Raw genomic sequence first — 57,671 nt, forward strand, 5'->3', positions numbered from 1 at the left:
AATTTGTGGTACCCCAACTCCAGCGACCACACGTGTTGTACAAATCGATCCAGGACCAATCCCTACTTTTACTACATCTACTCCAACTTCATATAATGCACGAGTCCCTTCACCTGTTGCTACATTTCCTGCAATCAAAGTGATAGTCGGGAATTCTTCACGAATTTCTTTGATTTTGCGGATCACTCCTGCACTATGACCATGAGCAGTATCTACTATGATCGCATCGACCCCTGAATCGATCAAAGATTGTGTTCTTTCAAAAGTATCACTCGTTATACCGACTGCTGCTGCAACCAATAAACGGCCATGAGAGTCTTTTGCAGCATTTGGAAATTCAAGTATTTTTTCGATATCTTTGATCGTTATCAAGCCGCTTAAACGACCATTTTGATCAACGATTGGTAATTTTTCAATTTTGTGTTTTTGCAAAATCTGCTCTGCTTCTTTCAAAGAAGTTCCTGTTGGAGCTGTAACTAACTGGTCCTTTGTCATTACTTCATCAATTTGAATCGAATAATCTGCTACAAAACGCAAGTCGCGATTCGTTAAAATTCCTACTAAGATACGGTCTTCCATGTTATTTACGATCGGCACACCACTGATACGGTAACGGTTCATCAAATGTTCTGCTTCTGAAACGGAATGGGTGGGAGTTAAAAAGAAAGGATCGAGAATAACACCACTCTCAGAACGTTTTACTTTTCTCACTTCATCTGATTGTTGTTTCACGGTCATATTTTTATGAATAACACCTAGGCCACCTTGACGAGCCATTGCAATAGCCATTCTTGAGTCTGTCACCGTGTCCATGCTAGCACTCATTATTGGAACATTTAATTTAATGTTTTTGGCTAGTTGAATACTTAAATCCACTTCATTTGGTAAAACATGGCTTTCAGCAGGTACTAACAACACATCATCAAAAGTAAACCCTTTTTTCGCAAATTTTGTTTCCCAGTTAGACATTACAACCATCCGCCCCTTTTTTCAATTGATTTGTTCAATAATTTTATCTACAAAAATAACAGAGATATCAAAGATAGTCAATAGCAAATGGTCGAATTGTTTCTTAAGCCCCTTTTTTCCTGTCTACTAGCAGCTAAACCACGCTATAATGAAGATAAGATGAGAAAAAGTTCCCATCAACTAAATAAATTTAGCTGATGGGAACTCTCATTTGTTATCCACTTTGTTACTTTTTAGGATCTAGAATAACCCGCCTCGGATGTTTAATTTGCGTTTTGCAAAATATTTTGCGACGAAGGCTAAAATACCGATCACTATATTACCGATGGCATTTATCGGCACATTGACTGCTGCTGGAATCACCATCATCGAGCCTGTCATCACAAACATTAGAGCTAACATACCTGTAGTTGAAACCAGGATATAGCGGACCATCCCACCTTTTTTAGGGTTTTTTCTATCCGGCATATTTTTAGCGATCAACAGGATGACTAATCCTCCCATAATAAAGTTCAATAGAGTAGTAATTAGTCCAAGTGAAGATGATGCTTCCTCTACACTGCTGAATAGGCCTGAAAGACCCGTTATAAGAGAGAATAATCCACCTATCATTAAACCACCATCTAAAGCGATTTTCCAATTCTTAGAAGGGCCTACTTGAGATTGCTCAGGCTTAGCAACTAAATGATTGGCACATTCGGTAACTGTCCCATATAATTGACGAGCTGTTTCGCCAGCTTTTTGACGTTCAACTAAATTATGAAGCATGTCATTAAAGATTTCTTCTTTTTTTGCTTCAGACATATTTTTTTCAACTAAAGCTTTATTCAAACTCAACATATATTGTTCATTTCGTTTGGTCAATTTTTGAAGCAATGCGTTATTCTCTTCTTTTTTTGCTTGTGTTGTATTACCTTGTACTTCTTCCACGGATCAAATGCCCCTTTCTAGGCCTTGCTAAACTTTCTTAGTCAATTTTTTATTTATACATTAAATCTAAATAATAGTACGTCTCCATCATTGACAACGTACTCTTTTCCTTCAGAACGCATACGGCCTGCTTCTTTTGCGGCCTGTTCACTTCCATATTTATCAAAGTCTTCATAAGCGATCGTTTCTGCTCGAATGAATCCTCGTTCAAAATCACTATGGATAACTCCTGCCGCTTGAGGAGCTTTCATCCCTTTTTTAAAGGTCCATGCACGAACTTCTTGAACACCGGCAGTAAAGTACGTACCTAACCCTAAAAGGTTATATGCTGAACGGATCAATTGATCTAAACCAGATTCTTTAATGCCTAACTCTTCTAAAAATAATTCTTTTTCTTCATCTTCAAGTTCGGCGATTTCTTCTTCGATCCTCGCACAAATCACATTTACTTCTGCTTTTTCTTCAGCTGCAAATTTTCGTACTTGATTGACTAAATCATCATTTTCAGTATCCGCTACTTGATCTTCAGAAACATTTGCTACATACAAAACCGGTTTTGCCGTTAATAAAAATAAGCTTCTAACGATTTTTTCTTCATCTTCATTAAATTCGATCGAACGAGCTGATTTTCCCTCTTCTAAAACCGGTTTGATCTTATCCAACACGGCTAACTCAGCAACTGCTTCTTTATCTTTTGTACGCGCAACTTTTGATACACGAGCATAGCGTTTTTCAACAGACTCTAAATCAGCTAGTACTAATTCTAAATTAATTGTTTCAATATCTGAAATCGGATCGACTTTGCCTTCAACGTGGATGATATTATCGTCTTCAAAACAACGAACAACGTGGCAAATAGCATCTACTTGACGAATATTAGCTAAGAATTTATTTCCAAGCCCTTCACCTTTACTTGCCCCTTTTACGATTCCGGCAATATCGGTAAATTCAAAAGTAGTTGGAAGAGTTCTCTTTGGTGAAACCAATTCTTCTAAGCGTTTTAAACGGTGATCAGGGACCTCTACAACTCCTACATTAGGATCAATTGTTGCAAATGGATAATTAGCTGCTTCTGCTCCTGCTTTTGTAATTGCGTTAAATAAAGTTGATTTACCTACATTTGGTAAACCTACGATTCCTGCTGTTAATGCCATATCTAAATTCACTCTTCCTTTTTTAATAATTTTTGTTTTTAGTTTTCTACTGCTTTTTCTAAAACTTTTTTCATTTTCTTTTCAAAATCTCTTCTTGGCATCATGACCATATGGCCGCATTGCGTACATTTGATTCGGATATCCATACCCATTCTAATGATTTGCCAACGGTTTGCCCCACAAGGATGAGGTTTTTTCATTTCAACAATATCATTTAAATCGTAATTTTTTTCCATCATTAATCTCCCTATAAGCGTTTATTCATCATCAAATTGAATATTTAGAATATCTAAAATGCGTGTTAAGTCATCTGTCGAAAGATACTCGATCTCAATTTTACCTTTTTGATTTTTTTCGTTGATAGAAACACTTGTACCAAATTTATCCATTAGCCGTTCTTCACTCTCACGGATGTAATAAGGCTTTTTATCATTTTTAGTTGCTTCTGCTGCTGCCTCTTTAGGTTGGTTCATCTTATTCACTAATTGCTCTAATTGACGAACGGTCAAATGATCTCGGACCACTCGTTTAGCTAATTTTGTGATTTGTTTTTTTTCTTTTAGTCCAAGCAATGTTCTTGCTTGTCCCATTGAGATGTCTTCATTTTGCAGCATTTCCTTAACGGCATCGGGCAATCCTAATAAACGCAAATAATTGGCGATATATGGTCGGCTTTTACCTAAACGTATTGCTACTTCTTCTTGCGTTAGTTTTAGCTTTTTCATCATCATTTCATATGCTTCAGCTTCTTCAAGTGAGGTTAGATCTTCTCTTTGCAAATTTTCTAAAACAGCAACTTCCATCATCTTTTCTTCATCAAATTCACGGATGATAGCTGGTATTGTTTCTTTGCCTGCTAATTTAGATGCTCTAAAGCGACGTTCTCCAGCTATGATCTCATAGCCTTTGATCTTTGACTCGCGAAGAATAATAGGTTGAAAGACACCTGATAATTTGATTGATTCTGCTAGTTCATTTAAGGCTGCTTCATCGAATGTTTTTCTTGGTTGATAAGGATTGGGTCTGATATCCGTTAACAGGATTTGTTGAACTTGTTCATTCGTTGCATTGATATTTGACAGTTCAGCATAGTCGCCAAAAAGAGCATCGATCCCTCTTCCTAACCCTTTACTATTTTTGTTAACCATTTGCTAGCACTTCCTTTGCTAATTCAAGATAGACTTCTGCTCCTCTAGAACGCGCATCATAATCAATTATCGACAGCCCATGACTTGGGGCTTCAGATAAACGGATATTCCGTGGAATAATCGTTTTATAAACTCTTTCGCGGAAGTATTTTTTCACTTCATCGACAACTTCATAACCTAAATTTGTACGCGCATCTAACATAGTCAATAAAACACCCTCAATTTTTAATTCGGGATTAAAATGTTTTTGGACCAGTCGGACCGTATTCAGCAATTGACTTAATCCTTCTAAAGCATAATATTCGCATTGAACAGGAATTAAAATAGAATCACTTGCTGTAAAGGCATTGATCGTCAAATGGCCTAATGATGGGGGGCAGTCAATTAGGATGTAATCATAATCATCTTTCACTTTTTCCAGTGCTTGTTTTAATCTGGATTCCCTAGCCATTTGTGAAGTTAACTCAATTTCTGCACCTGCTAATTGAATCGTGGCCGGCACGACCCACAAGTTTTCTCTCGAAGAAGGCAAAACAACCTCTTTAACGGGTGTTTCGTTTACTAAAATATCATAAATATCTTTTTCAACATCTGACTTTCTTACGCCCAAACCACTTGTTGCATTTCCTTGTGCATCAATGTCAACTAATAAAATTTTCTTTCCAAAATAAGCTAAGCAAGCACCTAAGTTGACTGTTGTCGTTGTTTTCCCAACTCCGCCTTTTTGGTTTGCAACTGATATAATTCGTGCCATCCTTTTTCCTCCATCTGTGTTCAATATCCTCTAGTAACTATTTACCACTGATTTAACCACATCACACAAAAATAGGAGAAAAATTATAATATGCGTATTTTTCTCCTACGCATTTGTTCAAAATGAATGTCTTCATTTATCGCTCTTTATTTATTTATTTTTCTTTCTTGATCTCAATAGTAATACGATAAACATCTTCCAGGTTTTCCTCTTTTGCTTGCAAGGTAATACCCGTTTCTTTAATCAAATCAACCGATTTATGGATCGTATTTACTGCTAACCGAAAATCTTTGGAAATTCTTTTTATGCGGTTCTTTGGCTGATTCGAATTCTTCTCTCTTTCAGCTTGCTTTAACTTGACTAACTGTTCTGTCTCTTTAACAGTTAATTTCTTTTCAAGAATCACCTTTAATAATTCATTTTGTTCTTCAAAAGATAATGCTAATAAACTACGGCCATGTCTTTCTGTCACTTTTTTATTCAATAATGCCTGCTTTATAGGTTCTGCTAACTTTAATAACCGCAGTTTATTTGCAATGAAAGATTGACTTTTCCCAATGCGTTGCGCTAATGCTTCTTGCGTCATCTCATTTAAAGCCATCAAACCTTTATAGGCTTCAGCTTCTTCAATAGCCGTCAATTCTTCCCTTTGCAAGTTTTCAATTAATGCGACAGAAGCCGTCTCGTTATCTGACATCTCTTGAACAATGGCTGGTACTTCTTGCCATCCCAAAAGCTGCATAGCACGAAAGCGACGTTCTCCAGCAATAATTTCATATTTATCTGCTTCATATCTTCTAAGGATGATGGGCTGGATCAATCCGTGAATATGGATCGTACGAGCTAGCTCATCTAATTTTTCTGCGTTAAATACTTTTCTTGGCTGAAAACGATTTGGAACAATCTGTTGGACAGCAATTTGTTGGACCTGTTTTGGGTTTTTTAATTCCTCTGATTGAAGATCCTCTTCATTTTCGATTTTCTTTTTAGATTTTCCTGAACCAAATAAATTAGACAACGCCATTCTTTTTCTCTCCCTCAGTCACTTCTGTTCTCTGATCCTATTATATCAAAAAACGTTCTTATTGAGTAGTTGAATCCGAATAGGAATAGTCTGATAAGTAGTGGTCTTCACTACAATGGATTCTTATTTGGTGTTCCTGGTTTTCTTGGGAATTTCTTTGGTGTTTCTTTCTTTTTATCAATTAAAACAACATGTCGTCCTCCTGCTTCATGTGGAAGTTCAAAAACAAACTCTTCACGAAACTTTCCACCTAGCGTAGCAATGGCTTTTTGACCTTCAGCCATCTCTTCTTTTGTATTACTGGCTTTTAAAGCGATAAAGAGTCCTTCTTTTTTAACTAACGGCAAACATAATTCCGCTAAAACACTCATACGAGCAACAGCTCTAGCTGTTACAAAATCAAATGATTCACGAAATTGTTTATTTTGACCAAATGTTTCGGCACGGTCATGATAGAAATGAACACCGTCTAATTCTAACGTTTTTGCTAATAATGTTAGAAATTGAATTCTTTTATTCAATGAATCTACTATTGTTACTTCTAATTGTGGAAAAATAATTTTTAGGGGGATGCTTGGAAACCCGGCACCTGCACCTACATCACATAAGCTTTGGACCCCTTTGTTAAAATCCACATATAAACCAGCTGTAATAGAATCATAAAAATGTTTTAAGTATACTTCTTCTGTTTGAGTGATTGCGGTTAAATTAATTTTTTCATTCCATTCTTGTAGCAGTTTAAGGTATTGATCAAATTGTTCCATTTGTTTCTCAGTAACCATTATCCCCTTGCCTTCAAGGGCCTTTTTAAACTCTTCTGGGTTCATTAACTCAACTCCTTTTACTAACGTGAAACACTTTTTTGTTTCACAAATCCGTCTTTTTCAACTGTATAACAAATCAACTAGAAGTGCAATACTTTAAAGCGTTTTTCACACTATCTAAACTAGTTAAATTAAAAAAAAAATAAAAAATAAGCTTATAAAAGTTGAGGTTGGTCAACGTTCATAAACTTATTCGTGATGGTCTCTACTGGGCTCGAACCAGCGACCCCTACCTTGTCGAGGTAGTGCTCTCCCAACTGAGCTAAGAAACCTTTTATAGTTGATTCTATCTGCTTTTTAGTATAAGCTACTTGCGCTATTAAAGTAAAGTACTTTTTGCTGTTTTAAAAATTATCCTGTATCCTTACCGCTAAAAGGAGTACTATGGAGAATAGAAGCTTAAAATATTTTTAAAAAAGGAAGATTGAGTTATGAGCAGTTTATTGACTAAACTTAATGATCGACAAATTCGTTACATCACTAAAGGAATTTTAGTAGGGATGTTAACTGGAGTAATTGTTAGTTTGTTTCGTTTAGGTGTAGAAATTATTCTAGAAAATATTATTCATCTGTACAAATTTTTCCATTCAGAACCTTTATGGTTGATTCCATGGGTCTTTGTTTCTATTGGTGTTGCTATTATTATTGGTTTATTTATAAAAAGCGAACCAAACATTAAAGGAAGCGGTATTCCACAAGTAGAAGGTCAAGTTCAAGGCGTCGTCCATACTTCTTGGTGGTCTATTCTATGGAAAAAGTTCGTTAGTGGGCTGTTAGCCATTGGATTTGGACTTTTCCTCGGAAGAGAAGGTCCTTCTATTCAACTAGGAGCTTCAATTGGATCAGGTGTCAGCAAATTAACCAAAGGCGATGAAATAGAAGAAAACGTCTTACTATCGAGTGGAGCTGGTGCTGGTTTAGCAGCTGCTTTTAATGCACCCATAGCAGGACTGTTGTTTGTTTTGGAAGAAGTCCATCACAATTTCTCTCCCTTAGTTGCTATAACGACATTTGCTTCAGCTATTACAGCCAATTTCGTTTCTTTGACCATTTTTGGTTTGGCTCCGGTATTGGATATCGGAGCCATAACATCTCTTCCGATACAGTATTATATCTACTTGCCATTATTAGGGATTTTTTTAGGGATAGGGGGCTGGTTTTACAATAAAGTTTTATTGGATGTCCTTCCTAAATTTTATCAATTGTTTTCCTTTATACCGGTGCACTTTAATTCAGTCATTCCGCTTCTATTAGTAATCCCGATTGGTTACTACCTACCAGAAATAATTGGTGGTGGAAGTGGGATCGTCGTGCAGTTTACTGAGTGGAATTTATCGCTAGCTGTTTTAGTTGGATTATTTATTTTCCGCTTTATTTTTTCTATGGTATCTTATGGCGCCAGTGTTCCAGGAGGTATTTTCTTACCTATTCTATCTTTAGGAGCCTTACTTGGTGCTCTATTTGCCCAGTTCATGATCACTTATTTCCAAATGGACCCTCAGTATTTAACCCATTTTATTTTATTTGCTATGGCTGGTTATTTTACTGCTATCGGAAAAGCACCCTTAACCGCTATTTTATTAGTTACTGAAATGGTTGGCGGTTTGAATCAATTAATGCCCTTAGCTGTTGTTTCCTTGACAGCCTATATAACAGCAGACATCTTAGACGTTAAACCTATCTACGAAAGTTTATTGGAAAAGCTGCTTCCTGCTGATAACAATGTTATTATTAGCAAGCCATACTCCTTTGTGCATACCGTTGAACCTAACAGTCTTTTATCTGGCAAGTCGATACAAGAAATAGACTGGCCTGAAGAAGTTATCATATCTTCCATGCGTAGAGGAAATGAACATATCGTCCCTCATGGACAAACTTTTATTCATGTTGGAGATCATTTGATTATTACTTGTGATTTAAAGAAAGCTAGTGCCGTTCGAAAATTATTAAAAGAACACCAAATTTGATGATATATAAGTGAAAAAGGCCGTTTGAGGCTAGGATATAACTAACTGAGTATAAGAGAAAGAGTCTGTTTAATTGAAATGGACCCTGTGTCAAGGACATTTTAAAAAAGAGACCTCATGAAACACTCAATAAAAGCTGCTCCCTGTAATGAACAGGGGGCAGTTTTTTCAGATTCCATTGTCCACGTTCATTGTTGTAATAGTCCATATAATCAGTCACAATTGCTCGAAGTTCTTCCAAATTCCCACAATCTTTATACTCTATTTCATCTTTCAAATGTCCAAAGAACGACTCTTGTGGAGCGTTATCCCAACAGTTCCCTCTTCTGGACATGGATTGCCCTAACTGATTATCAGCCAATTTCTTATGGAATTTAGGGCTGGTGTAATGGACTCCCTGATCTGAATGGATAAAGGCATCTTTATGTAGCGTTGTGCTATGGGCACTCATTAATAAATCAACCGTTGTTAATGAAAGATCAAGTTTTAAACTGTCAGACACATAGTGAGCTAGAATTTCTTTCGTTGTTCCATCTTTTACAGTTGATAAATAACCTATAAACCCGCCGGTTCCAGGTAAATAAGTGATATCTGTTAATAAAACTTTATGGGCTATTCCTTGATCAAACTGACGTTTCAACTTGTTCTCAACAGTGCTGTGTTCTTTGGTGGCTTTTGCCATTCTTTTATAGGGGTTTGCTTTACGAATAGGACAGAAGATATTAAATTTCCTCATCAGGCGCTGTACTTTTTTACGATTGACGGTAATGCCCAGAACGTTTAGGAAGTACATTACGATACTTCGAGAACCTTTCTCGTAACCACGGTAGTTATAAGCTTCTTCAATTTGAGTTCTCCAGACTTGATCTTCCTCATCACGTGCATTTCTACTGTCTAAACTTTTAACATAATTGTAGTAACCTGAACGAGAAACACCCAACGCTTTACAGGCATCTATGAGGGTTCCTGTATAGGAACCCTTGGTTTTCATTTCATGGATCCTTGAAAAGATTCTGCTAATCTTTTCGCTGTTTTCTGGCCTCCTTTCGCTCCATTCTGATTTTTTTAACAAGTCATTTTCTTGTCCTAATAATAGGATTTTGGCCTGTAACTTTTCAATTTGTTGTTCAAGTGTTAATGGTGTTTTTCGAGGTCTGCCTGAACAATCTTGTCGTGTATCTTTCAATGCCAAAACACCATTATCACGGTATCTTTTTCGCCATTTACCAGCGAATGATCTTATCCTACTTTTACCAATCATTTCCGGATCAAATCCAGCTTCAATAAATAGTTGCTTAGCCGTTTTTGAACCCAATGATTCTGAAACAAAGTAGCGTTTAAACTCATCGGAATAAGTAATACTTTTCTCCGATACATTTTTAACGTATGGGTTTGCTTTTAAAATTTGAATTTGTTCTGGTGTAAATGTTAATTTTGACATTTATCCGCTCCTTTCTGCACGAAGTGCAAGTATTAACCTATTCTTCTTTATATCAGTATACAAAAATAGACCCTATAGAGAGCACCTTTTTTTGGTGTCCATTCTATAGGGTCCATTTTAGATCAGGAAACTGATAAACAGACTCTTTTTTTCTATATATATTAATTGCCTAAAAAATGGTGTTGGTGTTTTAAAAGAAATTTCTGCTGGAATAACAGGTTTGCTTGTGGAGAGCCATGGAAGCGCCTGAAGCCGAAAAGAAAGTCTTCCGGCTTTCAAGCTTCAAACATACCGTAATCGCTGAAGCGCTAACGCTGTGTAATTCACATTGAATTCTTTACACGGCTACAAGCATCCCCTATTCCGACAGAAATTCCAGGTAAGTGATCAAACTAATTTTACGTATATTTTTTAATAAAAAGAGGTAAAGGTATTATAGTCAATTGCATCTCATTTTCTACCGATGATGCACCTTTTAGAAGTATCTTTAGAATCAAAAGTTGGATAGGCAAAGAGGCTAGGACTTATGTCCTAGCCTTTTACATCCCTTTTTTTATAGTTGTTATTCTAATACGGATACTTTTGCAATTTTTCCTTGTTCTACATAAACCATTAAAATTGAAATGTCCGCTGGGTTCACACCACTAATACGGCTAGCTTGAGCAATGGTTTCAGGTTGGATTTTAATCAACTTTTCTTTCGCTTCAGTAGCTATCCCGTTAATAGAAGCATAATCGATATTTTCTGGTATACGTTTATTTTCCATTCGTTTTAACTTATCTACTTTTTGAGAAGCTTTAGCGATGTATCCTTCGTATTTAACTTGAATTTCTACCTGTTCTTCGACAGTTGCTGGAAGTTCATAATCACGTGGGACAAATGCCAAAAGATCTTGATAAGCAACTTCTGGTCGGCGCAAAAAGTCTTTTGCCAAAATTCCATCTTTTAGTGGTGCTTGATTTTTTTCAGTTAAATAAGATTGGATTTCTGCAGTTGGTTTCAAACGGATAGAACCTAAACGTTCTAGTTCTCCTTCAACTTGAGCTTTTTTGATTAAAAACGTGTCATAGCGTTCTTTTGAAATCAAGCCTATTTCATGACCTATTTTAGTCAGTCTAAAATCAGCATTATCATGACGTAACAGTAGGCGGTATTCTGCACGAGACGTTAACAAACGGTAAGGTTCATTTGTTCCTTTAGTCACTAAATCATCGATCATCACTCCGATATAGCCTTCACTACGCTTCATAACAAACGGTTCTTTCCCTTGGACTTTAAGTGCTGCATTGATACCAGCCATGATTCCTTGACCTGCTGCCTCTTCATAGCCAGAAGTTCCGTTCATTTGGCCAGCAGTGAATAGATTTTCAACTACTTTTGTTTCTAAAGAAGGGCGCAATTGATGAGGTGTGACCACATCATATTCAATTGCATAACCGGTACGCATCATTTCTGCGTTTTCCAACCCTTCGATTGAGTGTATAATATCTTGTTGAACATCTTCTGGAAGAGATGTTGACAAGCCTTGGACGTATACTTCTTCTGTATTGCGTCCTTCTGGTTCCAAAAATAATTGATGTCTTGGTTTATCGCTAAAACGAACAACTTTATCTTCAATTGATGGGCAGTAACGTGCACCTACCCCTTCAACGATTCCTGTAAACATTGGTGCACGGTGTAAGTTTTCTTGGATTTTTTGGTGAGTTTCTTCATTCGTATATGTTAACCAACAAGATAATTGATCTTTTAAGTAAACACTATTTGGCGTTTCATAACTAAAATGATTCGCTTTTTTATCACCAGGTTGTTCTTCTGTTAAACTATAATCGATGGTTGATGATTTAACTCTAGGAGGCGTTCCGGTTTTAAAACGTTTCAATTCGAATCCATTTTCCAGTAAACTTTCTGATAGTTTAATAGACGGTTGCGAATTGTTTGGACCTGAAGAATATTTTAGTTCTCCAATAATGATTTGACCACGAGAAGACGTTCCCGCTGTTAAAATAACCGTCTTAGAACGATAGATAGCACCAGTATTTGTGATGATTCCTTTGCATATACCTTCTTCAATAATTAATTCGTCAGCGATACCTTGTCTTAAAACAAGATTTTTGGTTTCTTCAATTGTTTTCTTCATTTCATTTGCATACATAAATTTATCTGCTTGTGCGCGTAAAGCTCGAACAGCCGGTCCTTTACCAGTGTTCAACATTCTCATTTGTATATATGTTTTGTCAATATTGCGGCCCATTTCACCACCAAGAGCATCAATTTCTCTGACCACGACTCCTTTAGCGGGTCCTCCAATTGATGGGTTACACGGCATGAAAGCGACCATATCTAGATTGATGGTGATCAAAAGTGTTTTGCTTCCCATTCTTGCTGCTGCTAATGCGGCTTCTGAACCAGCATGTCCTGCACCAACAACGATTACGTCAAAATTTCCAGCTTCGTAATGATTCATTTAAACAATCCCTTCTTTTCTGTACTTCAGTTTTTTTATAAATATCAAATTTTCTCATATCTTATTGGTTGAGCTGCGTGTCCAAACGGGAAGTTCAGCATTCTATTTTCCTAAGCAGAATTGGCTGAATAGTTGGGTCAGTAGTTCGTCTTGGACGCTGTCTCCGGTGATTTCGCCTAATAGATCCCAACAACGTGTCATGTCGATTTGAACGAGATCAACTGGCATTCCCGCTTCTACTCCGCTGATAACTTCGTCTAATGCAGCTTCTGCATCATTTAACAATGCGATATGACGTACATTAGATACATAAGTTGCATCTCTTTCGCCTGTTTGACCAGTGAAAAAAAGATCTGCTATTTTCTTTTCTAAAATATCTATACCTGATTTGGATAAAATAGAGGTCTTCACGATACTTTCTGGCTCTACTACTGTTTCTAATTCAGTTAAATCCAATTTATTTGGCAAATCCATCTTATTTAAAATGACAATGCGACGGTGTTGATTTGTTGCTTCAATTAAAGCTTTATCTTCTATTGTTAAAGGTTCGCTTTGATTAAATACTAACAAAACTAAATCCGCATCACTTAAGGCTTGGCGGCTTCGTTCTACGCCAATACGTTCAATAATGTCTTCTGTTTCACGAATTCCAGCTGTATCGATCAGTTTCAATGGTACACCTCGAACGCTGATGTATTCTTCAATAACATCTCGTGTGGTACCAGCAATATCTGTAACGATAGCTTTTTCTTCATCTAGCAGATAATTCAATAAGCTTGATTTTCCAACATTTGGTCGTCCGATGATTGCTGTCGCTAGTCCTTCTCTTAAAATCTTTCCTTGACTGGCAGTTGCAAGCAATTGTTGGATCGAAGCTTTAACTAGTTTAGCTTTTTCAATTAATAATTTTGAAGTCATTTCTTCAACATCGTCGTATTCAGGGTAATCGATATTTACTTCTACTTGAGCTAATGTATCCAGTATATCCATACGCAAATTGCGGATCAAATGAGACAAGTTTCCATCCAGTTGTTTTAATGCAACATGCATGGCTCTATCTGTTTTAGCGCGGATCAGATCCATTACTGCTTCTGCTTGAGACAAATCAATTCGCCCATTCAAAAAGGCTCGTTTTGTGAATTCACCGGGTTCAGCTAAGCGGGCTCCATTTTGCAAAACACATTGCAAGACTTGATTGACCGAGGTAATACCGCCATGACAATTGATTTCAACGACATCTTCTCTAGTAAATGTTTTGGGTTCACGCATAACGGATACCATTACTTCATCAATTGTTTCGTTTGTTTTAGGGTTCTCGATGTGACCATAGTGGATAGTATGACTCTTCTGTTCAGCTAGCGATTTTGAACCAGATTTATATACGCGATCTGCAATTTCAATTGCTTGCTCCCCACTCAATCTTACTATTCCTATTGCTCCTTCACCTGGAGGCGTTGAAATCGCTGCAATGGTTTCAAATTCTAATGTCAAGCTCTCTCACTCCTTCTATTTTTTTGCACGAAAAAAGTGCCCACTCCACCCCTTTGTTTTTTACAAAAGGAATGGAAAGCACTTTGACTACTTTTATCATTCAGATAAGTTTATTTGATTTTTAGTGGTTTTTTTAATCGTTTTGTTGTTCCGTTAAGACTATACAAGTTCTCTAACTATTTGTCAATAACTTCAGCTGATTTTTATTTATAATCATCTCAGCCGTTTTGACTTATCCTTCGTTCGATCTGACCCTAATGCTTACTTCTTCGTATTCCGTTTCTTTGTAACTATCTAAGAGCCCTTTTTCTTGAATCGCTGCTTTTGAAACAACTTTTTGAATCACTCTACTATTGATTGTTTTTTCAAAAGGGAACACATCCAATACGATCGTATGTTCATCACTCCAGCTTGGCCTCATAGTTGTTGCTTTCAATCCAAGTTCAGCAGTTAAGGTAAGTCCTTTTTTAAAGAATGGATGAATGGTTTCTTCTGTAGCACCCGGTTCGTTTATACAAGCGAATACAGACAAAGTATCTCCTAACGCCAACAAGGCATAGTGAAAATCAAATAGTTGTTGATCAAATTCACCTAAATCAGCAATGATCCGTTTCTTTCTCTCTTCTTCTCGTTCAAGAAAAACCTGCGATTCTTTTAAGGTATCTTTTAAAAAGAACTGACTGTAATGTCTGCTGCAAAGTAATGCGGCATAAGGATCAACCTTTTCAACTTCATCAATACCGTAAGTATAAAAAATTGTTTTTGGCGCTTTCGGGAAATCGAAAAGCGAATAAGGAGCTTGTTTTTTATCATTCCAAAAAGGGCTTTTATCAAGATTTTCCCATCCATAGTCATGCATAAGGATAGCATAATCGACCGATTTTCTTAACCGTTCCCCTTTAAATAAGCTTGTTTCCCATTGAGCCATAACGTCTCCAGCGAATTGAGCATGGTTCTTTTGTTCAATCATTACAAAATCAGCTTCACGCTCTCTAATAATCATAACTATGCACCCTTTCAACTTGTTCCTAATTGATGACCGTTCCGCTTTTTAGTATACCACTAATTTTAGGCTGTATAATTTTTGGTGTTGATAGACTTAATCTAATAACATTACTTACCCAAAATTCATGGAGGAATAGAGTTTGCTTATAGCCATGTAAAGGATTCAATGTGAATTACACAGCGTTGCCGCTTTAGACGTTTTCTTGGCTCTCCACAAGCAAACCCGTTATTCCAGAAGAAATTTCTTTTAAAATACCAAGACCATTTGTTAAACGATCCAACTTCATTTATAAATGACTTCAAACTCTTCGCATACTATCAGAATATTGTCATGAAAGACTAAACTATTTTTTTTATAAGAATTTTCAAAAAAAGTTTTGTGGACTTCTCGCCAGTAATGCAATGACCGATCGCCCTCGCCTTCTTTAAAAGCGTGTTCTTTAGATACCTCTAAAAAAGGAATGACAGACACTTTAATCGTCTTTGTTATGCAGACTGCTTTCTCACTAGCATCAAGTATCATGTTTAGCTCTCCTGCCTCAGGTAACGCTTCATTCTCGAGCGCATATTCTTCATAGGAAGAAGCTGTGGCTGTTTTTATTTGTTCAACAGTTAATCGCGCTAACTCATCTGGTTCGACTCCATAACTCCAAGCTTGGTATGTTTTATCCTGATACTCTGGATGTGCCGAAATAAATTCCTGCCACATTTGCTTTGCTTTCATAGCCTACACTCCTTACTTATAAATTAAATTTAATAGCTAACAAAATTAATTGATGCAATGGATAATAAAGGTAACCAATAATTTTAGGTATTTTTTTAGTCGCTTTATAGGTGTCTATTAATAGTAGAAAAATAGCAAAACAAGCAAAAATTTGGACAGATGGCCAGACAAGAATATGTACTGTCAAAAAGAGAATTACTCCAAGCAACTCATGAATAAACACCATACAATAAATAGCCCAACCCAATAAAAAACCATATATTCCATATTCACAAAAATAACTTAGTACTAATGCTAGAATAATAAATCGCTTATCTTTAATAGAGAGTGCTACCAGAGCTAATGTAAACAAGATATTAAACACGGTTCCAGAATAAAGACTTATAGGGATCGTTAAAATGCCTACGCCGATCAATTGAAAAAAGTATTTTTTAAAATTACTGGTGTTTCTAGTCCCTTGAACTGTTGTATATAAAAAACACGGAAACGCGATTCTTCCTATGATACGAAGCCATATGAGTTCAGGAAACAAGTAATAGCCGATGTGATCGATCGTCATTGTAATAATTCCGATCCATTTAATGGCATTGATTTTATCGTAACTCTCTTTTGTCATTTCGACCCTCCAATTACTGTAAACACGCTATTTTAAGAATTTTACCATTTTAAATATAGAACCTAAAGGAGAATTTTTTTTTGGTTTCCAGCATATGATTTGCTTAGTCAGATTACGAATTAAGTCATATTTTACGTAGAAACTTACTTTTTGTATTCATTTAGTAAAGAAACTATTCAATTAATACAGAACCAATAAGAAACCATGACGAATGGCTGAAAGGACTTTTCTTTTTTTTTTACCGTGGTAGGATAGCATTTGTTGAAGGAGAAAGACCTTCATTTACATTGAGCTTATAGCTCAAAATAAACAATGTCGCTCAGAATCCACAGTCAACTTCTCTTACCTTATAACTTGTAGGCGGAACACTATTCTTGGCAAAATAAAAGGAGATCAAAAAAAATGAAAAACTTTAAATCGAAATTTTTTATCGCAAGTGCAACTTTAGCTTTAACAGGTATCATGGCTGTTTCAAATCCAACAGAAGCATCAGCTGCTGAATATACTTCTAGCACTTGGGAAGCTCGTACTGCAGACGAAATCAAACAAGACCTTAAAAATACTGAAGATGGCAGCACAGAATACACTATCCAATGGGGCGATACATTATCATCAGTAGCTTTAGCAACTGATTTATCTATTGATTCTTTAGTAGATGTAAATGATATTAATAATGCCAATGCTATTTATAGCGGCAATACTATTTCTTTATCTGCTGACCGCTCAACTGTTACGGTTGAAACAACTGAAGATACTAAGAGCTACAACGTTAGCGAACCTAAAGAAGTTGTAGAAGTTGAACCTGTTGCCGAAAAAGCACCCGTTGTTGAAGAAGCACCGGTTGTTGAAGAAGCACCTGCTGAAGAACCTGTAGTGGTTGAAGAAGCCGTTACTGAACCTGCAGCAACAGAAACACAAACACCACAAGCTGAAACAGCCTCTGCAACTTCTGGTCAAACCGTTACTGTTGAAGCAACAGCTTATTCAACGAATCAACCAGAATTAAGCGATACTACTGCAACTGGGATCAATTTGAATGAAAATCCAAATGTTATCGCTGTTGACCCAAGCGTTATTCCTCTAGGTTCAACTGTTTATGTTCCAGGATACGGTACATTTACTGCTGGAGACACTGGTAGTGCTATTAACGGCAATCGTATCGATGTCCACATCACTGATTTAACTCAAGCTACTAATTTTGGTAGACAAACAATGGACGTTCAAATTTTAAACTAATAAACTTAAAAATAAACCTAACTTATTCACTTCCCCCGATTTCGAATAGTTAATAAAAAAATCCACCTAAAAGATAACATTCTTTTAGGTGGATTTTTTATTGCTCTTTTATGACTTGAATTGGTATGTGAGAAGAACTTTCAAAATCAAATAATCCCAAGTCAGTTAATTTTAATTTTGGAATGACCGGGAGCGTCAAAAAGGATAAGGTCAAAAACGGATTAAAGTTCACGGTTTCTCCAATCATTGTGGCGGCCTTATCTAATTCTTTCAAAGTTTGATCGACTTCCAGATACCCCGATTCTGTCATCAACCCTGCTACAGGTAATGCTAGCGAAGCTAAGACTTGCTCACCTGCTACAACCGCTAAACCTCCGTTAGTTTTAATTACTTGTTCAACTGCTTTTAATATCTCCTGATCAGAAGTGCCTACTGCTACTATATTATGTGAATCATGAGCTACGGTCGTAGCAATTGCACCTTTTTTCAAACGAAAGCCTTTTACGATTCCTAATCCAATATGATCTGTTCCTTTATGCCGTTCAATAACGGCTATTTTCAACTGATCTTTTTTAGTTGAAGGTACAAAAAACCCTTTTTCAACGGTTACGTTTTCCTTTAAATGATTTGTGACCAGACTATTTGGGATAATTCCGATGATGTTGCATGTAGGATCTGTCAAAGGGATCGCTAGTGCTTCTGTTGTCAGTTCTTGCGCATTGATTTTTGCTAATTCTGCGCCTTTGCGTTTTTTCTCCGAGCTCAATTCAAATAACGAAGTGTTTAATTTTCCATTATCAGAAATACAAACGCCTTTTTTATATACTTGATCAATCGCAATTGTTTCTAAATCATCTAAAATTAAAAAATCGGCTTGATAGCCTGCAGCAATTGCGCCTAAATGAGTAAGATTAAAACATTCCGCTGGATTAAAAGTCCCCATTTGGATAGCTGTTATAGGATCTAACCCTTTTTGAATGGCTAATCGTACAATATGATCAATGCTGCCTTCTTCTAATAAGTCGTCGATCAATTTATCGTCTGTCACAAATAAACACCTTCTAGCATTTTTTACCGTCACTGCAGGTAATAAGGCTGTTAGATCTTTAGCTACAGTACCCTCTCTGATCTTTAGCTACAGTACCCTCTCTGATCATTAAATACATTCCCAAGTCTAAGCGGTCTTTTGCTTCTTGAGCATTGATGCTTTCATGATCGGTTCGAATTCCAGCTGCTAAATAAATATTCAATTCTTCTCTTGTCAGACCGGCAGCATGCCCATCAATAAAGCCGTCTATTTCTTGAACCATTGCAAGCTTATCCATCATAATACTGTCGCCTTTTTTTACAGATGCAAAATCCATTACTTCCGCTAAACCTAATACTTCTGGTTCGGATAAGAACGGTTCAAGTTGTTTAGCATTTAATAGTGCTCCATTATTCTCAAACTTTGTCGCTGGGACACAAGATGATAACATAACATAGATATCTATTGGTAAGTTTTTGGATTCTTCAATCATAAATTGAATACCATCCGCTCCAGCTACGTTCGCAATTTCATGTGGGTCGGTGATCACGCTTGTCACGCCATGCTGCATTACAACTTTCGAAAATTCTTTAGGTGTCAGCAAAGAGCTTTCAATATGCACATGTCCATCAATAAAACCTGGGACAATGATTTTATTTCGAGCATCAATTATTTTAATTCCATCGTACGAACCGATCCCAACGATCGTGCCTTCTGTAATGGCGATATCGCCGCTCATTAGTTCTCCTGTAAATACGTTTACGATCGTTCCATTTTTAACGACTAAATCTGCTGGTATTTTTTTAGCTGCTACTTTTATTTTCTTTTCTAATGCTGAAGTTTTTATATCTCCCAATTTAAATACCTCCTCATATTTTATAAAATTTTCGTTTTTTATATGCTTACAATACTACACTAGCTAATTTTAAAAACAACTTTTATTTGCAAGTTTTTCCTACTGGATTATGCTAAAATGTAAGTTAAGGATCGGAATGTGAGGAATATATATGAGTAAGTTCAATAAAATTTTTTTAGATCTTGAAGCAGCTATTTTAAATCAAAGTTTTATTTCCGGTGATCTCTTGCCTAGCGAAAATGAACTGGTAAAAACATATAATGTTTCCCGTGAAACAATTCGAAAAGCGCTGAATTTGCTTTTAGAAAAAGGGTACATTCAAAAGATACAAGGGAAAGGCTCCGTTGTTTTAGATGTTAAACGCTTTGATTTCCCTGTCTCTGGCTTAACCAGCTACAAAGAACTTCAAGATGCGCAACAAATGAATAGTCAAACCATCGTCGTCCACAATGGCTTACAGCCAATTTCTGAAGACTTAGCTAATCATTTAAAGCTTCCTTTGGATACTCCTATTTTATATCTTGAACGCTTAAGAAAAGTAAATGGCGAAGTAGTCATTATAGATAAAGATTATCTGCTCACTTCTATCGTTCCAACTATTCCAACCGATGCAGCTGAGGATTCATTGTATCATTACATTGAACATACGCTCGGATTAACGATCAGTTATGCTCAAAAAGAGATAACGGTAGATCCAATTACAGAAGAAGATAAACGCTTGATGGACTTAGAAGATGATACGCATGTTGTGGTTGTAAGAAGTGATGTCTATTTAGAAGATACGACTCTGTTTCAGCATACAGAATCTCGTCACCGCTTGGATCGTTTTCGTTTTGTTGACTTTGCCAGACGTAGGAATTCGCTCTAAAAAAGAGTTCGGCAATGGATTAAGCCATTCTCCTACTAGAAAAACAATACTTACGCCCAAAATAGCAAACAAAAAAAACGCTCAGGTTCTATTAAAATGGACCCTATAGAATGGACACTAAAAAAAGTGCCCTCTATAAGGTCTATTTTTGTATACTTATATAGAAAAATATAAGTATGGTTGATTTAAGATTATTCAGTCCATTAAAACCGTATTCCACAATGAATGCACTACGTGCAGAAAGGAGCTGCTAAATGTCAAAGTTAACATTTACACCAAAACAAATCCAATTTTTAAAGACAAACCCATATGTAAAAAATGTATCTGAAAAAAGCATTACTTATTCCGATGAATTCAAACGCCATTTTGTTTCAGAATCGTTGGACTCAAAAACGGCTAAACAACTATTTTTTGAAGCAGGATTTGATTTGGAAATGCTTGGTGAAAGCAGGATAAAAGCATTCTCTAAGAAATGGCGAAAAAGATATCGGGATAATGGCGTTTTGGCGTTGAAAGACACTCGACAGGGCCATTCAGGCGGAGTTCGAAAGACAGAACTAACACCTGAGCAACAAATTGAAAAGTTACAAGCCAAAATTTCATTGTTAGAACAAGAAAATGAATTGTTAAAAAAATCAGAATGGAGCGAAAGGAGGCTAGAAAAAAACGAAAAGACTAGCGAAATCTTCGCAAAAATCCATAAAATGAAAAAAGATGGTTCCTACACAGGAACGATTGTAGATGCATGTGATGTGTTGGAGGTTTCCCGTTCCGGTTACTACAATTATTTGAAGAGTTCAGACACTAGGAATGCACGAGATGAGGAAGATCAGGCTTGGAGAACCAAAATTGAAAAAGCTTATAGTTATCGTGGTTACGAGAAAGGCTCTCGAAGCATTGTCATGTATTTCAAGAATATTCTGGGTATCACAGTCAATCGTAAAAAGGTACAGCGTTTGATGAGGAAATTTAATATTTTCTGCCCCATTCGTAAAGCGAATCCCTATAAAAGAATGGCAAAAGCTACCAAAGAACATCGCACTGTTGAAAACCAGCTGGAACGTCAATTTGATCAAGGGATAGCCCACAAAGTTCTATTAACAGATATTACTTACCTGCCTGGAGCTGATGGTTTCCTGGGTTATTTATCAACCATTAAAGATGGTACGACGAAAGAAATTTTAGCTCATTATGTATCTGATAATCTAAAACTTGATATTTCGCTAAACACCGTAGATTCTTTAATGAGCGCCCACGGTGCAACGTTACATAAAGATGCTTTTATCCATTCAGATCAAGGCGTACATTACACTAGCCCTAAATTTCATAAGAAGTTGATAGAGAATCATTTAGGGCAGTCCATGTCCAGAAGAGGTAACTGTTGGGACAACGCTCCCCAAGAGTCATTCTTCGGACATTTGAAGGATGAAATGAACTATGAAAATTGTACGAACCTAGAAGAATTGCGAGCAACTGTGAGTGATTACATTGACTATTATAATAATGAACGTGGGCAATGGAACCTAAAAAAATTGCCCCCTGTTCATTACAGGGAACAATTTTTATCAGGTATTGCATAAGGTCTCTTTTTTTTAATGTCTTTGACATAGGGTCCATTTTACATAACCCTCTGGTGTCATTCCTTTTTTAGGCATCATTTTCACTGCATATGACAAGGAATAAAGGATTTCAATATTCTTTTTGAATGGTTCACTATTTGGATTACCACTGCCTTCTATTGTAAAAAATTTCATTTCTGGAACTTCAATAATAGCTGGTTGTTTTTTTGGTAAATAGAGTTCCTTTGAGTGTTTTCTCCATTCAAATTTACTCACAATTTATCCGTTTCCTTTTTGTCATCTGCTTCAAAATGAAAAGCAATGGTTTCGTAAGGCCCTAATTCCAATTTAGCTGTTAATGCTTTCTTTTCTCCATTACCAATAAGATAAGAACTAGATCTAGCTAAAAATTCTTCTGGAATCTCAATGATTACGGATTCTGGATAGAAATGATTAAGGACTAATAATTGTTCTCCTTCATGTTCTCTTACATAGCCATAAACGCTTGGATGTTCCATTAGGATCCCACGATAATTCCCTTCAGAAATGACTAGCATCTCTTTCCTTAACTGAATCAATTTTTTATAGAAGTTAAAAATGGTTCCTTCTTTACGCTCTTTTGCTACATTGATCTCATGGTAGTTTTCAGCTACTTTTATCCAAGGTTCTCCAGTTGTAAAACCAGCATTCCTTTCGGCTATCCATTGCATCGGTGTTCGGCTGTTATCTCGCGATTTTTCTTTAATGATTTCCATGATTTCTTCATGTGGCAGACCATTAGCTTGTAGTTCTTTATAAGCATTTTGGGTCTCTACATCTACATAATCTGTAATCTCTTGAAATTCCGGATTCTTCATACCAATTTCTTCTCCTTGATAAACATAAGGGGTTCCACGCAGCAAATGGATCGTCTGAGCTAACATCTTAGAAGAAGCTTCAAAGTAATTGACAGGGTCTCCAAAGCGGTTTATTGCACGCGGTTGGTCATGATTGCTCCAGAATAATGCATTCCATCCATTCCCTTTAGACATTCCTTCTTGCCAATTATTAAGTAATTCTTTTAATTCCATGAAATCAAATGGCATCTTGCTCCATTTTTCTCCATCTAGATAATCGACTTTCAAATGATGGAAACTAAAAACCATCGATAATTCTTGTTTTTCAGGATTGGAATAAGCAATCCCATTTTCAATAGTCGTTGAAGACATTTCTCCAACAGTCATCATATTTGGTTGTTTTCCAAAAGTTTTTTGATTCATTTCATGAATAAATTCATGTGCTATTGGTCGATCAGTATATAACGATTTTCCTACGCCATCTGCTGCATCAACAAGTTCTTCCTCCTTGCCAACTACATTGATCACATCAAATCGGAATCCTTTTACACCTTTATCTATCCAAAAATTAACCACATTAAATACTTCATCTCTTACTTCAGGATTACGCCAATTTAAATCTGCTTGCGAAACATCATATAGATGCAAATATTCCTTTCCAGTATCCGCAAAAGGAGCCCACGCTGGGCCTCCAAATTTTGAGACCCAGTTCGTAGGATGACTTCCATCTGCTTTAGGTTCACGTAGTATATAGTAATCTTGGTATTTTTTTTCACCCTTTAAAGCTCGTTGAAACCATTCATGATCAATTGATGTGTGATTTAAAACCATATCTAACATAATTTCCAATTTGTATTCCGTGGTTACATCAATGAGCTCCTCAAAATCTTCCATCGTTCCAAATAATGGATCGATTTCTACATAATTAGCGATATCATAGCCATTATCTTTTTGTGGAGAAATGAAGAAGGGATTGATCCATAGTACATCAACACCTAAATCTGCTAAATAAGGCACTTTTTCAATGATTCCTTTTAAATCCCCTACTCCATCTCCATTGGAATCCTTAAAAGATTTTGGGTAAATTTGATACACGACTTTCTCATGAAAGGTACTCATTCTATTCCTACTTTCTAAATTTATTTCCCTAATTCTGGTTGTATAACTTCTGCTTCTACTTGATCTGATTTATTTAAAATATTGTATTTACGGAAAACGATCGTCAATGCAAACGGTACTACTATTGCAATCACCATACTAATTGCAAAGATACCCCAGTATTGATTTTGAATGGAAAGAATTCCCGGAAGTCCACCTACACCAATTGAATTAGCTGTTACGTTAAAAATAGTTGATACTAATCCTGCAAGACCTGAACCGATCATAGCAGCCACAAATGGGTAGATATATTTGATGTTGATCCCGAACATAGCTGGTTCTGTTACACCTAAGTAACATGAAATAGCTGCTGGAATAGAGATTTGTTCTTCTTTCTCGTTTCCACGGTGCAAATAAATGATAGCTAACACTGCAGAACCTTGAGCAATATTTGATAAAGCGATCATTGGCCATAAATTAGTTCCTTGGAAATCTGCAATCAATTGTAGATCGATCGCATTCGTCATGTGGTGCAATCCAGTGATTACTAGTGGTGAGTAGAAGAAACCGAATAATGCTCCAAATAACCAGTTAAATGAGCTTCCTAATCCTGCATACACAATACTAGAGACCCATCCTCCAATGATCCAACCAATTGGTCCTAAAACAGTATGAGCAATCAAAACAGTTGGAACTAAAGCAAAGAATGGTACAAAAATCATTGAAATCGATTGTGGGATAACTTTACGCAACCACAATTCTAGATAAGCTAGTAAAAATCCAGCTAACATAGCAGGAATAACTTGCGCTTGGTAGCCGATCATATCAATCGTAAAATAACCAAAATCCCAAACTGGAACTTCTGCTGCTGCTGTTCCAGCAACGGCGTACGCGTTCAATAATTGAGGGGATACGAGCGTGATACCTAAAACAATACCTAAAATTTGAGTTGTTCCCATTTTCTTAGCAACACTCCAAGTGATACCTACTGGTAAGAAGTGGAAAATAGCTTCACCGATCAACCATAAGAAACTATTCGCACCAGCCCAGAATTGAGAAACTTCAACGATTGTTTGGCCGTCAAGCCAACCCATTGGGACAGCTTCTAAAATATTACGGAACCCTAAAATTAAACCTCCGACAATAATTGCTGGAATAATCGGTGTGAAAATTTCTGCTAAAACAGACATTGCACGTTGCACAGGGTTTTGATTTTGTTTACTTGCTGCTTTCACTTCATCTTTAGATACGCCTTCTTTACCGGATATTTTAGAAAATTCATTGTAGAATGTAGCAACATCATTCCCAATAATAACTTGATACTGACCGGCTTGAGTAAATGTTCCTTTAACTACAGGGATATCCTCAATTTTTTTGCTATCTGCTTTTGCAGGATCATTTAATACGAAACGCATGCGAGTGGCACAGTGAGTGACTGCAGAAATATTATCGGGACCTCCGATATCTTCTAAAAGCTGCTTTGCATCTTGTGTGTAATCTGCCATTTTCTTTCCTCCTAAGAATAATTTTATAATTGCAACTTGTATATACAAGTACAATGTAACCTTTTTCATTAGTAATTGCAAGCGTTTTATCTATATTTTTTTCAACTTATGGATCTATATAAAAAAGCTGGTATAAGAATCTTAAGATTCTTATACCAGCTTTTAATTTAGCGATTTAATTAGGATGTGTTTTAAAACTAATGACTCTTCTTATTTTTGGGCTAATTGACAAAGATATGGGGTGATTAAAATCAGAATCGAACAACAAGAACGACCTAAGGAGTCTAGGAGTCAAATAAAATAGTCCACTATTTTGAGTTACTCGAACTAGCACTCGTTCCCGCTACTCAAATGCACGTTGGGTGCTCAGTTACTCGAACTAACGCTCGTTCACGCTACTCAAATGCACGTTGGGTGCTCAGTTACTCGAACTAGCACTCGTTCCCGCTACTTGCTCTTAACAAGATAGTTTTAAAACATGCCCTAGTCATACTATTCAACAATACTATAAGAAACTTTTGATGTTACTTGGTAACAGGATTATTTCTTATCAGCCTATCAGACTTTTGGCTTAGTAACCATCTTTGACTAATCGTAAGAAAGAGGTTGGGACATAAGTCCAAACCTCTTTGCCTATCCAACCATTGATCCCAAAGATACTTCTAAAAGTAACCTCGCCGGTAGAAAAATGTAAAAATCATAGAAAAAACAGATCAATCATTTTTTATGATTCAGATATATAGGGTCTATCATTTTTCGTGTTCATAGATCAGTTTGATCATTCACACGAAATTTCAGACGGAATAGGAGTTGCTTGTAGCCATGTGAAGTATTCAATGTGAATTATAAAACTTTAATGCTTTAGCGATTAAGCTTTGTTTGAGGCTTGAAAGCCTGGAAGACAAAAGGCTTCATGGCAGTACCATAGCTCTACACAAGCAAATCCGTTCATTCCAGAAGAAATTTCTTTTAGAATACCAATATTTTTTTTAGACGATCGATATATATAGAACAAAAAAAGAATCTTTTCTTGTTCTCAGCTAGTTATGACCTAGCCATTTTTTTACTTGATTACTAAATTCGTTAGAGTACAGACTAAATACTTTTATTTTAATTCAACTACTAAGTAGCGATGAGGTTCGGTTCCTTCAGAATGAGTAGCAACAGCGTCATCTTTGCTCAAATAAAAATGAATTTGTTTTCTTTCAGAAGCAGGCATTGGTTCTAAGAATACAGGTTGCTTTGTACGACGGACTTTCGCAGCAGTCCGCTCTGCTAGTTCTCTCAAAGCATCTTCTCTGCGTTCACGATAGTCTCCAACATTTACAACAGCATTAAATTTTGTTTTAGCATGATGGTGTAGCAAAACTTGAGCTAACGATTGTAAAGCATTTAGTACTTTACCATGTTTGCCAATGACCAAACCTGCTTTTTCTGTTTCAATATGAAAAACAACTTGTTTTTTAGTTTCTTCTATTATCACTGTACTAGAAATACCCATTTTCTGGATAATTTCTTGCAGGTAATCTGCCACCATTTTAATAGCTTCTTCATCATTTCTTTTTGTGTCAGTTTCTTTAGAAAGTTCCTCTTCTTCTGAAATGGTTGTTTCTGCCAAAACAGGAGCCTTCTCATTTACAAGGTCAATTGAAGCTGATGATGATTTTACTGTTTTAACTTCAGCAGAAGATTCTTTAAAAAAATCTTTAGCATTATTTTCAGCTGCAATTTTTGTAACAGTTACGATTGCATCTTTCTTTCCAATTTTAAAAATACCTTTTCTACCTTGATCTATTATTTCAATAGAAGCTTCTTCTTTAGCGATTCCCAGTTCCTTTAATGCTTTTTGGATAGCTTCATCTACCGTTTCAGCTTGAGCTGTATACTTATTCATATACCTACCTCCATTCTAAACACTTTTGATTCATCGAACCTATCTTATTTTTTTCTTTTCTTAGGTTTTAAAGCTTTTTCAAGAGCACGTCGGCGATCCCGTTCAATTTGGCTCTTTTCTTCACGCACTTTTTTAATTTTAAAAGGATTATTCAATAATAATGTTTGTCCCACAGAAAATGCATTTCCTACGACCCAGTACAGCGATAATGCACTTGGCAATGTAATCCCCATAAATAAAATCAATGCAGGCATCATATACAGCATAGTCGTTGTTGTCGGATTGGGCTCTAATTGACTCATGGTTGATAGCTTAGTTGTTGCATACGTCAATATAGCAGCTAGTACAGGTAGAACAAAGTATGGATCTGGTGCTCCTAAATTCATCCATAAAAAGTTTCCTGTTTTCAAAACTTCTGTACGGCTGATAGCTTGGTACATAGCAATCAACACCGGCATTTGAATAAGCAATGGCAAACACCCAGCTACAGGATTAACACCTGCTTCTGCGTATAATTTAGACGTTTCTTCTTTTAATTTATTTTGTGTATCTGGATCCTTAGAAGCGTACTTTGTTTGTAATTTTTTTAACTGTGGTTGCATCTCTGACATTTTTTGAGTACTTTTTGTTTGGTGGTGCATGACAGGTAACAGAACCAATCGAATGATCAATGTAAAAATAATTATTCCTGCCCCGAAACTTCCACCAAATAAATCAGCTAACCAGATGATGATACGGGAGAAGTTAAAAACAATGTATTTATCCCAAATCCCTGTGCTTTGTTCTGTGATGGGTGAAGTGCCACAACCCACCAAAACGACTGCTAAAAAAACAGTCCCTAATAAAAGAAGTAATCGCTTACGTTTGTTCACGTCCTGTCCTCCACTCTAATAAGTAAAAACTATCTTAATAATTTTGCAAGCTTTAAAACATGCGTCAAACTTTTTTTTGTTTCCTTCATCGTCATATCTGCTATCGGTTTACGAGCAATAACAATGAAATCATTTTCTGCTTTTAGCTGCGGTTTTAACTCAGTTAAACTTTGTCGAATTCTTCTTTTGACATTATTCCGCATGACCGCGTTACCTATTTTTTTACCAACAGATATTCCTACACGAAAATGTGGCTGGTCTTTTTTATCTAGCACATAAATGACAAATTGACGATTTGCTGTTGATCTGCCATTGTGAAAAACTTTTTGAAATTCTGCTTCTTTTTTGACACGATAGGTTTTTCTCATTAAAATAACCTCTCATCTCTTATTAAATTAATAAAAATACCGTTCCATTTAATTGAATAAGGAATAAATTACCCAGTAATCATTTAAAGAAAAACGACTACTGAGTAATTTTTATTCCAATCCTAAAAAAAAAGACCACTGAAACGTTCAGTGATCTATGCTGATAATACTTTTCTTCCTTTACGACGTCTGCTTTGTAATACATTACGTCCACTTTTAGTACTCATGCGTTTACGGAAACCATGTACTTTTTGACGTTTACGCTTTTTGGGTTGGTAAGTTCTTTTCATGCGTGATACACCTCCTGTGAAAACTATCTCTCATTATTGTTTCTTACATTATCCAAAGACAGTCTAAAATTATTATAACGAAGAAAAAATAGTCTTGTCAAACGTATTACCCCTATTTTTATTCATTCACTTATGTATGATAGCATATTTTCACTTATTATGAAACAATCTTTTGCAAATTCTTTTTACACAGCATCATTCTTTTCTTTTTTATTAAGACTTACTAAGAATTCCTGCCTTTTTTTTATTTAAAATAAAGATATCCACAAGGGTATAAAGTTATGCACACGCCTGGGGAATAGTTTTTTCAGGCTTTTGTTATCCTCAAGTTATCACCTGGTTATCCACAAATGAACACGGTGTGCAAAAACGTTATCCACTCCTCCTTTAAAAATGTGCATAACTCTGTTTTAGGCTGGTGCGTCAGTTTAACTCAGTTGATAGTTATCCACAAAAATCCAGATTTAGTTGTTATTAAATAAAGTTATCCACTGCTGTTTTTCGCCTGTGTATAACTTTATTTACAGGCAGTGTATAATTTTTCTTTTAAAAAAACTACTTGTGGAAAACTTTTTAAAAAAGTGCTAAACTGACATAGACACATTTTATAAGGAGGTTCTCTTTTGGACGATCTACAAACACTATGGAATTTTTTAAAAGAAAAATTTAAAGAATCGCTATCCAAAGTTAGCTACGATACGTGGATAGAAAGTGCTAGTCCAATACGTATCACAGATAACAACATTATTATTGAAGTCCCTTCTTCTTTGCATAAAGAATATTGGGAAAATAACTTAGCTACCCGAATCGTTGAAAATATTTATGAATACTCCAGTCGAGAAATTTCTCCGTTATTTGTTATTAAAAATGAGCAAGAAACATCTACACTTGCCAATAATAATCTTCGTAATGAAGTTCCTAAAAAAAACTGGTTTAAAAAAGATATTCAATTAAATACAAAGTATACTTTTGATACCTTTGTTATAGGTAAAGGAAATCAAATGGCTCATGCTGCTGCTTTAGTCGTTGCCGAAGAACCTGGAACAATCTATAATCCCTTATTTTTCTATGGTGGAGTTGGACTTGGAAAAACCCATTTGATGCATGCTATAGGTCACCAAATGTTGCTGCTGAATCCTGATGCACGGGTAAAATATGTCAGTAGTGAAACATTTGCAAATGACTTTATAAATTCCATTCAAAATAAAACACAAGAAAAATTTAGGAATGAATATCGCAGTGTTGACTTGCTTTTAGTAGATGATATTCAGTTTTTTGCAGATAAAGAAGGAACTCAAGAAGAATTTTTCCATACATTTAATGCCTTATATGATGACCGAAAACAAATCGTATTGACGAGTGATCGTTTGCCAAACGAAATTCCTAAACTGCAAGAACGGTTGGTCTCAAGATTCGCATGGGGATTATCAGTAGACATTACGCCTCCAGATTTAGAGACGCGGATTGCGATCCTAAGAAAAAAAGCCAATGCTGAACGGTTAGAAATTCCAGGCGACACTTTAAGTTATATAGCTGGTCAAATTGATTCAAATATTAGAGAATTAGAAGGTGCGTTGGTTCGTGTTCAAGCTTATGCAGCTATTGAAAGTCGTGATATTACTACTAGTTTGGCTGCGGATGCATTGAAAAGTATGTTACCTTCAGCAAAACCAACGACACTTACTATTCTTGATGTTCAACATGCTGTCAGCAAATATTATCAATTATCGATCGCTGATCTTAAAGGTAAAAAGCGTATTAAATCAATTGTTTTACCAAGACAAATCGCCATGTATTTATCTCGTGAACTTACATCAAATTCGTTACCTAAAATCGGTGCTGAATTTGGCGGGAAAGATCATACAACAGTTATTCATGCTTATGAAAAAATCGTTCATGCTTTAACAAAGGATGAACAGTTAAAACAAGAAATAACCGATTTAAAGAAAAAATTAATGTAGCTTTTTATTTTACACATGTGTATAACTAATAGAGTTATCCTTTTTTTATCAACAGGTTATCCACATGTGTAAAACCATTTAAATAAAAAGATCATCATTGTTTTCCACAGTATCCACAAGCCCTACTACTATTACTAAAAGAACTTATAACATAAATTAAACTATCTCTGGAGGTAAAATTAATGAAATTTACAATAAAACGAAGTGCCTTTTTAAAAAGCCTAGCTGATGTTCAGCGTGCAATTTCTTCTAGAACAACCATTCCAATATTGACTGGATTAAAAATCATTGCAAATGATGAAGGGTTAACCTTAACTGGTAGTGATTCAGATATTTCGATCGAAGCTTTTATTCCTATTTCAGAAGAAGAAAATCTTTTAACGATTGAAAAAACTGGTGGAATTGTTTTACAAGCACGCTTTTTTAGTGAAATCGTAAAAAAACTACCTGAAGAAACGATGACGATTGAAATACTAGATCATTTTCAAGCATTGATTACTTCAGCAACAGCTTCATTTACTATTAACGGCTTAGATCCAAATAATTACCCTCATTTGCCGATCATTGATACGTCAGAGTCATTTACCTTACCGGTAAATTTATTTAAACAAGTTATTGGACAAACGGTTATTGCTATTTCAACGCATGAGAGCCGTCCAATATTAACAGGTGTGAATATTGTGATTGAAAACGGCAAATTTTTAGCCGTTGCTACAGATAGTCATCGTTTAAGTCAACGTGTGATTCCTATTGAAATGAATGATGAACAAGCATCTAAAAAATACAATATTATTATTCCAGGTAAGAGTTTGATTGAATTATCTCGTACGTTAGATGAAACATCAGACACTATTGAAATGATGATCACTGAAAACCAAGTTTTATTTAAATCAGAAAACATGTATTTTTATTCTCGCTTACTTGAAGGGTATTATCCTGATACCAAGCGTTTGATTCCTGATAATTCTTCAACAGAGATCAGTTTCAATGCTAGTGCTTTATTGGGTTCTATTGAACGGGCTTCTTTACTTTCACATGAAGGAAAAAATAACGTTGTTAAAATCACTATCAATCCTGATTTAATTGAAATTTCAGGTAATTCACCTGATGTTGGTAATGTTAAAGAAGAATTAGATTATCTGTCCGTTGAAGGAGAGCCGATCGAACTTTCATTTAACCCTGATTATATGAAAGACGCATTGAGAACTTTTGGCCAAACGGATATAAAAATTAAATTCACCTCTCCAGTCCGTCCTTTTATCTTGGTTCCAAGTGAAAATGGACAAGATTTTATTCAATTGATCACTCCTGTTCGAACTTTTTAAAGATCAAACAGTTAAAAACCACTTTTCATGCAATTGAAAAGTGGTTTTTTTTTATTGTGCTTCAAATCAGCATGATATTTTCGTTTTAAGCAATTATGGAAGCTTTAAGGTCTTTTTTTATCTTTTAGCTAAAATCGATAATAGTAGGGTTATTTTTAGATTCAGTTGTATTATTGGCTAAAAGATAGTATAATAAGAAGAATAAGCAGCAGTGTGATGCGTGGATTATATCCACGCATATTTTAATGAAAAGTAGGTGAAAAAGATGAAAAAAACAATTAAAATCAATCGTGAATTTATTACATTAGGACAACTTTTAAAACATGTAAATATTATTAGCAGCGGCGGAATGGCTAAATGGTACTTGGCTGAACACACAGTACTTGTCGATACTGAAATTGAAAATCGTAGAGGTAAAAAACTTTATCCTGGTTCAGTCGTTGAAATACCAAATGAAGGAACTTATTTTATCCAATCAGAAGAGGCTTCTACTGAATCAATTGAGGACAAAAAATAATGCTATTGAAAGAAATCCATCTTTCCAATTATCGTAATTATGAGCATGCTGAAGTTATTTTTTCTAAGGGAATCAATGTTTTCTTAGGAGAAAATGCCCAAGGAAAAACTAGTTTGATGGAAGCTATTTACGTATTAGCAATGGCAAGAAGCCATAGAACTGCAAATGATAAAGAGACCATTCGATGGGATCAAGATTTTGCGCGGGTAAGTGGAAGAATACAAAAGAAAAACACTAGTTTTCCACTTGAGATCTCTATTTCTAAAAAAGGAAAAAAAGCAAAATTTAATCATTTAGAACAAAAAAAACTAAGTGAATACATTGGAAATTTGAATGTTATTTTATTTGCACCAGAGGATCTATCTCTGGTGAAGGGTTCGCCTTCTGTCAGGAGAAAGTTTTTAGATATGGAAATGGGGCAAATGAGCCCTATTTATTTACACCATCTTGTGCAATACCAGCATCTTTTAAAACAAAGAAATAGTTATCTTAAACAATTAAGTTTAAAAAAAGAGAAGGATCTAACTTTTTTAGATATTTTAACCGAGCAGTTAGCAGAATATGGAGCGGCTATTTTATTAGAGCGTTTTTCTTTTGTAAAAAAATTGGAAAATTGGGCCAAACCGATCCATGGTGAAATTTCTAAACAAAAAGAACAGCTTGAAATTGAGTATGCGTGCAGTCTGAAAATTACAAACGAGACAAACAAAGAACAAATTTATTCAGATTTAATGAACGCCTATGCCCAAGGTAAGCAGCGAGAATTAGAGCAGCGAACCACTCTTTTTGGTCCTCATCGAGATGACTTGAAATTTAGTGTGAATGGAAGAAATGTCCAAACATATGGCTCTCAAGGTCAACAAAGAACGACGGCATTGAGCGTTAAATTAGCTGAAATCGATTTGATGAAAGAAATGACGGGTGAGTATCCCGTCTTATTGTTAGACGATGTCTTATCAGAATTGGATGATGAACGGCAAACTCATTTGTTGAAAGCTATTCAAAACAAAGTCCAAACCTTCTTAACGACAACTAGTTTAGATGGAATAAAGAAAAATATGCTGGAAGCTCCAAAAATTTTTCTGATTGATAATGGCCAAGTAGAAATGGAGAGTGAATGAGTGTGTCTGAAGAAATGAAAAGTAAACAAGATTTAGCAAATGAATATGATGCGAGTCAAATACAAGTTCTAGAAGGTCTAGAAGCCGTTCGTAAACGTCCAGGAATGTACATTGGTTCAACAAGCAGTGAAGGTTTGCACCATCTAGTATGGGAAATCGTAGATAATTCAATTGATGAAGCCTTAGCTGGTTTTTCTGATGAAATCAACCTTAGTATTGAAAAAGACGGAAGTATCATTGTTACGGATAATGGACGTGGAATTCCAGTCGATATCCAAGCTAAAACAGGCCGTCCGGCAGTGGAAACCGTTTTTACGATTCTTCATGCAGGTGGTAAATTTGGCGGTGGAGGCTATAAAGTTTCAGGTGGTTTACATGGGGTAGGATCTTCAGTGGTTAATGCTCTTTCAACTACGTTAGATGTTTACGTATACAAAAACGGAAAAATCTATCATCAACAATATGCTCAAGGGAAAGTTGTCCATGATGTAGAAGTGCTTGGTGAAACCGATAAACATGGAACAAAAGTCCATTTTGTACCAGATCCTGAGATATTTAAAGAAACAGTTGAATTTCATTTTGATAAATTAGCTACACGTGTCCGTGAATTAGCTTTCTTAAACAAAGGATTGAAAATTACGGTTGAAGATAAACGTGAAGGTAAAGAACAATTTCTAGAATACCACTATGAAGGTGGTATCAAGAGTTATGTATCATTTTTGAATGAAAATAAAGCTGTCCTATACGATGAACCTATTTTTCTAGAAGGCGAACAGCAAGGGATCACTATTGAAGTAGCTATGCAGCATACAGACGGTTATCATAACAACCTAATGAGTTTTGCTAATAATATCCATACTTATGAAGGTGGAACACACGAATTTGGTTTCAAGACGGCATTAACTCGTGTGATAAATGACTACGCTAAAAAGAATAAATTGATCAAAGAAAATGAAGAAAACTTAACGGGTGAAGATGTACGTGAAGGGCTAACGATCGTCTTATCTATTAAACATCCAGATCCTCAATTTGAAGGACAAACGAAAACAAAATTAGGTAATTCTGAAGCACGTACTATTACAGATCGCTTATTCTCTGCGCATTTCGAAAAATTTTTAATGGAAAATCCGCAAGTAGCTCGTCAAGTTGTTGAAAAAGGCTTGCTTGCTGCTAGAGCTCGTTTAGCTGCAAAAAGAGCCCGTGAGGTTACACGTAAAAAAAGTGGACTAGAGATCAGCAACCTGCCTGGTAAATTGGCTGACTGCTCAAGTAAAGACCCTACAGTCAGTGAAATATTTATCGTTGAGGGAGATTCTGCCGGAGGTTCTGCTAAGCAAGGACGTTCAAGATTATTCCAAGCTATTTTACCGATTCGTGGAAAAATACTAAACGTAGAAAAAGCAACACTAGATAGAATTCTAGCAAACGAAGAAATTCGCTCATTGTTTACTGCTATGGGAACAGGATTTGGAAACGACTTTGATGTTTCTAAAGCTCGTTACCACAAATTAGTTATCATGACAGATGCGGATGTTGATGGAGCACATATTCGTACATTATTATTGACGTTATTCTATCGCTACATGCGTCCAATAGTTGAAGCGGGTTATGTCTATATCGCTCAACCTCCTTTGTATCAAGTGCGCCAAGGTAAAAAAATGGTTTATTTGGATTCAGAAGAAGAATTGGATAATCATCTGAAAGAAATTCCTCTTTCGCCAAAACCTGTGATCCAACGTTACAAAGGTCTTGGAGAGATGGATGCTGAACAATTATGGGAAACAACCATGAACCCAGAAAATAGACGGATGCTCCAAGTCACAGTTGACGATGCTATCGAAGCGGATAAAAGTTGTGATATGTTGATGGGTGATCGTGTTGAACCAAGACGTCAATTTATTGAAGAAAATGCACGCTATGTACAGAATTTAGACATTTAATCCAATTAGGAGGACAATAAAAAATGGCTGAAGAATTTAAAGAAAATATAAAAAATATTGAATTAAGCCATGAAATGCGCACGTCATTCCTTGATTATGCAATGAGTGTTATTGTAGCGCGCGCATTGCCTGATGTACGAGATGGTTTAAAACCAGTACATCGTCGTATTTTATATGGTATGAGCGAATTAGGTGTAACACCGGATAAATCTCACAAAAAATCAGCACGTATCGTTGGGGATGTTATGGGTAAATACCATCCTCATGGAGATAGTGCGATTTATGAATCAATGGTTCGGATGGCACAAACTTGGAGCTACCGTTATCCGTTAGTCGATGGTCACGGAAACTTTGGGTCAGTGGATGGCGATGGAGCTGCAGCAATGCGTTATACTGAAGCTAGGATGACAAAAATGGCATTAGAAATGCTGCGCGATATCAATAAAGATACGATTGATTACCATGACAATTACGATGGATCAGAACGTGAACCAGATGTTTTACCGGCTCGCTTTCCAAATCTACTCGTAAATGGAGTTACAGGGATTGCTGTTGGTATGGCCACTAATATCCCACCCCACAACTTATCTGAGGTTATCTCGGCATTGCACATTTTAATGAATGATCCAGATGCAACAACTGCTGATTTAATGGAAGCTATACCTGGTCCTGATTTTCCAACTGGTGGATTAGTAATGGGTAAATCTGGTATCAGAAAAGCCTATGAAACAGGTAAAGGTTCGATTATGGTTCGAGCTAAAGTTGAAATCGAAATACAAAAAAATGGCAAAGAACGCATTATCGTGCATGAACTGCCTTACATGGTAAATAAAGCAAGATTAGTGGAACGTATCGCTGACTTGGCTAGAGACAAACGAATTGAAGGCATAACCGATTTAGCCGATGAATCCGACCGAGACGGTATGCGCGTTGTAATCGACGTTAGACGCGATGTTAGCGCAAGTGTAGTCTTGAATAATTTATATAAATTAACGTCCCTTCAAACATCATTTGGTTTTAACATGCTAGCTATTGTTAATGGTGTTCCGAAAGTATTAAGTTTAAAATCCATTCTTGAAGAATATTTAAAACATCAAGAAGTTGTCATTCGTAGAAGAACAGCTTACGATAAACGCAAGGCTGAAGCGCGGGCACACATCTTAGAAGGTTTAAGAATTGCTTTAGATCATATTGATGAAATCATTCGCCTTATCCGTGGTTCAAAAACGGGAGATATCGCTAAAACGGCTTTGATTGAAACATATGGTTTATCAGAGAAACAAGCCCAAGCTATTTTAGATATGCGAATGGTTCGATTAACTGGTTTAGAGCGTGATAAAATCGAATCAGAATATACCGAATTGATGGCTTTGATTGCAGATATGGCTGATATTTTAGCTAAACCGGAACGGATACACACGATTATTGAAACAGAGCTTCTTGAAGTACAAGAAAAATTTGGGGATGCTCGACGTACAGAGTTATTAGTAGGAGAAGTTCTAAGTCTTGAAGATGAAGATTTGATCGAAGAGGAAGACATTGTTATTACTTTGACAAGCAAAGGATATATCAAACGTCTTCCAAGTTCTGAATTCAAATCGCAAAGACGTGGTGGACGCGGCATACAAGGAATGGGAGTTCATGATGATGATTTCATTGAAACTTTGGTCTCTTGTTCAACGCATGATACATTGTTGTTCTTTACGAATAACGGTAAAGTTTACCGTTCGAAAGGATACGAAATTCCGGAGTATGGCCGTACAGCTAAAGGAATTCCAGTCATTAACTTGTTAGGTATCGACTCTGGAGAAACCGTCCAAGCTGTCATAAATGTTAGAGGAGAGTCTGAAGAAGGACTTTATCTGTTCTTTACAACTCGCCTTGGAACAGTTAAAAGAACGGATGTAAAAGCCTTTTCTAATATCCGAAGTAATGGCCTAAAAGCTATTGTATTAAAAGAAAATGACGAATTGATGTCTGTTTCTGTAACCAAAGGAGACCAGAATATCATTATTGGAACACATTTGGGTTACGCTGTAAGCTTCCATGAAAATGATGTTCGAAATATGGGTAGAACTGCTGGTGGTGTTCGTGGTATCCGATTAAGAGAAAATGATTATGTTATCGGAGTAGACCTGTTAAAAGAGGATTCTGAAGTTCTGATCATTACAGAAAAAGGATACGGTAAACGAACTAAAGCAAGCGAATATGCTATTAAAGGCCGTGGCGGAAAAGGAATCAAAACAGCTAATATTACAAGTAAAAATGGTAACTTAGCTGGTTTAACAACCGTCAGAGGTGATGAAGATATTATGTTGATAACAAATACGGGTGTTATTATTCGTTTTAGTGTTTCAGCAGTATCACAAACGGGTCGTGCAACATTAGGTGTACGCGTTATTCGAGTAGCTGAAGATGTAAAAGTTTCAACTATGGCAAAAGTAGATGCAAAAGTCATAGATGATGAAATAGATGAAGCAGGGATTGTTTCTGAATTACCAGCTACCGAAGATAAGGCATTAAATGAATCAAGCCAAGAAGTTGAAAGTGTCGATGATTCTGAGAATGATGCAGAAGAAGGCACCGACTCAACAGAAGAATAAAAAATTATCAAAAAGAGGCTGGGATATAAACTAGCTGAGAATAAGAAATAGGGACTGTTTATCAGGAAACTGATACACAGTCCCTTTTTTTGGGCTCTACGTCAAATGGTGTGGATGAGCTAAATTTAGTTGGAAATAACGTCTTGTTTAAGCAGCGTGAGAGAATCTTCTCGCGCTGCTTTTTTTTGCTCTGATTTGTCAAATTAAGCTAGACAAAATATCTTCACTCATGTAACTCAAAAATACTTCCAATGGTGTTTGATACTTCAATGATTTTCTTGGAATATTATTTCTCTTGTCTGCAACGGAGGAAACAAACGATTGGTCGACTTGATTAAAGTCCATTTCTTTTGGTAAGCCATCTTTTCGTAGCAAACCATTCGAATTTTCATTCAAAGCGCGTTGTGAAGGTGTTCCAGGATCTGCGAAATAAATAGCAACATCATGTTGGTTGCATATTGATTTCCAGTTAGAAAATTCTTTTCCACAATCAAACGTTATGGAGTGGAATAAATTTCTTGGAATGACTTGAAACCAGCGATTCATAGCTAGTTCAATATCACTGGCCTTGCGTCCCTTGGGTTTCAAGGTAATAATGACTTTCGACAAACGTTCCACTAACGTTATGACCGCACTTTTATGTTGGACACCTACAATGGTGTCGCCTTCTATATGGCCAAATTCTTTATTGAATTGAGGGTAGTCTTTCTCTCTTTCTGCGATATTCCGCTTGAAAGCTTGTTTTCCTCGACGTTCTTTATGACCATTTGGCTTTCTTTTACCCTTCATTGGGAGTGTCGTTTCATCAAAGATTTTTTCTTTGAATTGGCGGTAAAGGGTACGGACAGAACACTTAATGGGCTCTTCCGCCCGACCGATAATGACATCAGGAGTCCAACCTTGAGCGACTTTATCTTTAATGTAGGCCTGTTGTTGCTTTGGGAGAACGATTCTGTGACGCCCACAATGTTTTTTATTTTCCTTATACTGTTGGTAATACTCAAGGGCCGTATGGCCTTCTTTTAAGAAGTTAATGACGGCATAAATGGGTGTACGAGTTCGGTTTAAATAGATGGCTATTTTGGCAACTGAGATATTTTGGTGGTAATAAGATTCTATCATCACTAGCTCATCCGTGGTAAGATGTGTGTAGGTCATTCGTGATCACTCCTATGTCTTCTTTTGTCGGAAATACATTTTGAGTGTACCACGAATGGCTTTTTTATTTGTCTAGCTTAATTTTACAATCGGCGTGCTTTAAAACTAATCAAAATACGACATCTAAAGTTCTGAAAATTCCGATAACCATAAGCAACCCGTTTGATGACTTTTATTTTATTGATTGACCCTTCTAAAGCACCGTTAGAATAGGGATACATAAAAGTATGTTTTATCCTAGGCAAGTGTTTACGCAGGGTTTTAAGGGCAGTCTGCATAAAAGGAGATAACTCTTTAGGAGAAGCCTTAAGTACAAGGTTTTTAAACCCTTTATAGTCATTTTTTTTAGAATAATAAAGAAGATTTTGATACAAATCATACGTCGCTTTAAGAGTCTCGTCGAGCGTAAGTAGGTAGTCGATGATTTCTGTATTCGGTAAAGGTTTTTTAAAGAGTCGTTGATAGCGGTAATCCTTAAAATTTAAGTCGTCTGAATCCTTTAACAGGAGTTGCCAGTACCTTTTAAATTTTCTGTAATTCTTTAAATCTTCTGAATTAGAGGTATGGAATTGTTTCATTGTTTGAACTCTGGTTTGATTCAACGAGCGTGATATCAACTGAACGATATGGAAACGGTCAATGATCACTTTAGCATTAGGAAAGAGATCTTTAACTAATGTAAAGTAGGCCGCGTTCATGTCTACGACAATCGTTTTTACGTTCATCCTCGTCTTATAGGGATAGCGAAGAAAGTGACGGCGTAAAGCTAGTAGCAGCCGAGTTGGCAAGATATCGATTGGTTCATGTGTGTCTGCATTCGAATAAATAAAGCTCATTTTTCCTTCGACGTTTTTAACGGATTGAAATTCATCGAAAGAGAGGTGTTGCGGCAAGGATTTGAAGGTATTTTTAACAGACTGATTGAGTTGTTTCAAGACTCTGTCTACAGTGGTAGGAGAAACAAAATGCCGTTTAGACAGGTCTTTTATAGAAATAGTGTCGGCTAATTCAACCGCGATAGACTGTTTGACCCGTTTAGCGATGAAGCAACCTTCTTCAATTTCAGGAGAACGTGCAACAAAGGTAACACCGCATGCTCTACAAAGAAACCGCTGCTTCTTTAATCGAATAGACGTTGCATAATGAGTCGAACTGACCCATTTAACCCTAGAGGTTAAATACCCATTCTTTACAATAGAGTAGGCGTGGTTCTTCATCCCACAACACTCACAGTGAGTGGGTTTGTACGTTAAAGTGGCATAGAAAACTTTTGATCTGAACCCTTTGATTCGTTTCTCCTCGCAAAATTTTTCATCAAAAAAGATATTTTTATCTTTTAAATCAAGTGCAGTTCGGATACAATTATTATGAGACATATGAATTTTCCTTTCTAGTGGGTTGTCGTGACTTTATTCTAACTGGAAAATTCATTTGTTTCTATTTTTTTATAAAAAAATAGGTGCGAATGAATTTCTTCATCCACACCAAAAATTATACAGCCTTTTTTTGTTATATCCATCGATTGTCTGAAAAATGGTGTTGGTGTTCTAAAAGAAATTTCTTCTGGAATAACGGATTTGCTTGTGGAGAGCCATGGAAGCGCCTGGAGCCTTTGGTCTTCCAGGCTTGAATTCTTTACATGGCTACAAGCAACTCCTATTCCGTCAGAAATTTAAAGTGAGTAGTCAAACGGATCTATGAATATCAAAAATTATAGTCTCATATCGATTGTTTAAAAAAAGTGTTGGTGTTCAAAAAGAAATTTCTTCTGGAATAACGGATTTGCTTGTGGAGAGCCATGGAAGCGCCTGAAGCCTTTGGTCTTCCAGGCTTTCAATCCTCAAATAGAGCTTAATCGCTAAAGCGTTAAAGCTCTATAATTCGCATTGAATTCTCTACATGGCTACAAGCAACTCCTATTCCTTCAGAAATTCCAGGTAAGTGATCAAATTGATCTATAACTTTTTGATAAAAAAAGTTAAAGGTATTACAGTCAATCGCATGCTCATTTTGGATTTTATAATTGTGATCAAACCGAATTTTTTTAAATATTTAAAACGCAATTCAGGTATTGATGTTCATAATAAAACATGCTATACTGAACGGACGTGAGTAATCTAATGAATATTCAATAGGTTACTCTCCTTGCTCTGTAAAAAGAGCCAAAGTCCATAAGGAGGTGACAGTCAAGATGAGTAAAGCAGCAAAATACGAAATTTTATACATTATCCGTCCAAACATCGATGAAGCTGAAAAAACAGCTTTAGTTGAACGCTTTGACACTATTTTAAAAGATAATGGTGCTGAAATCACTGAATCTAAAGACTGGTCGAAACGTCGTTTTGCTTACGAAATTAAAGATTTCCACGAAGGAATCTATCATATCGTAAAACTTACTGCTAATGATGCAGCTGCAATTAACGAATTCGATCGTTTATCTAAAATCAGTTCTGATATTCTGCGTCATATGACAACTAGAGAAGAAGACTAAGCAAAAAATGTTTCACATGAAACATTTTTATCGGAAGGAGTGGGCAATGTGATTAACAATGTTGTTTTAGTTGGAAGATTAACAAAAGATGCTGATTTAAGATACACTTCAAATGGCACAGCAGTAGCAACATTTTCATTGGCTGTAAACAGACCGTTTACAAACCAAAAAGGTGAAAGAGATGCTGATTTTATTAACTGTGTAATTTGGAGAAAAAGTGCTGAATCATTTGCAAATTTCACTAGAAAAGGTGCATTAGTAGGTGTGGAAGGCCGTATCCAAACACGTTCTTATGATAATCAACAAGGGCAACGTGTGTATGTTACAGAAGTAGTTGTTGAAACGTTCTCATTATTAGAATCAAAAGCTAAAAGCGATGAACGTAAAGACCAAAGTGATTCTCAATCTGGATCTCATGGTTCTCAACAAAAAACTTATAACAATACACAAAGTAACTCACAAGACGCTGCTCCCCGTAACCAACAATATCAAAACTTTGGAAACTCTGATCCTTTTGAGAAGAGTGGACAGCCAATTGATATTTCAGATGATGATTTACCATTCTAAAATGAATGGGAAATAAAGGAGGAAAATGAAATGGCTCAACAACGTAGAGGCGGCAAAAAACGCCGTAAAGTTGATTTCTTTGCAGCAAACCATATCGAACATGTGGACTATAAAGATGTTGATCTTTTAAAACGTTTTATCTCTGAAAGAGGTAGAATTTTACCGCGTCGTGTTACTGGAACATACGCAAAAAATCAACGTAAATTAACTAAAGCAATTAAACGTGCTCGTATTATGGGATTATTACCTTTCGTAACTGACGAACAATAAAAAAAATGAAAGGAGTTGAGGCAAATGTCTCAGCTCCTTTTTAATTTACATATGGAGATGCACTTGGGAAGGACACTCTAGAAAAACTAACTCGTTGATATCAATATAGTGAAATCATCCTTAATGAAAATTTAAAGGAGCGTTTGTTTTTTTAGTTGCTTTGAAAAGTGTAAATGTTTTTATATGAGAAAAAGAGTTCAACTAAAAGTTTCACGTGAAACTTTTAGTTGGATTTGTTTCATGTGAAACAAGTTGTCTACTTGGGTAACAAGTGGTAAAATAGTAAATGAACTTTAAACAGGAAAGAGATGGAAAAAGGAGTCTGTTATGAATAAGAAACTATCTCAAGAAAAACTTCCGGAATTCTTAAACGATAAAAAAATACAAATTATTATAACGATTATAGCGACATTGCAATTAGGTACAATCATTCTGGGATTCTTCGCTAATTTTGGAATTGGTTTAGCATTATTGGTTATTTTTATAGTAGTATTATTTTTATTGTATGATTTGTTAAAAAAATTGACAATTGAAAATAAAAAATATATTTCTGATTTAGCCTTTCGAATTAAACGAGGGGAACAAGAAGCGCTTATAAAAATGCCAATTGGGATCCTGTTATTTAATGAAAACTTACAATTGCAGTGGATCAACCCCTATCTTCAATCACACTTGGGTTATCAAGAAGTTTTAGGTAAGCAATTAGAAGATGTTGATAGTGAATTAGCCGCATTGGTTAAAGAAAGTCAAGATTCTGGTTTGAAAACAGCTAAGTGGGGCGATAAATTTTTCCAAATTATTATTCAGAAGGATATAAAAGTTGTATACCTTATGGACATCACAGAATACGCTATCATCCAATCAAAATATGAGGATGAAAAGATAGTTGTTGGAAATATTTTTGTTGATAATCATGATGAAATTACTCAAGGGATGACGGATCGGAACATATCTAATTTAGATAATTTTATAACAACGCAACTATCAAATTGGGCAAAATTACATCATGTATACTTAAAGCGGATCACTGAAGATCGTTTTATTGTTATGATGCATTATAACTCTTTAGAAAAGATGGAAGAAGAGAAATTCAGTATCATCGATCAAATTAGGGAAAGAACATCAAAACAAAATTTCCCTTTAACAATAAGTATGGGTATTGCCTATGGATCTGAGGATTTAAGTGAATTATCTAAATTAGCTCAAAGTAACTTGGATTTAGCTTTAGGCAGAGGTGGAGACCAAGTTGTTGTCAAGGGCTATGATATTGAACCACGTTATTATGGTGGAAAAACAAACCCAATGGAAAAAAGAACGCGTGTTCGTTCCAGGATGATCAGTCAGGCACTTCAGGAACTAATAAAGCAATCTGACCAAATTTTTATTATGGGACATAAGTATCCTGATTTAGATGCTATAGGCTCTTCTTTAGGAATTAGAAGAATTGCTGAAATGAATAATAAAGAAGCATGGGTCATTGTGAATCCAGAAGAGTTTAGTAAAGATATATCCAAATTAATGAAGGAAGTTGAAAAAGATAATCAAATTAGCCGCTATATTATAACTCCGTCAGTTGCAGAACAAATGATTACGGTCAATAGTTTAGTTGTACTAGTTGATTTCCATCGTCCTTCTATGGGGATAGCACCGGACCTGATTTCACGGACGAATAAAGTAGTAGTTATTGATCATCATCGTCGTGGAGAAGGATTTCCAAACAATCCTGCTTTAGTTTATATTGAACCTTATGCGTCATCTTCAGCTGAATTGATCACTGAGCTGTTTGAATACCAATCAGAAGAAGCAGACCCAATCAATAAAATTGAAGCTACTGCTTTATTAGGTGGAATTGTTGTAGATACAAATAGTTTTTCTCTTAGAACAGGATCTCGTACGTTTGATGCGGCGAGCTATTTAAGATCTTGCGGTGCTGATGCCGTTATGATCCAGCGATTATTGAAAGAAGATACAGAAACATATCTTCTTCGTAGCCACTTGATCGAAACGATTGAATTTATCACTGAGAATATAGCAGTTGCGATTGGTGAAGAAGGCAGTATTTATGATACAGTAGTAGCAGCCCAAACGGCAGATACGATGCTTTCGATGTCCAATGTAGACGCAGCATTTGTTATAACGAAGCGGTCTGATAAAAAAATTGGTATCAGTGCTCGTAGTTTGGGTGAAATCAACGTACAGGTCATTATGGAACAACTCGGTGGCGGCGGACATTTATCCAATGCAGCTACACAGTTAGAAGACATAACGATAAAAGAAGCAAAAGAATGGCTTCGAGATGTTATTGTAAAGAGTGAAGAGGAGGAATAAAATTATGAAAGTCATATTTTTAGCAGATGTAAAAGGTAAAGGCAAAAAAGGCGATATAAAGAACGTTGCAGATGGATATGCGCATAACTTCTTATTAAAAAACAATCTGGCTAAAGAAGCTACATCAGCTAGTGTAAGTGAATTAAAAGGAAAAATAAAAGCTGATGAAAAGAAAGAAGAAGAAATCTTACAAGAATCTAAAATGGTAAAAGAATTTCTTGAAAAAGAAGAAAATGCAATTGAAATTAAATCAAAAGCTGCTGATGATGGGCGTTTATTTGGATCTGTCACAACTAAACAAATAGCTGCTGCGGCTGAAAAACAATTAAATATTAAACTAGATAAACGTAAAATTGAGTTGCCGGTTCCTATTAGAAGCTTAGCATCAATGAAAATCGATGTGAAGATCCACCCGGAAGTGGTCGCTACTATAACGGTCAGAGTATTACCAGAAGATTAAATTAGTATGAAAAGTAAAACATTTGGCTCCGTAGTATAAGAGCCAAATGTTTTTTTATTTAGATCCATCAGAAAGGAACGAGCGTTCTTTTTGATGGATTGTATTTCTTATATTTTTAAGGTAGAATAATAGAATTGAATCCAATTAGTTTAAGGAAAATAATCGTAGTATTGATAGTGAAAGGGAGAGGATCTATTGGCACAAGAAGCTTTTCAAGACCGCTTACCGCCGCAGAGTATAGAAGCTGAACAAGCTGTATTAGGTTCCATATTTTTAGACCCGGATACTGTTGTTGGTGCTTTAGAATTTATCGAGTCAAAAGATTTTTATCGTCGTGGACATCAATTGATTTTTCAATCAATGTTAGAACTAAATGGTCATAACGAAGCTATTGATATCGTTACGGTAACCAATGCATTAGAATCTAGAAATCAGTTAGAAGATGTCGGTGGAATGGCCTACTTAGCCGAACTGGCTGTTTCTGTTCCAACGGCTGCTAATATGGAGTATTATGCAAAAATAGTAGAACAAAAAGCTATTTTAAGAAATTTGATCCATACAGCAACAGATATTGTTACCAGAGGATATGAAGAAGGAGACGAGCTTGCAACGATTTTAGACGAGGCAGAGCGCAGTATCCTAGAAGTATCTGAAAGACGTAATAGGAGTGGTTTTTTAGCCATTTCAGATGTGTTAAATAGCTCTATTGCTCAAATAGATCAGCTTTATCAAAATAATGAGGAAATTACTGGTTTGCCGACTGGTTACCAAGCATTAGATAAAATGACAGCTGGCCTCCAAAAAGAAGAGCTGATTATTTTAGCTGCTCGTCCAGCAGTAGGGAAAACAGCATTTGCTTTAAATATTGCTCAAAATATTGGAACTAAGACGGATGAAACAGTTGCTATTTTCAGCTTAGAAATGGGTGCTGAATCGCTTGTCAATCGTATGCTTTGTGCGGAAGGCAGTATTGATGCCGGTCATTTAAGAACTGGAACATTATCAGAAGAAGAATGGCAAAGTCTGATCGTAGCTATGGGCAGTCTGTCAAAAGCCAATATTTATATTGATGATACACCTGGAATCAGGATCGCTGAAATCCGTGCTAAATGTCGCCGACTAAAACAAGAAAAAGGAAATCTTGGTTTAGTTTTAATTGATTACCTGCAGTTGATTGAAGGAACTGGGCGTGAAAGCAGACAACAAGAAGTTTCTGAAATTTCTCGTCAACTAAAAAAATTAGCGAAAGAACTAAAAGTACCTGTGATTGCATTGTCTCAATTATCTCGTGGTGTTGAACAACGTCAAGATAAACGTCCAGTATTAAGCGATATTCGTGAATCTGGTTCTATTGAACAAGATGCTGATATAGTAGCTTTTTTGTACCGTGATGATTATTATGATCGTGAAGGCGGCGAAGAAGACGACGATCATGAACCAGGCGAAGATAATGTGATAGAAGTTATTATTGAAAAAAACAGAAGTGGTGCAAGGGGTACAGTTAAACTTTTATTTATAAAAGAATACAATAAATTTTCTTCGTTAAGCTATTATCCAGATGATCTGGCTCAACGTTAAAAAAGACTAATACGGACTATTGATGTGATCCAAAAAAGTTAGATGAGTTCATAAAAATCTGATTTTTAGGATACTGAACAATAGATTGTTCGTATATTGTCTTTTTTTTTGATTTTTTATAAAAAAATGTTCGTCTATTTCTGATTTTTTAGTTAAAATAAAATGAAATATTCGTTTATTTGTTGAAACAATAAACATTTACTGATAGAATTAATAAGTATTTGGGTAAAAAAAAAAGTAATGAGGTGTTCATGTGTCTTCAGTAGTAGTAGTAGGTACACAGTGGGGCGATGAAGGAAAAGGTAAAATCACAGATTTTTTAAGTGAAAATGCTGAAGTAATTGCACGTTATCAAGGTGGCGATAATGCCGGACATACGATTCAATTTGATGGTGAAACGTATAAATTACATTTAATTCCATCGGGTATTTTTTATAAAGACAAAATCAGTGTCATTGGAAATGGTGTTGTTGTAAATCCTAAAGCGCTTATTAAAGAGTTAGCTTATTTAAATGAAAGAGGAATAACAACAGATAATTTGCGTATATCTGATCGAGCACATGTTATTTTACCGTATCATATTCAATTAGATCAATTGCAAGAAGATTCTAAAGGCGATCAAAAAATCGGAACAACAATCAAAGGTATTGGCCCAGCTTACATGGATAAAGCAGCTCGTATCGGTATCCGAATGGCTGACCTATTAGATAAAGATATTTTTGAAGAACGTTTACGTATCAATCTAGAAGAAAAAAATCGTAGTTTTGTAAAAATGTATGATTCTACAGCAATTGAATTTGAAGATATTTTTGAAGAATATTACCAATATGGACAACAAATCAAACAGTATGTTTGCGATACTTCAGTAGTCTTAAATGATGCTTTAGACGATGGCAAACGTGTATTATTTGAAGGGGCTCAAGGGGTTATGTTGGATATTGACCAAGGTACATATCCATTTGTTACTTCTTCTAACCCAGTGGCTGGTGGAGTGACCATCGGTAGTGGTGTTGGTCCTTCAAAAATCGATAAAGTAGTCGGAGTATGTAAAGCTTATACTTCACGTGTGGGAGATGGTCCATTCCCAACTGAATTATTTGATGAAGTAGGACAAAAAATCCGTGAAATCGGTCGTGAATACGGTACGGTTACTGGACGTCCGCGTCGTATTGGTTGGTTTGATACTGTAGTGATGCGTCATTCAAAACGAGTATCTGGTATTACGAATCTTTCTTTGAATTCAATCGACGTTTTAAGTGGATTAGAAACGGTTAAAATTTGTACTGCTTACGAACGCAATGGAGAAGAAATTTTATATTACCCAGCAAGCTTGAAAGAGTTAGCTGAATGTACGCCAATCTATGAAGAATTACCAGGTTGGAGCGAAGATATCACAGCATGCCGTACTTTAGCAGAGCTTCCTGAAAATGCAAGAAATTATGTACACCGTATTTCTGAATTAGTCGGCGTCCGTATTTCAACATTCTCAGTTGGACCTGACCGTGAACAAACAAATATTTTAGAAAGTGTTTGGGCACAAATTTAATAAGTGATCGATTGACCAAACAAAAGATTTCCTTTTGTTTGGTTAATTTTTTTTGCATGATAAGCTTTAGAAGAACAATATACTTTTTAATTTTTCACCTAAAAGTATAAAAATGTGTTAAAATGTATCTTGTAAGAAAAAAAGGGGTGTTAGCTCAGTTGGTAGAGCAGCTGACTCTTAATCAGCGGGTCGAGGGTTCGAACCCCCCACATCCCATTGGGTGCCAAACCCACGAGACGGACAAATGTTGGTGCGAAAGCATTTTGAAAACATTTGTTGCGTCTCTTTTTTTTGGAATACGACTTAGTTAAAAACCAACGATCGACACCTTAAATAAAATGAAAAATCTAGATGGTACCTACATTTTACAGCCCAGCATTGCAGTAGTCTGCTTGATCAGCAGTTGTAAAATAAATTTTTTATTTGATAAAAATACAACTTATGTCAGTATAGATATTATTTTTTATTGACTAGTCACCTAAATATAAGTAATGGAAACGTTCAATAAATGATATAAAATAATAAATTTTTTTTATTTGCTAAATATAGCAATCATCAGCCGTTTGTAAAAAAAAGAGAAGAGCTGTAAACTGAACACGAAGAATAAAATACATGAGGAGTGAAGTGATTGATTGATTTTTTTAGTTCATTAAGCCCGGTAGTACAAACGCTACTAGCATCGTTCTTTACGTGGGGAATGACCGCTTTAGGAGCATCTTTGGTGTTCACTACCAAGAAGGTCAACCAGAAATTAATGGATGGTATGCTTGGTTTTGCCGGTGGTGTAATGATCGCTGCCAGTTTCTGGTCACTTTTAGCGCCAGCTATCTCAATGGCTGAAAGCGGTCCGGTACCGGGATGGATACCTGCTGCTGTCGGTTTTATGTTAGGTGGTATCTTTTTATGGAGTGCAGATAATGTCTTGCCCCATCTAAGTCCTAGTATGCCCCCATCGGAAGCTGAAGGGGTTCATCCTCTAGAGAGAAAACGCAGTACATTATTGGTTTTAGCAATCACGATGCATAATATACCTGAAGGACTAGCCGTTGGGGTTGCCTTTGGATCGGTTGCAACAGGTAATCCTGAAGCGTCTATTGCCGGAGCGCTTGCTTTAGCGATTGGTATGGGAATTCAAAATTTCCCAGAAGGAACATCTGTTTCAATGCCTTTAAGACGAGATGGCATGTCCAGGGCTAAAAGTTTTTACTATGGTCAACTTTCGGGAGCAGTTGAACCGATCGCTGCTCTAATAGGGGTATTAGCGGTTACTGTAATGGAACCCTTGCTTCCATATGCTTTAAGCTTTGCAGCTGGAGCCATGATCTTTGTTGTTGCCGAAGAAGTTATACCGGGTTCACAAGAAAATGGCAATAGAGATTTAGCGTCTATGTGGTTAATGATCGGTTTTACGATCATGATGATCTTAGATGTAGCTCTTGGATAAAAAAATCAATTAGATGCACAAAAAAGGAACGCAACATTAAACTGTTGCGTTCCTTTTTATTTGGCGTATTAGTTTTAATTTCTGCGTTCCATAAAAGGGCTATTTCTTTTTATTATTCTTTCTAAACAAAAGATGGTAAAATTATTTAAATCGCACTAAAAATCCAGATTTTAAAAAGCATAAAACTAGACTGTTAAAAAATAATGAATGATAGTAGTTAGTTTTAGAAGGGATGAATAGGAATGTTTAAAAATGGGGTAATGATGCAGTATTTTGAATGGCATTTAGAAGATGATGGTAATCATTGGAAAAGATTAAAAGATGACGCAAAACACTTAAGAGAAATCGGAGTGACTAGTGTGTGGATTCCACCATGTTTTAAGGGTACAGGGACACAAGACAATGGATATGGCATCTATGATTTATACGATTTAGGAGAATTTGATCAAAAAGGTACTGTACGTACGAAGTATGGCACCAAAGAAGAATTGATCGAAGCCATCGATGAGCTGCATAAATATGAGATACAAGTCTATGCTGACGTGGTTTTAAATCATAAAGCTGGTGCAGATAAAACGGAACGATTTAAAGTAATTGAAGTAGATCCAGATGATCGCAATCAACCGATCAGTGACCCCTATGAAATTGAAGGATGGACCGAGTTTACTTTTCCTGGTAGAAAAGGAAAATATTCTGATTTTCAATGGCATTGGCATCATTTTTCTGGAACAGATTACAATCAAGAAAATGAAAAAAAAGCTATTTATCGTATTGAAGGTCAAAATAAAGGCTGGGCAGATAATGCAACTGTAGATGATGAATATGGGAATTACGACTACTTGATGTATGCTGATATCGATTATAGCCATCCTGATGTCATTGAAGAAATAAAAAAATGGGCAAATTGGTTCATTGAAGAAACAGGAATAGATGGATTCAGGCTAGATGCAGTTAAACACATAAACGAAAAATTCATTTACGAGTTACGTGAAAGTATTGAAGCTAATTTTGGGAAACAGTTCTTTATCGTTGGAGAATATTGGGATCAAGATTATGCAAGTTTAAATAGTTATTTGGACAGTCAAGACTACAAGTTAGATTTATTTGATGTTGGTTTACATCATCAACTGGAACAAGCTTCAAAGCAGGGCAATGGATTTGATTTAAGACAATTATTTGACCGGACATTAATAAAAGAGCATCCTATGCATGCGGTGACGTTTGTGGATAATCATGACTCACAACCGGATCAATCGCTTGAATCATTTTTAGAGCCATGGTTTAAACCTATAGCTTATGGCATCATCTTATTAATGGAACAAGGCTATCCTGTTTTATTTTATGGTGATTATTATGGTATTAAAGGAGATGACCCAATCGAGCCCCAACGAGAAGTGATCGATAAATTATTGTATCTTAAAAAGAACTTTGCTTATGGAGTTCAAACGGATTATTTTGATCACGAAAATTGCATTGGTTGGACTCGTTCAGGAAATGAAGAGCATCCAAAAGGGTGTGCTGTAGTTATTTCCAATAGTGAAGCTGGATATAAGGATATGTTTGTAGGTAAAGAAAAAAGCGGACTTGTATACGAAGACTATTTGGGCAATTGTACAGAGACGGTAACCATTGATGAAGCAGGCAATGGACATTTTATCGTTGAAGCAGGCTCTTTGTCAGTATGGATCGAAAGAGAAGAACAAACGGTAAAATCAGCAGTATGAAGCAATCAGAGGTATGCTTTTTGTAATAAACCTTAGCATGATCGTTTGACGACAAAAAAATAGGCTAGGGACAAATTGTCCCTAGCCTATTTAAGTGTTTATAATTGTCCGCGTCTATCTTCAACAGATAAATCAGGAGCATCAGATAGATCTTCAACTACAGATATTGGTGGAACTTCTACCGTATCGGTAACTTCTGAGTCCTCAATTGTTTCAGAAGGTATGTTTAGATCAGCCGCAATATCTTCGATAGTAGCAGCTAATTCAGGATCAGTATAGCTGATCTCTTCTTCAACTTCTTTGTAGCTTTGTTTTACTTCTTCGGTAAAACTGTTTACTTGGTCCATTGCTTGATCTTTTAAATCGTTTGCTTGAATTTTTAAATCTTTGCGTAATTCTTTTCCTGATTTAGGAGCGAGTAGTAAAGCAGTAACTGCAGCAGCAGCGCCTACGAATAAAGTTCTAGTAAAGCTATTAGCCATAATGTAAGTCCTCTTTTCTAAGTTGGTTTAATTTAGTTAAATGAAAAACGTTTTTTTGTTCTTTTTTTTTCTGTTTTGGTACATCTTTAAAGCTGTTTTTCCTACTTTTGTTATTCGAGGAGGAGTATCAGGTGCTTTTTTGTTCGAGCTAGAGAAAAGTTGTGAAACGGCTTTAGTACTATTTTGTTTTAAATCGTTGATCGATTCTCCAAATAAAGCTGTTGTCTGAGTAAATTCAGAAAGATAAGCTTGTTTAACAGCTACATCTTTTGCCATGCCATCTACTCGAGTGGTCATTTGATCCACCGTACTTTTTATAGCATCTGCTTCTTTTGTGAAATGATTTATTTGATCTTGAACAGTAGTTTGATTTGAATTCATTTCTTTCACTAAACTTCCTACTTTTTTACCCATGAGTACCCCGACAGTGATCAAAGCAACTAAGGCCAAAACCATGATACCAATAGCTATGATAAATTCGATTGCCATTTTAGCTTTTACGCTCCTTTCATTAAGATAGGTTTAACAAATAGGTTTAACTGAATACGAAAGCAGGTAAATCACCTATTTAATTTATCAATGAATAATTCATTCACCTTTATTTTCTATAGAATACCATTAATAATAGGAATATCCAAATAAAATGAAATCGCATTAATATGAAAATTACAACAGCAGAAAAAAATTAGATTTAGATAAGCAGCTATAATTTTTGTTTTTTTATAAAAGATAGTCAAAAGGAGTAGAATCCGGTACAATTAAAGATAAAATAAAGAGTAGATGGATTTTGATGATTAATAAAAAAGAGTTAAAAATTGGAGGATTATTGGAATGAGCTCATCTTCAAGTCAAGAAGTACAAAAAGAAATAGTAGTGAGGAAAAAAGCACTGTTGGTAGCCGTAACGGATGGCAGTATAATACCTATAGAAGAAGTGCCTGATCTGGTTTTTTCTGAAAAAATGATTGGAGAAGGTTTTGCTATGATTCCGACTTCAGATGTAGTCTATGCACCCATTGGTGGAAAATTGTTTCAAGTAGCCGATGCTTTACATGCATTTGAAATCCGTACAGAAGACGGATTAGAAGTTTTAGTTCATGTTGGGTTAGATACAGTAACGCTAAACGGAGCAGGCTTTAAAACCAATTTAAAAAAAGGCATGGTAGTAAAACAAGGAGAACCTTTAGTGGAATTTGATAAAGAATACCTTATCAGTCGAGGTTGTCGACTATTTATTCCTGTCGTCGTCATAAATGGGGGAAATGAAAATTATCGATATGTTTTCAAACCAAATAACGAAGTCGAAGCTCAAGCCAAAAAAACGATTGCTTTAACGATTGAAGGATATTAAAAACCACATCTGTATTTTTCTCTAAATTAAGAGACTATATCAAACCCTTAATGTTGTTTTTTGCACTCTCATCTTATGTTCGGTATAATGTAAGGTAGGACTGTGTGTCAATCTATATATAGTAAAATAGACTAAAAATCAAACTCAATTAAAAAGTTGAAGCAAGTTGATTAAAAAAAGAAACTCTAAGGAGGTCTCATTTTGAAAAAAATATTGGTAGTTGATGATGAGAAACCAATTTCAGATATCGTCAAATTTAATTTAACAAAAGAAGGCTATGAAGTATTCACAGCATATGATGGAGAAGAAGCGTTAGAAAAAGTAGAAGAGGTCTTACCAGATCTTATTATTTTAGATTTAATGCTGCCAAAAAAAGATGGACTAGAAGTTTGTCGAGAAGTACGTAAAAATCATGATATGCCTATTATCATGGTCACAGCAAAAGATTCAGAAATTGATAAAGTTCTTGGCTTGGAGTTAGGTGCTGACGACTATGTGACAAAACCTTTTTCAAATAGAGAGCTGGCAGCACGTGTGAAAGCAAACTTAAGACGACATGATAATGCGAAAACACTAGTTGTTGAAGAAGTTGAAACGAATGATATTGAAGTAGGAGCCTTGACGGTCCACCCAGATGCTTATATTGTTTCTAAAAGGGGAGCAACAATTGAATTGACGCACCGTGAATTTGAATTACTGCACTATTTAGCTAAACATTTAGGTCAAGTTATGACTAGAGAACATCTACTGCAGACTGTATGGGGCTATGATTACTTTGGTGATGTAAGGACAGTAGACGTAACGGTTAGAAGATTAAGAGAAAAAATAGAAGATAACCCAAGTCACCCAACATGGCTTGTTACAAGACGTGGAGTGGGCTACTATTTAAGAAATCCTGAACAGGAGTAATATTTCATGAAGAAAAAAATCGCTTTTTTTCAATCTATTGATTTCAAAATAATTTTTGTTTTTATTGTGCTGCTATTAGTTGCATTAGAATTGATTGGAACTTATTTTGTTAGGCAATTAGAAACTCAATTGGTCACTAATTTCCAAGAAGAAAAAGGGCTTCAAGTTGGATTTTTAGATAACACGATCCAACCCATTTTGTTAGATGATGAAACAACAAAAGATAGCCAAGAGATTTCAACATTGATTGAAGATTTTTCTGGAAATGGTATTTTAGAAGTTCAGGTTATCGATGCTCAACATTATGTATTAGGAACAAGTAATAGTACACAACAAAATATTGTTGGCAGTAAAACGAATGAAAAAGATGTCCATCAGGCTTTATTACTTGGGAATACAGTTACAAGCCAATATAAAGACCAAACGACCAACGACCGAATCTGGAAGTTGGTTTCTCCTATTATTGCAAGCGATGGGTCAAATGAAATACTTGGAGTAATAGCGTTAACAACCAATATCGAGAGTGTCTATGAACAAATAAGTGAAATAACCCTTATTTTCCTTAATTCTTCTTTAGTAGCAGTAGCACTAACGGTTATTTTAGCGTTATTTATTTCCCGGGCAATAACAAAACCCATTACTGAAATGACGCAACAAACGATTCAGATGGCTGACGGAGATTACTCAGGACAAGTTAAAGTGTATAGCAAAGATGAATTAGGTGTTTTGTCTACAGCAATCAATGATCTGTCGACGAAAGTTGAAGAAGCACAAGAAACAACTGAATCTGAACGAAGACGTCTAAATAGTGTGTTGACTCATATGACAGATGGCGTTATAGCAACAGATCGAAGAGGGATCATTGTTATTATTAATGATAAAGCAATGGAAATGCTGAATATTTCCCAGGAAATGGCACTAGGTGTTTCAATCTTAAAAGTATTGAAAATAGATAAGGAATATACCTTGCGTAAATTACTGGAAAATGAAGATGTGATCTCATTAGACTTCTCAACTGAAGAGATGTTGGTTACTCTCAGAGGTGAATTCACTCTTATTCAAAGAGAGACTGGCTTTATCAGTGGTATCGTATGTGTGCTACATGATGTAACGAAACAAGAGAAAATTGATAATGAACGGAAAGAATTTGTTTCTAATGTATCACATGAATTAAGAACACCTTTGACAAGTATGAGAAGTTATTTAGAAGCATTGCTAGATGGTGCTTGGAAAGATCCAGAAATTGCTCCACAATTTTTACAAGTAACACAAGAAGAGACCGATCGCATGATCCGTATGATCAAGGATTTATTAGATCTGTCACGTATGGATTCTAATAAAGAAACATTAGATTTAGAATACCTCAATGTAAACGAATTGTTTGATCATGTTATCAGACGCTTTGAAATGATGATAAAGTCTTCTGATAAGTCTAAGAAAAATTTTTCTATCAAAAGAGAATTTACGAAAAGTAAATTATGGGTAGAGGTCGATGCAGATAAAATGATCCAAGTTTTAGACAATATCATGAACAATGCTATTAAATATTCCCCAGATGGGGGAACGATCACATGTGGGCTTAATGAAACAAATGATAGTGTGATTTTTAGCATAAGTGATGAAGGTCTTGGTATACCAAAAAGAGATTTAGCAAATGTATTTGACCGTTTCTTTAGAGTCGATAAAGCGCGGGCCCGTTCTATGGGCGGAACCGGATTAGGTTTAGCAATATCTAAAGAAGTCGTTCAAAAACATAAAGGTAAAATATGGGTTGAAAGCACGGAAGGAAAAGGAACAACTTTTTATATCTCATTGCCTTATCTTCCGTATCAGGAGGATGATTGGGAATGAAAAAAAATGTGATTTTAAATATTTTTTTAGTATCTCTTATTACGTTAAGTCTTTTTTTAACTTTTATTATTTGGACTATGCCTAGTCAATTTAATGAAGAGACGAACACAAGTCAGGGAACGACCTCTTCTGTTTCAATTGAGCGAAAGATATCTGAAGTATTTGGACCGGTTCAAATAGCGCTCCATAAAAATGAAGCGATAAATATCTTTACTCAAACTGATGTAGTAAATTCTTTGACTAAAGAAATGGCTAGTTGGAAAGTAGACACTTTAGATGAACCTATTGAATTAACCAATGAAGAATATAAAGAAAGATTAAGTGAATCCAATGCATTAGAGATGATTTTTGTAGAAAATATTTCTTTTGGTATATTTGCGGATAGATTTAATGATCTTGCAGGAGAGTATCAGGACCGTGCATTTAATCGTATATTCTTTTTAGAAAATGACTCAAATCAAATATATTTTTACAATACTCATTCGAAATTGTTTTATAGCGAATCGATTGAAGGAATCAATCAGAAAAAGATAAATGAGGTATTGAGTGCTGACAGTGCAAAATCTTATTTGGCAACAGCTATTCTTGAAGAAGGTAAGCAAATTTATACGTCAATAGAGGAAATTGAGTTGCCCTATTTAAGTTATTTGGTTGAGAGACAAGCAAATCAATTATTTATTGAAGGTTTATTCGACGATACTTCAGAAGTTAGAGAAAATAGTGATAATTCTGATAATATTGTTAGTTATAACGATTACGTTAGTGAATTACAAATCAACGAAGACACCGATATTTTAACTTATTATAGAAATCGGAACACTGAAAATAAATTATCGATTACCGAAACCCTAAGATCAAGTTACAATCAAATGATCCAATACGAAAATTGGGCTTCTGCGGTCCACTATTTTGGCTATAATGATTCAACAAGAGAAGTCACTTATCGTCGTTATATTGAAGGTTTTCCTGTATTCAGTGATGGCTCTGATTACGGAACTACACATATTACAGTTGTTGAAGATGGTTTATCACGATTACAAGTTCCTTTAGTCATTGCACAAACGCCGATTTCCGATGTTGAAGAACGAAAAACACTTCAGAGTGGAGTAAGTATCTTGGATGCTTT

47 protein-coding genes, 2 tRNA genes and 3 pseudogenes (2 of these 52 cut by a window edge) are annotated in these 57,671 nt (G+C 35.7%); 25 read left to right on the plus strand and 27 right to left on the minus strand.

Annotation, left to right across the window (positions count from 1 at the left end; all coding sequences use genetic code 11):
- From guaB to BR50_RS05705, 9 genes are all read right to left on the minus strand, one after another.
- Nucleotides 1–969: the 5' portion of an IMP dehydrogenase gene (gene guaB, locus BR50_RS05665; RefSeq protein ID WP_034547019.1), read on the minus strand. The gene continues 513 nt to the left of window position 1, outside the view; 969 of the gene's 1,482 nt are visible here — the first part of the coding sequence; it begins with the start codon at nt 967–969; the stop codon falls past the left edge of the window.
- 240 nt (nt 970–1,209) lie between these two features.
- Nucleotides 1,210–1,899 carry a DUF1129 domain-containing protein gene (locus BR50_RS05670; RefSeq protein ID WP_034547021.1) on the minus strand — a complete coding sequence of 230 codons (690 nt, stop codon included), beginning with the start codon at nt 1,897–1,899 and terminating at the stop codon, nt 1,210–1,212.
- 53 nt (nt 1,900–1,952) lie between these two features.
- Nucleotides 1,953–3,053: a redox-regulated ATPase YchF gene (gene ychF / locus BR50_RS05675; RefSeq protein WP_034547023.1), complete on the minus strand. Its 1,101-nt coding sequence runs from the start codon at nt 3,051–3,053 to the stop codon at nt 1,953–1,955.
- Between the two features lie 38 nt (nt 3,054–3,091).
- The gene (locus BR50_RS05680; protein WP_034547025.1) at nt 3,092–3,289 is read right to left on the minus strand and encodes a DUF951 domain-containing protein; all 198 of its coding nucleotides are present in this window, start codon (nt 3,287–3,289) and stop codon (nt 3,092–3,094) included.
- A gap of 21 nt (nt 3,290–3,310) precedes the next feature.
- Nucleotides 3,311–4,201 carry a ParB/RepB/Spo0J family partition protein gene (locus BR50_RS05685; RefSeq protein WP_034547027.1) on the minus strand — a complete coding sequence of 297 codons (891 nt, stop codon included), beginning with the start codon at nt 4,199–4,201 and terminating at the stop codon, nt 3,311–3,313.
- Nucleotides 4,194–4,955 carry a ParA family protein gene (locus BR50_RS05690; protein WP_034547029.1) on the minus strand — a complete coding sequence of 254 codons (762 nt, stop codon included), beginning with the start codon at nt 4,953–4,955 and terminating at the stop codon, nt 4,194–4,196. The genes BR50_RS05685 and BR50_RS05690 overlap by 8 nt, the downstream gene beginning before the upstream one ends.
- Nucleotides 4,956–5,109: 154 nt before the next feature.
- A complete protein-coding gene (gene noc, locus BR50_RS05695) occupies nt 5,110–5,979 on the minus strand; it encodes a nucleoid occlusion protein (protein WP_034547031.1) in 870 nt (289 codons plus the stop codon).
- Between the two features lie 110 nt (nt 5,980–6,089).
- On the minus strand, nt 6,090–6,806 hold the full coding sequence (gene rsmG, locus BR50_RS05700) for a 16S rRNA (guanine(527)-N(7))-methyltransferase RsmG (protein ID WP_034547033.1): 717 nt from the start codon (nt 6,804–6,806) through the stop codon (nt 6,090–6,092).
- Nucleotides 6,807–7,002: 196 nt separating this feature from the next.
- Nucleotides 7,003–7,075, minus strand: a tRNA-Val gene (locus BR50_RS05705).
- A gap of 159 nt (nt 7,076–7,234) precedes the next feature.
- Here BR50_RS05705 and BR50_RS05710 point away from each other — a divergent pair.
- The gene (locus BR50_RS05710) at nt 7,235–8,770 is read left to right on the plus strand and encodes a ClC family H(+)/Cl(-) exchange transporter (protein WP_034547035.1); all 1,536 of its coding nucleotides are present in this window, start codon (nt 7,235–7,237) and stop codon (nt 8,768–8,770) included.
- 115 nt (nt 8,771–8,885) lie between these two features.
- On the opposite strand, the gene BR50_RS05715 is transcribed toward BR50_RS05710, so the two are convergent.
- From BR50_RS05715 to BR50_RS12425, 6 genes are all read right to left on the minus strand, one after another.
- The gene (locus BR50_RS05715) at nt 8,886–10,211 is read right to left on the minus strand and encodes an IS3 family transposase (protein WP_034545653.1); all 1,326 of its coding nucleotides are present in this window, start codon (nt 10,209–10,211) and stop codon (nt 8,886–8,888) included.
- Between the two features lie 562 nt (nt 10,212–10,773).
- Nucleotides 10,774–12,675, minus strand: a complete 1,902-nt coding sequence (gene mnmG / locus BR50_RS05720) for a tRNA uridine-5-carboxymethylaminomethyl(34) synthesis enzyme MnmG (protein ID WP_034547037.1) — start codon at nt 12,673–12,675, stop codon at nt 10,774–10,776.
- A 102-nt stretch (nt 12,676–12,777) separates the two neighbouring features.
- A complete protein-coding gene (mnmE, locus tag BR50_RS05725; protein WP_034547039.1) occupies nt 12,778–14,166 on the minus strand; it encodes a tRNA uridine-5-carboxymethylaminomethyl(34) synthesis GTPase MnmE in 1,389 nt (462 codons plus the stop codon).
- 232 nt (nt 14,167–14,398) lie between these two features.
- On the minus strand, nt 14,399–15,169 hold the full coding sequence (locus BR50_RS05730) for a DUF3891 family protein (protein WP_034547041.1): 771 nt from the start codon (nt 15,167–15,169) through the stop codon (nt 14,399–14,401).
- Between the two features lie 285 nt (nt 15,170–15,454).
- Nucleotides 15,455–15,895 (minus strand): ASCH domain-containing protein, encoded by a 441-nt coding sequence (locus BR50_RS05735; RefSeq protein ID WP_034547043.1) that lies wholly within the window; start codon nt 15,893–15,895, stop codon nt 15,455–15,457.
- Between the two features lie 16 nt (nt 15,896–15,911).
- Entirely contained in the window at nt 15,912–16,511 is a 600-nt protein-coding gene (locus BR50_RS12425) for a TraX family protein (RefSeq protein ID WP_051905755.1), read from the minus strand.
- A gap of 402 nt (nt 16,512–16,913) precedes the next feature.
- On the opposite strand from BR50_RS12425, the gene BR50_RS05745 reads away from it, so the two are divergent.
- Nucleotides 16,914–17,747, plus strand: a complete 834-nt coding sequence (locus tag BR50_RS05745) for a 3D domain-containing protein (RefSeq protein ID WP_034547045.1) — start codon at nt 16,914–16,916, stop codon at nt 17,745–17,747.
- Nucleotides 17,748–17,844: 97 nt separating this feature from the next.
- On the opposite strand, the pseudogene ade reads toward BR50_RS05745, so the two are convergent.
- Nucleotides 17,845–19,630: pseudogene (ade, locus tag BR50_RS05750) on the minus strand (adenine deaminase).
- 151 nt (nt 19,631–19,781) lie between these two features.
- Between ade and treR the strand changes: the two are divergent.
- Nucleotides 19,782–20,498 carry a trehalose operon repressor gene (gene treR, locus BR50_RS05755; protein ID WP_034547047.1) on the plus strand — a complete coding sequence of 239 codons (717 nt, stop codon included), beginning with the start codon at nt 19,782–19,784 and terminating at the stop codon, nt 20,496–20,498.
- Nucleotides 20,499–20,752: 254 nt separating this feature from the next.
- Nucleotides 20,753–22,078, plus strand: a complete 1,326-nt coding sequence (locus BR50_RS05760) for an IS3 family transposase (protein ID WP_034546509.1) — start codon at nt 20,753–20,755, stop codon at nt 22,076–22,078.
- Nucleotides 22,079–22,090: 12 nt separating this feature from the next.
- Here BR50_RS05760 and BR50_RS05765 read toward each other — a convergent pair whose 3' ends face one another.
- The 7 genes from BR50_RS05765 to rpmH all read right to left on the minus strand — a co-directional run bounded on the left by BR50_RS05765 (nt 22,091) and on the right by rpmH (nt 28,920).
- On the minus strand, nt 22,091–22,333 hold the full coding sequence (locus BR50_RS05765) for a hypothetical protein (RefSeq protein ID WP_211249825.1): 243 nt from the start codon (nt 22,331–22,333) through the stop codon (nt 22,091–22,093).
- Complete coding sequence (gene treC / locus BR50_RS05770) at nt 22,330–24,012, minus strand: alpha,alpha-phosphotrehalase (RefSeq protein WP_034547049.1); 1,683 nt, start codon at nt 24,010–24,012, stop codon at nt 22,330–22,332. The genes BR50_RS05765 and treC overlap by 4 nt, the downstream gene beginning before the upstream one ends.
- 20 nt (nt 24,013–24,032) lie before the next feature.
- A complete protein-coding gene (treP, locus tag BR50_RS05775) occupies nt 24,033–25,496 on the minus strand; it encodes a PTS system trehalose-specific EIIBC component (protein ID WP_034547051.1) in 1,464 nt (487 codons plus the stop codon).
- A 1,105-nt stretch (nt 25,497–26,601) separates the two neighbouring features.
- A complete protein-coding gene (jag, locus tag BR50_RS05780; RefSeq protein WP_034547053.1) occupies nt 26,602–27,390 on the minus strand; it encodes an RNA-binding cell elongation regulator Jag/EloR in 789 nt (262 codons plus the stop codon).
- A 44-nt stretch (nt 27,391–27,434) separates the two neighbouring features.
- The gene (gene yidC, locus BR50_RS05785) at nt 27,435–28,262 is read right to left on the minus strand and encodes a membrane protein insertase YidC (protein WP_034547055.1); all 828 of its coding nucleotides are present in this window, start codon (nt 28,260–28,262) and stop codon (nt 27,435–27,437) included.
- A gap of 29 nt (nt 28,263–28,291) precedes the next feature.
- Nucleotides 28,292–28,630, minus strand: coding sequence for a ribonuclease P protein component (gene rnpA / locus BR50_RS05790; RefSeq protein WP_034547057.1), 339 nt, complete (start codon nt 28,628–28,630; stop codon nt 28,292–28,294).
- A 155-nt stretch (nt 28,631–28,785) separates the two neighbouring features.
- Entirely contained in the window at nt 28,786–28,920 is a 135-nt protein-coding gene (gene rpmH, locus BR50_RS05795) for a 50S ribosomal protein L34 (protein ID WP_034547059.1), read from the minus strand.
- Between the two features lie 623 nt (nt 28,921–29,543).
- Here rpmH and dnaA point away from each other — a divergent pair.
- The 6 genes from dnaA to gyrA all read left to right on the plus strand — a co-directional run bounded on the left by dnaA (nt 29,544) and on the right by gyrA (nt 38,387).
- Nucleotides 29,544–30,881 (plus strand): chromosomal replication initiator protein DnaA, encoded by a 1,338-nt coding sequence (dnaA, locus tag BR50_RS05800; RefSeq protein WP_034547061.1) that lies wholly within the window; start codon nt 29,544–29,546, stop codon nt 30,879–30,881.
- Nucleotides 30,882–31,063: 182 nt separating this feature from the next.
- Complete coding sequence (gene dnaN / locus BR50_RS05805; RefSeq protein ID WP_034547063.1) at nt 31,064–32,206, plus strand: DNA polymerase III subunit beta; 1,143 nt, start codon at nt 31,064–31,066, stop codon at nt 32,204–32,206.
- Between the two features lie 265 nt (nt 32,207–32,471).
- Nucleotides 32,472–32,723, plus strand: coding sequence for a S4 domain-containing protein YaaA (gene yaaA / locus BR50_RS05810; protein ID WP_034547067.1), 252 nt, complete (start codon nt 32,472–32,474; stop codon nt 32,721–32,723).
- The gene (gene recF, locus BR50_RS05815) at nt 32,723–33,844 is read left to right on the plus strand and encodes a DNA replication/repair protein RecF (protein WP_034547069.1); all 1,122 of its coding nucleotides are present in this window, start codon (nt 32,723–32,725) and stop codon (nt 33,842–33,844) included. The genes yaaA and recF overlap by 1 nt, the downstream gene beginning before the upstream one ends.
- Before the next feature lie 2 nt (nt 33,845–33,846).
- Nucleotides 33,847–35,784, plus strand: coding sequence for a DNA topoisomerase (ATP-hydrolyzing) subunit B (gyrB, locus tag BR50_RS05820; protein ID WP_034549014.1), 1,938 nt, complete (start codon nt 33,847–33,849; stop codon nt 35,782–35,784).
- Between the two features lie 23 nt (nt 35,785–35,807).
- On the plus strand, nt 35,808–38,387 hold the full coding sequence (gene gyrA, locus BR50_RS05825; RefSeq protein WP_034547071.1) for a DNA gyrase subunit A: 2,580 nt from the start codon (nt 35,808–35,810) through the stop codon (nt 38,385–38,387).
- 198 nt (nt 38,388–38,585) lie between these two features.
- Here gyrA and BR50_RS05830 read toward each other — a convergent pair whose 3' ends face one another.
- Together BR50_RS05830 and BR50_RS05835 are read right to left on the minus strand one after the other, a co-directional pair.
- On the minus strand, nt 38,586–39,545 hold the full coding sequence (locus BR50_RS05830; RefSeq protein ID WP_034547073.1) for an IS30 family transposase: 960 nt from the start codon (nt 39,543–39,545) through the stop codon (nt 38,586–38,588).
- 83 nt (nt 39,546–39,628) lie between these two features.
- A complete protein-coding gene (locus BR50_RS05835; protein WP_034547075.1) occupies nt 39,629–40,921 on the minus strand; it encodes an ISL3 family transposase in 1,293 nt (430 codons plus the stop codon).
- Between the two features lie 815 nt (nt 40,922–41,736).
- Here BR50_RS05835 and rpsF point away from each other — a divergent pair.
- From rpsF to BR50_RS05885, 11 genes and pseudogenes are all read left to right on the plus strand, one after another.
- Nucleotides 41,737–42,036: a 30S ribosomal protein S6 gene (rpsF, locus tag BR50_RS05840; protein ID WP_034547078.1), complete on the plus strand. Its 300-nt coding sequence runs from the start codon at nt 41,737–41,739 to the stop codon at nt 42,034–42,036.
- Between the two features lie 48 nt (nt 42,037–42,084).
- Nucleotides 42,085–42,540, plus strand: a pseudogene (ssb, locus tag BR50_RS05845) (single-stranded DNA-binding protein); the annotation flags it as partial.
- Nucleotides 42,520–42,603, plus strand: a pseudogene (locus tag BR50_RS13125) (single-stranded DNA-binding protein); the annotation flags it as partial. The pseudogenes ssb and BR50_RS13125, both read left to right, overlap by 21 nt.
- Before the next feature lie 30 nt (nt 42,604–42,633).
- Nucleotides 42,634–42,873: a 30S ribosomal protein S18 gene (gene rpsR, locus BR50_RS05850; protein ID WP_007724031.1), complete on the plus strand. Its 240-nt coding sequence runs from the start codon at nt 42,634–42,636 to the stop codon at nt 42,871–42,873.
- Nucleotides 42,874–43,200: 327 nt separating this feature from the next.
- Complete coding sequence (locus BR50_RS05855) at nt 43,201–45,201, plus strand: DHH family phosphoesterase (RefSeq protein WP_034547082.1); 2,001 nt, start codon at nt 43,201–43,203, stop codon at nt 45,199–45,201.
- 4 nt (nt 45,202–45,205) lie between these two features.
- Nucleotides 45,206–45,661 carry a 50S ribosomal protein L9 gene (rplI, locus tag BR50_RS05860; protein ID WP_034547084.1) on the plus strand — a complete coding sequence of 152 codons (456 nt, stop codon included), beginning with the start codon at nt 45,206–45,208 and terminating at the stop codon, nt 45,659–45,661.
- Nucleotides 45,662–45,856: 195 nt separating this feature from the next.
- Nucleotides 45,857–47,239, plus strand: coding sequence for a replicative DNA helicase (gene dnaB, locus BR50_RS05865; RefSeq protein WP_034547086.1), 1,383 nt, complete (start codon nt 45,857–45,859; stop codon nt 47,237–47,239).
- 253 nt (nt 47,240–47,492) lie between these two features.
- Nucleotides 47,493–48,785, plus strand: a complete 1,293-nt coding sequence (locus tag BR50_RS05870) for an adenylosuccinate synthase (RefSeq protein ID WP_034547088.1) — start codon at nt 47,493–47,495, stop codon at nt 48,783–48,785.
- Nucleotides 48,786–48,928: 143 nt separating this feature from the next.
- Nucleotides 48,929–49,001: transfer RNA gene (locus BR50_RS05875), tRNA-Lys, on the plus strand.
- 415 nt (nt 49,002–49,416) lie between these two features.
- On the plus strand, nt 49,417–50,229 hold the full coding sequence (locus tag BR50_RS05880) for a ZIP family metal transporter (RefSeq protein ID WP_211249844.1): 813 nt from the start codon (nt 49,417–49,419) through the stop codon (nt 50,227–50,229).
- A 242-nt stretch (nt 50,230–50,471) separates the two neighbouring features.
- Entirely contained in the window at nt 50,472–51,953 is a 1,482-nt protein-coding gene (locus BR50_RS05885; RefSeq protein ID WP_034547092.1) for an alpha-amylase, read from the plus strand.
- A gap of 98 nt (nt 51,954–52,051) precedes the next feature.
- Here BR50_RS05885 and BR50_RS05890 read toward each other — a convergent pair whose 3' ends face one another.
- Both BR50_RS05890 and BR50_RS05895 read right to left on the minus strand, forming a co-directional pair.
- Entirely contained in the window at nt 52,052–52,435 is a 384-nt protein-coding gene (locus tag BR50_RS05890) for a YtxH domain-containing protein (RefSeq protein WP_034547094.1), read from the minus strand.
- 36 nt (nt 52,436–52,471) lie between these two features.
- A complete protein-coding gene (locus BR50_RS05895) occupies nt 52,472–52,924 on the minus strand; it encodes a hypothetical protein (RefSeq protein ID WP_034547096.1) in 453 nt (150 codons plus the stop codon).
- Nucleotides 52,925–53,266: 342 nt separating this feature from the next.
- Here BR50_RS05895 and BR50_RS05900 point away from each other — a divergent pair, with 342 nt between their 5' ends.
- The 4 genes from BR50_RS05900 to BR50_RS05915 form a co-directional block, all read left to right on the plus strand.
- On the plus strand, nt 53,267–53,785 hold the full coding sequence (locus BR50_RS05900; protein ID WP_034547098.1) for a PTS sugar transporter subunit IIA: 519 nt from the start codon (nt 53,267–53,269) through the stop codon (nt 53,783–53,785).
- A 201-nt stretch (nt 53,786–53,986) separates the two neighbouring features.
- Nucleotides 53,987–54,694: a response regulator YycF gene (gene yycF / locus BR50_RS05905; RefSeq protein ID WP_211249826.1), complete on the plus strand. Its 708-nt coding sequence runs from the start codon at nt 53,987–53,989 to the stop codon at nt 54,692–54,694.
- A 6-nt stretch (nt 54,695–54,700) separates the two neighbouring features.
- Entirely contained in the window at nt 54,701–56,545 is a 1,845-nt protein-coding gene (gene walK / locus BR50_RS05910; RefSeq protein WP_034547103.1) for a cell wall metabolism sensor histidine kinase WalK, read from the plus strand.
- Nucleotides 56,542–57,671: the 5' portion of a YycH family regulatory protein gene (locus BR50_RS05915; RefSeq protein WP_034547106.1), read on the plus strand. The gene runs 175 nt beyond the window's last position; 1,130 of the gene's 1,305 nt are visible here — the first part of the coding sequence; its start codon is at nt 56,542–56,544; the stop codon falls past the right edge of the window. Before walK ends, BR50_RS05915 begins: the two co-directional genes overlap by 4 nt.

The organism is Carnobacterium alterfunditum DSM 5972 (genome assembly GCF_000744115.1).
GTDB lineage: Bacteria > Bacillota > Bacilli > Lactobacillales > Carnobacteriaceae > Carnobacterium_B > Carnobacterium_B alterfunditum.

Bases quoted from the DNA above. Each gene is read 5' to 3' on its own strand.
- BR50_RS05830 (WP_034547073.1), bottom strand. From the start codon at position 39,545: ATGACCTACACACATCTTACCACGGATGAGCTAGTGATGATAGAATCT.
- BR50_RS05895 (WP_034547096.1), bottom strand. From the start codon at position 52,924: ATGGCAATCGAATTTATCATAGCTATTGGTATCATGGTTTTGGCCTTA.
- ychF (WP_034547023.1), bottom strand. From the start codon at position 3,053: ATGGCATTAACAGCAGGAATCGTAGGTTTACCAAATGTAGGTAAATCA.
- BR50_RS05835 (WP_034547075.1), bottom strand. From the start codon at position 40,921: ATGTCTCATAATAATTGTATCCGAACTGCACTTGATTTAAAAGATAAA.
- noc (WP_034547031.1), bottom strand. From the start codon at position 5,979: ATGGCGTTGTCTAATTTATTTGGTTCAGGAAAATCTAAAAAGAAAATC.
- BR50_RS12425 (WP_051905755.1), bottom strand. From the start codon at position 16,511: ATGACAAAAGAGAGTTACGATAAAATCAATGCCATTAAATGGATCGGA.
- BR50_RS05900 (WP_034547098.1), top strand. From the start codon at position 53,267: ATGAGCTCATCTTCAAGTCAAGAAGTACAAAAAGAAATAGTAGTGAGG.
- jag (WP_034547053.1), bottom strand. From the start codon at position 27,390: ATGAATAAGTATACAGCTCAAGCTGAAACGGTAGATGAAGCTATCCAA.
- rpsR (WP_007724031.1), top strand. From the start codon at position 42,634: ATGGCTCAACAACGTAGAGGCGGCAAAAAACGCCGTAAAGTTGATTTC.
- BR50_RS05685 (WP_034547027.1), bottom strand. From the start codon at position 4,201: ATGGTTAACAAAAATAGTAAAGGGTTAGGAAGAGGGATCGATGCTCTT.
- BR50_RS05745 (WP_034547045.1), top strand. From the start codon at position 16,914: ATGAAAAACTTTAAATCGAAATTTTTTATCGCAAGTGCAACTTTAGCT.
- BR50_RS05885 (WP_034547092.1), top strand. From the start codon at position 50,472: ATGTTTAAAAATGGGGTAATGATGCAGTATTTTGAATGGCATTTAGAA.
- treC (WP_034547049.1), bottom strand. From the start codon at position 24,012: ATGAGTACCTTTCATGAGAAAGTCGTGTATCAAATTTACCCAAAATCT.
- yaaA (WP_034547067.1), top strand. From the start codon at position 32,472: ATGAAAAAAACAATTAAAATCAATCGTGAATTTATTACATTAGGACAA.
- BR50_RS05890 (WP_034547094.1), bottom strand. From the start codon at position 52,435: ATGGCTAATAGCTTTACTAGAACTTTATTCGTAGGCGCTGCTGCTGCA.
- BR50_RS05690 (WP_034547029.1), bottom strand. From the start codon at position 4,955: ATGGCACGAATTATATCAGTTGCAAACCAAAAAGGCGGAGTTGGGAAA.
- BR50_RS05735 (WP_034547043.1), bottom strand. From the start codon at position 15,895: ATGAAAGCAAAGCAAATGTGGCAGGAATTTATTTCGGCACATCCAGAG.
- treR (WP_034547047.1), top strand. From the start codon at position 19,782: ATGAGTAAGTTCAATAAAATTTTTTTAGATCTTGAAGCAGCTATTTTA.
- rpsF (WP_034547078.1), top strand. From the start codon at position 41,737: ATGAGTAAAGCAGCAAAATACGAAATTTTATACATTATCCGTCCAAAC.
- BR50_RS05730 (WP_034547041.1), bottom strand. From the start codon at position 15,169: ATGATTATTAGAGAGCGTGAAGCTGATTTTGTAATGATTGAACAAAAG.
- BR50_RS05710 (WP_034547035.1), top strand. From the start codon at position 7,235: ATGAGCAGTTTATTGACTAAACTTAATGATCGACAAATTCGTTACATC.
- recF (WP_034547069.1), top strand. From the start codon at position 32,723: ATGCTATTGAAAGAAATCCATCTTTCCAATTATCGTAATTATGAGCAT.
- rnpA (WP_034547057.1), bottom strand. From the start codon at position 28,630: ATGAGAAAAACCTATCGTGTCAAAAAAGAAGCAGAATTTCAAAAAGTT.
- BR50_RS05680 (WP_034547025.1), bottom strand. From the start codon at position 3,289: ATGGAAAAAAATTACGATTTAAATGATATTGTTGAAATGAAAAAACCT.
- BR50_RS05855 (WP_034547082.1), top strand. From the start codon at position 43,201: ATGAATAAGAAACTATCTCAAGAAAAACTTCCGGAATTCTTAAACGAT.
- rplI (WP_034547084.1), top strand. From the start codon at position 45,206: ATGAAAGTCATATTTTTAGCAGATGTAAAAGGTAAAGGCAAAAAAGGC.
- walK (WP_034547103.1), top strand. From the start codon at position 54,701: ATGAAGAAAAAAATCGCTTTTTTTCAATCTATTGATTTCAAAATAATT.
- treP (WP_034547051.1), bottom strand. From the start codon at position 25,496: ATGGCAGATTACACACAAGATGCAAAGCAGCTTTTAGAAGATATCGGA.
- dnaN (WP_034547063.1), top strand. From the start codon at position 31,064: ATGAAATTTACAATAAAACGAAGTGCCTTTTTAAAAAGCCTAGCTGAT.
- BR50_RS05715 (WP_034545653.1), bottom strand. From the start codon at position 10,211: ATGTCAAAATTAACATTTACACCAGAACAAATTCAAATTTTAAAAGCA.
- mnmG (WP_034547037.1), bottom strand. From the start codon at position 12,675: ATGAATCATTACGAAGCTGGAAATTTTGACGTAATCGTTGTTGGTGCA.
- gyrA (WP_034547071.1), top strand. From the start codon at position 35,808: ATGGCTGAAGAATTTAAAGAAAATATAAAAAATATTGAATTAAGCCAT.
- BR50_RS05760 (WP_034546509.1), top strand. From the start codon at position 20,753: ATGTCAAAGTTAACATTTACACCAAAACAAATCCAATTTTTAAAGACA.
- rpmH (WP_034547059.1), bottom strand. From the start codon at position 28,920: ATGAAAAGAACTTACCAACCCAAAAAGCGTAAACGTCAAAAAGTACAT.
- rsmG (WP_034547033.1), bottom strand. From the start codon at position 6,806: ATGAACCCAGAAGAGTTTAAAAAGGCCCTTGAAGGCAAGGGGATAATG.